This window comes from Pseudoroseomonas ludipueritiae, assembly GCF_014490445.1.
GTDB lineage: Bacteria > Pseudomonadota > Alphaproteobacteria > Acetobacterales > Acetobacteraceae > Pseudoroseomonas > Pseudoroseomonas ludipueritiae.
Genome location: NZ_JACTUZ010000018.1, coordinates 1 through 48,796 on the forward strand (window position 1 = coordinate 1; position 48,796 = coordinate 48,796).

Genomic DNA, 48,796 nt, shown 5'->3' on the forward strand with positions numbered 1-48,796 from the left:
CCCAGGGCGCCCACGCCCGCGCCGGTCGCGGCACCGGCGGCGGCGCCACCCTGCACGCGGTCGCGCTCGTTCGTGCCGCAGGCAGCCAGGGTCAGGGCCAGGGCCGCCGCGCCAATCAGCTGAAGCTTCATCTCGGTTCTCCCTTGATCATCGGCCCGCATAACCGCTTCCATCCGCTGGAAGCTTGGCCAGGGCCGCCTTCATCTGGCTGCGTAACGGTGCTGCCCGGTCGCCGGTTGCCTGTTCTTGTGAGCTTTCCCGCCCTGCCAGGGCTTGGCGGGGGCTGGCCCTCCGCGCCATATGCGGCCCATGAAGCGCTTCTGGGACAATGCCACCGCCGCCCCGCACGAAAAGGGTGGCTTCACCGTCTTGCTCGATGGCCGGCCGATGCGCCTGCCCGGCGGCGGTCCGCTCCATCTGCCCAACCTGCCGCTGGCCCAGGCCCTCGCCCAGGAATGGCAGGAGGCCGGCGGTGCCAAGGAAGGCGAGATGACCATGGACATGGTGCCGCTGACCCGCCTGGCCGCCACCGCCATCGACCGTGTGACGCCGGACCCCGCGCCCAGCATCGAGGCCATCGCCCAGTATGGCGAGACTGACCTGCTCTGCTACCGCGGCGACGACCCGCGCCTGGCCGCCATCCAGGCCGCCGAATGGCAACCGCTGCTGGACTGGGCGGCGCAGAGGCTGGATGCGCCGCTGCTGGTCACCACCGGCATCCTGCATGTGAAGCAGCCGCCTGGGTCGCTGGCGGCGCTGAAGCGCGCCGTGGCCGCCCAGCCGCCGCTGGAGCTGACGGCCCTGGGGCTGGCGGTGCCGCTGCTGGGCAGCCTGGTGCTGGGGCTGGCCCTGGCCCATGGCCGCCTGGATGCGGCGGAGGCCACGCGCCTCGCCCTTGTCGAAGAAAGCTGGCAGCAGGATTTCTGGGGCGAGGATGCCGAGGCGGTGGCGCGCCGCCGGGCCATTGCCAAGGATGTGCTGCTGGCGGAAAGCTTGATGCGGCTGGCGCGCGCCTGAAGGCGCCGGCCCGGACGGGGCCTAAGGAGGAGCCATGGATGCCAAGCTGGTACGCATCCGCGGAAGGGTGCATGGGGTCGGCTACCGCGACTGGATGGTGCGGGAAGCGACGCGGCTGGGCGTGCAGGGCTGGGTGCGCAACCGCAGCGATGGCAGCGTGGAGGCCCTGGTCTCCGGCGACCCCGCCGCCGTCGGCGCGCTGCTGACCGCCTGCCGCGCCGGCCCCGGGCTGGCGCGGGTGGAAGCCATCCTTGAGGATTTCGCCGAGCCGCCGGAAGAACCCGGCTTCCGCCGGATGCCGACGCTTTGAACCCAGCCTACCGGGTGCGCGCACCCATCATCCTGTTTTCCTTCAACCGGCCGCATTACCTGGAGAAGGTCTGCGCCGGGCTGGCGGCGCAGCGTGGCGTGGAGATCGATCCCCGCCGCGTCTGGCTGCTGCAGGATGGTGCCGTCTCCCCCCTCACCGGCCGCCGCTTCGCGCAGGATGCGGATATCGCGGAGAGCATCGCGGTCTTCCGCCGCCACTTCCCGCAGGGGCGGGTGATGGCCAGCCCTGACAACCTGGGCGTGGCCCGCAATATCCTGCGCGGGGAGCGGCTGGTCTTCGAGGGGCTGGAACAGGATCTCGGTTATTTCTTCGAGGACGACCTCGAACCCGGCCCCTGGTATGTCTGGGCGCTGGAGCGGCTGCGGGAACTGACGGAACCCTTCCCCCGCGTGGCCTATTTCGGCGCCTATGGCGACCACCGCCGCAACTATCCCGGCCCCTTGGTGAAATACATCCCGCTGGAGCACCATTGGGGCTTCGCGCTGCGCCGCCACGCCTGGATCCAGATGATGGAGTGGCTGAAGCCCTTCTATGCCCTGCTGGAAGGCCGCGATTACCGGGACCGCGACCATGCCCGCATCTTCCGCCTCTACGAGCCCCTGGTGGTGGGAACCGAGGCTTCCTCCCAGGACGCCGCCAAGAGCCTGGCCTGCATGGAGCTGAACCTGACTCGGGTGATGAGCAATGTCTCCTTCGGCCGCTACATCGGCGAGGAAGGGCATTCCTTCTCCCACGACAGCTTCCGGGCCATGGGCTACGACCGCCACACCATCGCGGCGGGCGAGCATTTCGAATTCGCCCCCATGACGCTCTCCAGCCTGCTCTGGGTGGATGGCTACCACCGCCGGCATTACGAGCGGCTGAAGCGGGAACGCTTCCAGCCCGTGCTGGACGCGCACCCGCTGCGGGACTAGCGCCTCAACGCATCGGCGGCGCGTATTGCAGCCCGCCCTTGGTCCAGAGGTTGTTGATGCCGCGCTGGATGCCCAGCGGCGTGATGTTGCGGTCCCAGACCTCGCCGTAATTGCCGACCTGCTTCACCACCTGCACCGCCCAGTCCGCCTGCAGCCCCATCATCTTGCCCAGGTCGCCGGACTTGCCGACGAAGCGCTGCACATCCGGGTTGTTGCTGTCGGTGAAGCTGTCCACGTTCTTGCTGGCGATGCCCATCTCCTCCGCCGTCAGTTGCGCGAAATGCACCCAGCGGACGATGTCGAAGAACTTGAAGTCGCCCTTGCGCACCACGGCGCCCAGCGGCTCCTTGGAGATGATCTCGGGCAGCAGCAGGTAGTTGCCGGCGTTCGCGCCCTGCGTCGCGCGGAAGGAGGCGAGCGACGAAGCATCGGTCGTATAGGCATCGCAGCGGCCGGCCATGAAGGCCTTCTGCACTTCCTCCACCGTCTCGATCACCACCGGGGTGAACTGGATATTCTGGGTGCGGAAGTAATCCGCCATGTTCAGCTCGGTGGTGGTGCCAGGCTGCACGCAGATGCTGGCACCGCCAAGGTCCTTGGCCGACGTCACGCCGGAGGCCGTCTTCACCAGGAAGCCCTGGCCGTCGTACATATTGATGCTGGCGAATTCGAGGCCCAGCGAAGCCTCGCGCGAGAGCGTCCAGGTGGTGTTGCGCACCAGCATGTCGATCTCGCCGGACTGCAGCGCCGTGAAGCGGTTCTGCGGCGTGGTGGCGACGAAGCGGACCTTCCTGGCATCGCCGAAGACCGCCGCCGCGACGGCGCGGCAGGTATCGGCATCGATGCCGCGCATCTCGCCGCGGCTATCGGGTGCCGCGAAGCCGGGCACCTGCCCCGCCACGCCGCAGACCAGTTCGCCACGGTTGCGGATGGCGCCCACCGTATCGGTGCTGGCCTGGGCCTGTGCCGGGGCGGTGACGCCCAGCGAGGCCGCGAGGGTCATGCCGCCCAGCAGCGCGAGGCCGGAGGCGGAGAGGAGGGGTGCGGACAGGACAGAACGAGTCACTCGGCTCTCCGTTCATTGCATAACAGACCAGAGTTTTTCGCTGGTCTTGGATAGTCTCGATCCCGAGATGTCCACACACAAGCACCCTTCCGACTCCAATTCAGGCAATCGCCGGACGAATGTCTATTTCGTAGGCTTAAACCTCGCTGATCTGCATAAATCGCAGTCTTTCCCGCCGACACGTCTGCAGGCGGCGCTCCACCGCCCCGCGCCAACTGCCCGCAGCGCCGGGCGAAGCTTTGCGTTAGGCTGCCGCCTCCCTCCGCCAGCGCCCTGTCCTGGCTGGCCACGCCCTTCCCTTCCATGCGCTTCCCCCGCTCACGCCGCGCCCCGCCGCCTTCCGGATTCCTGTCATGCCGCCTTCATCCGCCCCGACCACCTCGCCCCTGCCCGGCGGCCTGCCGGGCTGGCTGCCGCTGCTGCTCGGCTTCCTCACCGCCGTCGGGCCGCTCTCCACCGATATGTACCTGCCTTCCTTCACCGCCATCGAGGCGGAGTTCCGGGCGGCACCGGGCTCGGCCGAGATCACCCTGGCCGCTTGGTTCCTCGGGCTGGCGGTGGGGCAGATGGCGCAGGGCACGCTGGCCGATCGCTATGGCCGGCGCCGCCCCCTGCTGGCGGGGCTGGCGGTCTTCACCCTGGGCTCGGTCGGCTGCGCGCTGGCATCGGATATCGGCACGCTGGCGGTCTGCCGCTTCATCGCGGCCTTCGGCGGCTCGGCCAGCACCGTGCTGCCGCGGGCCGTGGTGCGCGATATCGCGGAAGGCTTCACCGCCGCCAAGCTGATGTCGCGCCTGACCCTGGTGATGGGCGCGGCCCCCATCCTGGCACCCAGCCTGGGCGGGTTGCTGCTGCAGGTGGGGAGCTGGCGCGACATCTTCTGGTTCGGCGTCGGCTATGCCCTGCTCTCCGCCGCGCTGGTCTGGCGGCTGCTGCCGGAAACCCTGCCGGAGGAGCGCCGCCTGCGCCTGGGCTTCTCGGCGCAACTGATGCGCTACGCGCAGATCCTGCGCGAAAGCTCCTTCCGGGCTCATGCCGCGCTGGGCTGCGCCACCATGTTCCTGCTCTTCACCTATGTCGGCGGCTCGCCGGCGGTGTTTGTGGGAGTCTTCGGGCTGACGCCGGGGCAGTTCGCCATCCTCTTCGGCGTCGTCGCGGCCGGCTTCATCCTGTCTTCGCAGCTCAACCCGCCCCTGCTGCTGCGCTTCGGCGCCATGAAGGTGGTGCGCGGCGTTTCCCTGGTAATGCTGGCGGCGACAGTGGTGCTGGTGGCGGTGGTGCTGAGCGGCACGCAATCCATGCTGGCGGTGCTGCTGCCGGTGATGGTGGCCAATGCCTGCACGGCCATCATCCTGCCCAATGCCACGGTTGGCGCGCTGGCGCGGCATTCGGCGCATGCGGGATCGGCCTCGGCGCTGCAGGGCACGCTGCAATTCGGCGTCGCCGGAACCAGCGGGCTGCTGCTGGGCTGGTTCTCCAACGGCACTGCCCTGCCCTTCGCCCTTCTCATGCTGGGTGCCGCCCTGGCCACGGTGGCGGCCGAGCGCCTACGGCCCCGAAGCTGACCGTCCGGTCGTTCAAGCGTTGACGGACCGTCCGGTCAGTCCCTAGGATTGGCCGCGCCGGACGCATACGGCTTGAGCCAGGGGAACGAGATCCTGGCAGGGGAGAGAAGAATGCAGGAAAGGCCCTCGCCCGGCATCGCCGGGCCGCGGATGAAGCGTCGCGCGCTGCTGCTGGGCTCGGCCCTCGGACTGGCGGCGCAGCCCAAGGCCTGGGCGCAATCCTATCCTGACCGGCCGATCACCATCGTCGTCGCCTTCTCGGCGGGCGGTGAGCCGGACATCCTGGCCCGGGCCATGGCCCCCACCATGCAGCGCCTGCTGGGCCAGCCCGTGGTGATCGAGAACCGGCCGGGCGCCACCACCATCATCGGCACCGAATACGCCTCCCGCAGCAGGCCGGACGGCTACACGCTGCTGCTGACCTCTTCCACCACCTTCGCTGTGGTGCCGCATCTCTTCAAGAAGCTGCCCTTCACGCCGGAGCAGTTCAAGCCGATCACGCTGCTGATGCGGGGGCAGCTCGCGCTCTACTGCAACCCTAAGCTGCCTTTCCGCTCGGTCGCCGATGTGGTGGAGGAAGCGAAACGGCGGAAGCAGGAGCCGCTGACCTATACCATCACCAACCGCGGCGCCGTGGCCCACCTCTCTGGCGAGCGCATGCAGCAGGCGCTGGGCATCCAGTTGCAGGAGGTGCCCTATCGCGGCAGCACTCAGGCGCAACAGGGGCTGATGCGCGGCGATGTGGATATCGGCTTCGACGGCCTGCCCGCCTATGTGGAACTGGTGAAGACCGGCAGCATCCGCGCCCTGGCCGTGACCGGCCCGAAGCGGATCAGCGCCCTGCCGGATGTGCCGACCTTCGACGAGGCTGGCTTCCCCGGCATCGCCCAGCCTTACTGGCACGGCCTCTTCGCGCCCGCCGGCATTCCGGATGCGGTCACCGCGCGCATTCTGGAAGTCTGCCGCATCGCCCTGGAGGAAGCCTCGCTGGGGGACCAGATGCGCGCTGTCGGCGCACAGCTGGAGACCAATACCCCGGAGGCCTTCGCCGCCCTGATCGAGCAGGAACGCGATAGCTGGGGCCAGTTGATCCGCAGCATCGGCCTGACGTTGGACTGAGCGGGGAAGAACGGAAGATGTCGCGATCCCTGGAAGGCCGCCGCGCCATTGTGACGGGCGCGGGCAATGGCATCGGCCGCGCCTCGGCCCTGCTCTTCGCGCGCGAAGGCGCGCGGGTGCTCTGCACCGACCGCAGCGTGGAGGATGCGGAGGAGGTGGCGCGGCTGATCGCGACCGAGGGCGGCACCGCCCTGGCCATGGGCGCCGATGCGGGGGACGAGGCGGCGGTGCGCGGCTTCACGGAGCGCTGCGTGGCGGAATGGGGCGGCGTCGATATCGTCTTCGCCAATGCCGGCATCTCCGGCGGCCGCCCGCCCATCGTCGAGCAGACCGTGGATTACTGGAACGAGATCCTGCGGGTGAACCTCGTCGGCCCCTTCCTGGCGATCCGGGAAGCGGCGCCGCACATGATCCGCCAGGGCGGCGGCTCCATCGTGCTGACGGCCTCGGTGGCGGGGCTCCGCGCCGGCGCGGGGCACAGCGCCTATGCCGCCTCCAAGGCCGGTGTGATCAGCTTGGCGCAGACGGCGGCCAATGACCTCGCCGGCACCAATGTGCGCGTGAACGCCATCTGCCCCGGCCGCACCCAGACCGCCATGACCAAGTTCATCTTTGACAAGGCGCGGGAGAATGGCACGGAGGACAAGCTCGGCCACCTGACGCCGCTGCGCCGCGTCGGCATGCCGGAGGAGATCGCCGAGATGGCGCTCTTCCTGGCCTCCGACCGCTCTTCCTTCATCAATGGCCAGGCCTATGCGGTGGATGGCGGGCTGACCTCCACCCACCCCTTCGCCATGGGCTGAGAAGGCGCGGCGTCAGGTCTTCTTCAGCTCGCCCGGCTTGTGGGCGGCCCTGGCGCCGGTCTTGTCGCTCTTCACCAGGTATTCCGGGTTCTCCGGAGAGGCCTTGGCGACATGGCCCTTGATGCGGGTAGGGCTGGTCAGCTTCTTCTCGACCTTGCCCCGGGTCTCGCCCTGCGAGGTATTCCAGGCGACATGGTCGCCCGCCTTCAGCTTCGAGGCCATTCCGCCGCTCCTTCGCTTGCCGGCGGATAACGCGGCGGGGCGTGGCATGGTGGCAGCGGCGCGCGGTCACGCCGTCGCGCTGGCTTCCAGTTCCTCGGCCATGGCGCGGATGGCGCGCAGGTCGGCCACGAAATCCTCATAGGCCCGCGCCTTGGCAGCCTCGTCCGGCAGGCGCAGCAGGTAGGAGGGATGCGGCATGATATAGCCCGGCTGCCCACCCTCGAAGCGCGCGCGGCCGCGATGGCGCATCACGGGCACCACCTCGCCCGTCAGGGCCAGGGCCGCGCTGCCGCCCAGCGCGACCACCAGCTTCGGCTTCACGAAATCCAGTTCCTGCTTCAGCCACCAGCGGTAATGCTTCACCTCGCCAGTGGTGGGGGATTGGTGGATACGCCGCTTGCCCTGCTGGACGAATTTGAAGTGCTTCACCGCATTGGTCAGGTAGGACCGCGCGCGGTCGATGCCCGCTTCCTGCATGGCACGGTCCAGCAACTGCCCGGCGGGGCCGACGAAGCAGCGGCCTTGCAGATCCTCCTGATCGCCCGGCTGCTCGCCCACGAAGGCGACCGTGGCGCCCTCCGGCCCCTCCCCCAGCACGGCTCGGGTGGCGCCGGGCACCAGCGGGTCCGCGGCGGTGATCAGCGCATTCAGCGCGGCCAGCGTCGGCGGCGCCTGCCGCGCCATGTTCTCCACCGCGCGCAGCGGGTCCCGCCGCTTCGGCAGGGCGGCCTGCTTGCTGATCATCTCCCGCGTGCGGGCCGGCGCCTCGCGGATCAGCTCCGGGATCAGCGCGGCCTCCGGCATGTTGTGCCAGTATTTCTTCGGCATCTCCGCCCGCATGGCGGTGGGGTTCACGCGGGCGGGGTTGAAGACACTGGCGTAGTAGCCGCGCCAGCCTTCCTCGAAGGCATCGCTTTCCGGCACATCGGCGCGGGTGCCGGGTGGGCCGATCGTCAGCGCCTCCCTGTCCCAGTGCAGGGAACCGACGGGCGTGACGATGCTCCAGCGCAGCGCGCGGAAGCGTTCCACAAAGAAGCCCGCCGTGGCTTCCAGAATGAAGTGCTCGGGCTCGAACCAGGCGGTGAAGCGTTCCTCGGCGGGGTCGCCCACCTGCCGGAAGCGCACAAAGGCGTGCATCTTGTGCAGGTCGCGGCGGATGGCCTTCCGCATCCGCTCCAGCCGGTGCACCAGCGGGTCGCTGGACACCTCGGCCAGGGCGCGTTCTCCGTGCAGGCTGCGCCAGATCAGGCTGTAGAGCAGGCCATAGCGCTCCGGGTCCCGGTGGCAGACCACGGGCTGGATGAACTCGGCCACGGCGCGCGGCAGGGCGAGCGGCGGCGCATCGGCCGGTGCATCGGCGGCGAAGAGGCCTGGCGCAGCCTCGGTGCCCCAGGTCACGGCCTCCGGCGGCACGCCTTCGGCCACCAGCCCGCGCGCGGCCTGGCGGAAGCCGTCGAGATCCGCGCCCTCGCGCAGCGCGATATGCCGCGCCATCAGAAGAGCGAAAGCTGCTTCGCGGGCGCCACCAGCCGGGCGCGCAGGTCGGCGCGGTCGGTCAGCCCATGCGGGCTGTGGTCATCGGCGATGATAAAGGGGCGCGCGCGCTTCAGCGTCGGCGTCAGCCGCGCCAGATCCTCCAGCCCCAGCCGGGTGTGGCGGCGGGCGGCGATCATCTTGTCCACCGCGCGCTTGCCGAAGCCGGGCACGCGCAGCAGCATCTCGCGCTCCGCCGTGTTCACGTCCACGGGGAAGCGGTGGCGGTTCTTCAGCGCCCAGGCCAGCTTGGGGTCGATCTCCAGGTCCAGCATGCCGCCCTCGCCGCCCTCGGCGATCTCGTCCACGCTGAAGCCGTAGTGCCGCAGCAGCCAATCCGCCTGATAAAGCCGGTTCTCCCGCTGCAAGGGCGGCGGCTTCAGCGGCAGGATGACCGAGGGCTCCGGGATGGGGCTGAAGGCGGAGTAATAGACGCGGCTGAGGTCGTAGCGCCGGTACATGGTGTCGCTGGCGCGCAGCACGCCTTCGTCGGTCGTGTCGTCGGCGCCGACGATCACCTGCGTGCTTTGCCCGGCGGGCGAGAAACGGCGGCGCTCGGCCTTGGCCTCGACAATGCGTTCCTTCACCTGGCCCATGGTGGATTGGATACCGTCCACGTCCTTTTCCGGCGCGAGGCGCTGCAGGCTCTGCTGGGACGGCAGTTCCAGGTTCACCGAGAGGCGGTCGGCCCAGAGCCCGGCCTGTTCCACCAGCCAGGGGCTGGCTTCGGGAATGGCCTTGAGGTGGATGTAGCCCGCAAAACCGTGCTTCTGCCGCAGCGTCTTCGCCACCAGCATCATCTGCTCCATCGTGTAGTCGGGAGACTTGATGACGCCGGAGGAGAGGAAGAGCCCCTCGATATAGTTGCGTTTGTAGAAGTTGACCGTCAGCGCGACCACTTCCTCTACCGTGAAGCGCGCGCGCTCCACATTCGAGGAGCGCCGGTTGATGCAATAGGCGCAGTCGAAGAGGCAGTAATTGGTCAGCAGGATCTTCAGCAGGGAGACGCAGCGGCCATCCGGCGTATAGGCATGGCAGATGCCGCTGCCGGTGGTGGAACCCAGGCCATCGAGGCCCGCCGCCCGTTTCGGTGCATTGGAGGAAGAGCAGGAAGCATCATACTTCGCGGCATCCGCCAGGATGCGCAGCTTCTTGACGAGCGTCTGGTCCAAACCGGCACCTCTTCCCTGGGTTCACTATATGTTCACGAACCCAAGAATTTTCAAGCCGCCGCTCAGCCCGTTCCGAGGGAGAGGATCTTGGCGCCGATGCGCGGCTCCACCTCCCGCTCCAGCCGCCGCTCATGGCAGATGATGGTGACTTCCAGCGAGCCGGTGCCGACTTCCAGCCCCAGCAGATGCCCGCCCACCGTGGCGAAGCCCGCATCCCCCGCCACGCCATGCGCATGGACGGAGGGCTTGCCCTCCTTCCAGGCCAGGGTGCCGGTCATGTTCGCCAGCTCCAGTTGCTCGAAGGTCCGCGGCCGGTATTCCCGCCGCTCGAAGTCATAGAAGCCGAAGGTGGCGCGGCGCAGGAAGCCGAAGCCCATGAAGCTGGCGGAGGGCACGGCCTCCCGCACAGCCAGCGCCTCAAGCTGGGCGAAAACGCCGTCGCCTTCCCGCAGCACCATCAGGAAGCCGGTGGGCGTGGAGATCCAGCGGGGTGGCGGCGACGTCGGCATGGGGTGGGGCCTCAGGCGATGGTGGGGGTGATGCCGCCATCCACCCGCAGCGCCGCGCCATTGGTGGCGGCGGAAAGCGGGCTGGCGACATAGGCGACCAGATTGGCCACTTCCTCCGGCTCGATCATCCGTTGGATCAGCGAGGTCGGGCGTTCCCGGGCAAAGAACTCGGTCTCGATATCCTCCATCGGCGCGTCCGCATCGCTGGCCACGCTGCGCAGGAAATCCTCGATGCCGGCGGAGCGCGTGGTGCCGGGCAGCACGGAATTCACCGTCACGCGGGTGCCCCTGGTCAGTCCGGCCAGGCCGCGGGAGATGGCGAGCTGCGCCGTCTTGGTCATGCCGTAATGAATCATGTCCGGCGGGATCACGAGGGCGGAATCGCTGGCGATGAAGATCACCCGCCCCCAGTCCCGTTGCAGCATGCCGGGGAAGTATTGCCGGGCCAGCCGCGCGCCGCTCAGCACATTGGTCTCGAAGAAGCGGCGCCAGTCCTCGTCCGTGATCTCGGCGAAGGGCTTGGATTCATAGATGCCGAGGTTGTTGACCAGGATATCCACCGCCGGCAGCGCCCGCAGCAGCGCCGCCGCTCCTTCGGCCGAGGCCGGGTCCGCCACCACGCCCCGCGCGCCCTGGCCGATCTCCGCCACGGCGGCATCCAGCTTTCCCTGGTCGCGGCCACAGATGACCACCGCCGCGCCTTCCGCCGCCAAGCGCCGCGCGATGGCAAGGCCGATGCCGGCGGTGGCGCCGGTCACCAGCGCCGTCTTGCCGTTCAATTGCAGGTCCATGGCTTGGCTCCCTCCTCAGTCCCAGGCCGGCGCCAGGCCGGCCGGGCTGACCAGCCGGCCATCGGCACGCGACAGGGCGGCGATGGCGGCCATCTCCTCGGCCGAAAGAACGAAGTCGAAGATGGCGGCGTTGCTGGCGGCACGCTCCTCGCTGACAGTCTTGGACAGGGCAATCACCCCCTGCTGCTGCACCAGCCAGCGCAGCACCACCTGCGCCACGCTCCTGCCATGGCGTGCCGCGATCTCCCGCAGCACCGCATCGCCGAAGACCTTGCCATCGGCCATGGCGTAATAGGCGGTGAGGCTGATCCCCGCCTCGCGCGCCGCCGCCAGCACGGCGGACTGGTCGAGGTAGGGGTGATACTCGACCTGGTTGGTGACAATGGGCGCGTCGCTCAGCGCCACCGCCTGCGCCATCAAGGCCGTGGAGAAATTGCTGACGCCGATATGGCGCGCCTTGCCGGTGGCGCGGACCTCGTTCAGCGTGCCGATCTGCTCGGCCAGCGGCACGGCCTCATGCGGCCAGTGAAGCAGCAGCAGGTCCACATAATCGGTACGCAGCTTGCGCAGGCTCTCATCCACCGAGCGCAGGAAGGCCTCGCGCCGGTAGTTCTCCACCCAGACCTTGGTGGTCAGGAAGACCTCGCCCCGCGCGATGCCGGAGGCGGCGATACCCTCCCCCACCTCGGCTTCGTTGCCGTAGATCTGCGCGGTGTCGATATGGCGGTAGCCCTGGCGCAGCACGGCCGGGACCATGCGCAGCACATCCGGCCCAGACATGCGGAAGGTGCCAAAACCCAGGGCGGGAATGGTCGCGCCATGGGCGCTGACGGAATGCATCGGAAAACTCGCTCCCAGTGAACTGCTGGGCCTGGAGATGCGTATGGCAGCCGGCTGGCGGAATGCCGGCCGCAGTCCTATCACCTTGTCATCCAGTGACAGGATAGGGGCCGATGAGCGACGCGCGTGCCTGGGAAATGCGGGTCTTCCTGCAGGTGGCCAAGGATGGCAGCTTCAGCGCCGCCGGCCGCGCCACGGGCATGACGCCCTCCTCCACCGCCAAGCTGATCAGCCGCATCGAGGCCCGCCTCGGCGTGCGGCTGGTGGAGCGCTCCACCCGCCGCCTGCGCCTGACCACCGAGGGCGAGCTGTACCGGGACCGCGCCGAGGCCATCCTGGGTGACCTCGATGCGCTGGAGGCCGAGGTTTCCGGCGGTGCCCGCGCGCCCACCGGCCTGATCCGGGTGAATGCCTCCGTGCCCTTCGCCCGCCACGCCCTGCTGCAACAATTGCCGGAGTTCACGCGCGCCTTCCCCGGCATCCGTCTGGACCTGAGCGTGACGGATGATGTGGTGGACCTCTACGCCAGCCAGGCGGATGTGGCCTTCCGCATCGGAAAGCTGGCGGATTCCAGCCTGCTGGCCGTGGCGCTGGGAGAGACGCGGCGGCGCATCGTCGCCGCCCCAGCCTACCTGGCCGAGCACGGCATGCCACGTTCCGCCGCCGATCTGGAGCAGCACAACTGCCTGGGCTTCACCTTCCGCCGTGCCGCCGCCGTCTGGCCGCTCCAGAGCGGCGGCAAGCTGGTGGACCGGGAGGTGCATGGCACACTCCGCGCCAATAACGGCGAGACGGTGCGGCACATGGCGCTGCTGGGCCTGGGGCTGGCGCGGCTGGGGGAATTCCATGTGCGCGCCGATCTGGAAGCCGGCAGGCTGGTCTCCGTGCTGGACGATGCCATCACGGATACCGAGGCGGTGCATGCCCTCTACCTGGGCCGGGAGCGGATGCCCCGCAGGGTGCGGGCCTTCCTGGACTTCATGACGCCACGCCTGCGCGCGGCGCTGGCCCCGGCCTAAAGCGGCCCGAGGTAATCCCGCTTGCCGATCGGCACGCCCTGCTGGCGCAGCAGGGCATAGGCGGTGGTGACGTGGAAATAGAAATTGGGCAGCACGAAGTTCAGCACATAGTCGCGGCCGGTGAAGGTCAGGCTGGCGCCGCCCGCCTTCAGCACCACCTCGGCCTCTTCCTTGCCCTCCAGCGCGGCGGGGTCCACCGCCTTCAGGAAGGCGACCGTCTTTTCGATGCGCGCCCGCATCTCGGCGAAGGTCTTCTCCGTGTCGGGAAAGCTGGGATTGTCCAGCCCGCCCAGCCGCACCACGGCGCCCTTGGCGGTATCGCTGGCGCGCTGGATCTGCGCGGTCAGCGGCGCCATGTCGGCGATCAGCCGCGCCTCCGTCAGGCTCTCCGGCGCCCGCCCCTCGGCCGCCGCGAAGGCTTCGCCCTTCTCCAGGATGGCCGAGAGATTGGCGAAGGCCCGCAGAAAGGCCGAGACGGTCAGGTCGTAGAGGGAGACGGGCAAGCGCTTATTCCCACTCAATTGTTCAAAACCAAGTTAATGCATTGATCTATATAGGCTTTTCTTTGGGAGGCGAGTGGAAAGCCGACTCGCGGGCCGTCAAAAAGCTACGACGTTGATTTTTCAGGTAAATTTGATCGAAAAATTTTTTGCGTGATTTCGGCATCTATCGAGATCAGCCGCGCGAATTTTCAGTTTCGATCGCCCAAGCACTCAAATCACGCAGCACCGAAAAGTACCGTCGGTAACCTTATCAGACACACGTCACCATTGCCATGTCCACCCAGAGTCTCGACGTCACGTATCGAGAAAATCCCATTCGCTGCCCATCACCCACCGCAAAGCGCTTAGCTTACCGTTCAGCATGCCCCACTCAAAATCGCTCCAGGGTCCAAGGTTTTCCAAGCCGACCTCGTCCTCCGTTCGCTTTGCAGCAGCCAACGCCTTTTCCCAGACGGTATCGACGGTCGTCCGCTGATGGCGTTCGGGGTGCTTTTTCCATTCCGCTTCGCTGACGACCTTGTGCTTACCGCTTTCAATCGCCGATCTAAGATTCCAATGACGATTGTACCACACCTGACGAAACAGCAGGCTTTCGGCTTCCATGATCTCGCTCAGCAGGCGAGGTTCCTCACGGTATTCGAACTCCCATTTCACCTCTTCCATGAAGTCCGGCGCATACGCGTTCAGCACTTCACCGATGGCCAAGGAGTAGCTGGACTGTCCCGTTGTAAACAGGGCGGCAAGATCTGGATGCGGCTCACGCTCGTCGTGCGCCATGTCAGAAAAGTCGTGCTTGTTATGCGTTACGAACGCGTATCTCGAGCTTTTGTCAGCTCCAGACAGAGTTTCGCGATAAACCTCGATAAGAATAGCATCGCCGATGCTATTCTTATCTTTGTGAAAGGGTGCACGTTTTTCAACCGCACGCTCTGCAGCTCGAAGCTTTACCGCGTCACTCGTCTCGATAACTTCTGCCTGGCCAAAGATTTTCTCGATCCTCTGGACGCTCTCGTGAACGGCCTCGCCAAGTATGGTGATGCGGTGGTCGACATCATCCAAGCTGGCCAGGGCCTCCTCGCGGCCTTCTTCTTTGCCGAATTGCCGCACGGCCTCCTTGACCCGTTTGAAGGTGCTACTGAGACTCTTCCCGCTCTCCCGGATGATACGGTCTTTGTTACGAGCAAACTCATCAACTGATTGCTTCGGCAAGATCAGGTCAACCTCGCCGGCTTCGATCATCTGCTCCAAAGCGGCGAGCGTCGGCTGGTGGCGATAATCCTTGGCCATATCGAGCCACACGCAAGTATCAACTAAGAGATGCAGCACGAGTTCGCCTTCTTTGTTTGGTTTGCCTTGCACGTTCACGCGCTCACCAGATGTCTTAGGTTCTGGAGAACCGCGTCTTCCATGGCCTTCGCCGAAACGTTCCGAGCTTCCGCCAGTTCGGCGACCGTGTGGCCGACATCGCGTGGCCTGAGTGGCTGCCCATCCCTCTCCACAAACGGCCCGTCGGTTTCAGTCAGCAAACGGTCGAGCGGAAGACTCCCAACCAGTTGTCGGTGCTTGGGTGAGCGCAGCATCTCTCCGTTGATCGAGAAATAGCAGCCGAGCGCGACCGCCCGACGGGCTTCGGCCGACGTGCCGGTGAACCAATGCATGACAACGCGTCCCCGGTCCTGCGGCAGGGAGCTTTCAATATGATTCAGCACTTTACCGACTGCGCGGACGCTATGGACGGTTAGTATCTTCCCGCCCTGTTCAGCGCAGGCGCGGAGGATGCGCTCGAACACCCGCTCCTGTGCCGGAAAACTCCGATAGAAGCGAGGGCCGGCGTCCAGGCCAATCTCGCCTACATAGCGTGCATCCGAGAGGTAGCGCTCGAAGATCGGCAACTCATTCTCGCGTTCGGCGACGAGCTGCGGATGTAGCCCCAAGGCGATCCGGACATGCGCCGACTTCGCCGCAAGCTCCCGGTTTCGCGGCCAAGCCTTCGGCGTGGTCGTGACCGCAAGCGTCGCCACGCGTTCTCGATCGCATTCGGCAATAAGAGCCGAATGGTCTTTGTAGAGATCGACGTGGCAGTGGAAATCGACCCAGCGCGCGGCCGATTGATTGGATGTCTCTATCATAGCGGACGGGCCTGGACGCCGTGCAATAGTCTGCCGACCTCCTGCAGGCCGGCGACGTAGACGGCCTCATAATCGGAGAGCTTGCCAGGATGATCGATCAATGGCCCCGGTCGATGAATATCGAAACGGGCTCGCCCAGGCTTTCGTGCGAGGCGCGATAGCGCAAGCTGGAAGGAGCGCACATGCTCGCCCTCCGCCTTGTTTGTATCGAGGACCTGCGCTCGAAGATCGGGAATGCGGTACGACGTATCGTCGGTGCCCCAACCCTCGAGGATCGCAGCGCGCCGGATGAGACACGGCACACAACGTCCGCAATGTTTGGGGGTCCTCTCATTCGGGTCCGGATCGTAGCGGCGACTTCCAGGCGACGAGCACGACATCGTGTGCTTCGCTTCTTTCCGGAGGAACGGGATGTCGGCGCATTCTTTCGCCATTTGGCCCTTCGTCATGAAGGCGTAGGGATTTTCCAGTCGGACGCTCAGGCCGAGGCCTTTGAGTAGATCCTCGAAACGCGCCATGTAGAACGGATGTGTGGTGCGAGTGCTAAGTGCTCCGAGGCGGAGCGGATCCAGGGGCACGTTGAGCGAGATCAGGCCATTCTCCGGCACATGCACGACCATGTCGCCGCCGATCGCGTCGGCCGCCATGACCGCCAGCGAGAAGAACAGAAATGAACGCCCCCTCAGCGTGTCCTCGACCGCAGAATGCTCCACCGTGTCGGTCGGAAATCCCACTCTTGCCCGAATGTGATGAAGCGTTGTTCCGCCGAAGCGACGCTTCATCACCTCGGCGCAATAGGCTTGGTGCGTGCTGGTGATGCCGTCCCAATAGTGGCTCACCAACATCGGCGCCTCACCGCGCGCGAGCAGATCGATCGCACCAATGAAACTGTCCAGCCCGCCCGAAAACAGGCAGACCGTTGTCGGGTTAGCTGTGCGCAGCTTCGTCGGTCTGGGCGCCAGATCGCGAGCGCCGGCGGCGCGAGAACGAAAATAGACGCCCCAGCGGTCGCCGGTCAGGAAGTTAAGCGTTGTCGCGATCAATGGCGCCAGCCCTTGCCAGCGAGCGGCATCATATACCGGCAAGTGGAGGTCGATCTCGCGGGTCCAGGCGTCCTGTGCGTCAGCGGCACGCGAGATACGCGTATCGGCGGCAGTGATCGCCGCGGCCAAAAGCGCCAGATCGACCGCTGTTTCGGAGGGGCGAAGGCCAAGCTCACAGAGTTGATCCAACGCCTGGCCCAGCCCATAGCCCAAACGGAACTCGCCATCGACGAAGTTGATCTCCGTCTCTTGTGTATCCACACGGCTCGGAGAAATGCTTGTGCCGTCTCCCGGACCAAGCCGCGCAATGATCGTATGATGCCTCATGCTGCGGCCTCCCCGGCGACGGCAACCAGCTCGAAAGCCGTCTCGTAAATCTGGTTGACGACATTCTCGATATCGCGGTCAGACAGACGCTCCAGGCTTTCGAGCCTTCCGGCGAGCTGACCGCGCGTTGCGCCCTCGACAAAATCATGAAGCTGCGCCTGGGCGCTTTCCACGGCAGCGATGTCATCAGGGAAGGTAATGCCCCGCCCGCCGAGGTCTGCCATCACCCGCCCTTCGATCGAACGCGAGATAAAGTCCAGGAAGACGTCCTGGAGCTGCTCCGGCGTAAGTGTATCGAAGCTGCCCAGCCCCGCTTCGGCAAGATCGCCGATCGTCTCCAGCATCGCCTGCCGCGCGATCGCGTCGTCGACCGCGCCGCCTGGTGGACAGATAAATTCCAGAATCGCTACGAAGACATCTGCCGCCGGCTGCGTTGCCAATCCGGCCAAGTTGAGTTGACGAAGCGTTTCGGTTGGTCCGAGACGTTGGAAGTCACGAACAACGCCCAACAATCCGCTGGCTGTGGCGCGGGATGAGCCCATGCGTCGCGCGGCCCGTCGGGCGCCGCCGGTGCTGCCGCGTACATAGCCCGACAGCGCACTTCCGAGCGCACTACGGCTGCCGGTCCTTGCGAAACGCGTGAAATTACCGCGAGCGCCACCAAGGCTACCGGTGCCCTTCGTATCCGGACGCGACGGCGTGCTCGGAACGCCCGGAATAGCAGGCGCTGCCGGCTGTCCCGGTTGCGGGAATGACGGTCCGCCGGGCGCGCCCGGTGCATTCGGACTCACCGGCGCTGTTGCCGGAGGTCGAGGCTGGGTCGGCGGCGTCGGGTCGTCCACGAAGGATGGAACGAGGCCGATTGAGGGTCCGCCGTAGCTTTTTGACGTGCCCATCCGATCAACCCCGCTGCAGTTTGCTGATGCCCTGCGCGGCCTTTTGCAGAATCGAGTTTTCCGTCTGCTCGGCCCATGATCGCAGCGTCGTCTGGTATTCCGCCGCGATGCCCGTGTCCGTGAAGCACGCCCCCCAGCTCGACGCCGCCCAGCTCCCGACCTTGGCCACCGGCAACTCACGGATGAACTCCAAAAGCCGGCGTTGCAGCGCCGGATGCGCCTCGACCAGACGGACGAGGCCGTCCGCCCCCTTCGGCTTGGCCGCGAAGTTGTCGTCCTGAAGAATCCGGCCACGGATTGCCTCGAAAACCTCCTCGGGCTCTGGCCCTGTGAGTTTCGCGATCTCGCCGACGGCGCCCCGGACCATCATCGTCGGCCCCATCAGCTTCTCGACGAGGCCCTCAAGATGGCTTGCGGCGGCCAGCCCGCCCAACGAGCTACGCTTGTCACGCGTTACGAACACATAAGGACGCAGGTCTACGCCCGTTAGCGGTGGGTCGATTGCCGCCCAGCCCTTCGCCCACTCGTTCTTTTCCCATTCCATGGCTTCGGCCGGGAGAGGTGCAGGTGCCGAGCGCGCAGCCTTACGCCCGCCCTTCGCGGCAGGCTTCTCGTCGTCGTCCTCCTCCGGCGCGGGCGCCCGGACGTGCTCCTCGAAACGCCGCAGCGCCTCGGGTTGGCCATCAGGGTGATTAGCCGCGAGGCGTGCAATCTGTTCGTAGAAATCCGGATAGAACCGCTCGGCGAGCATGATCTTGGCCAACACCGGGCGCTGAATGTCGGCACCGAAACCGCGCTCCTCGGCAATGGCGTGTCGCAACATCATGGAATTGAGGAAGCGTTTTATCTGGCGTGGATTGCCGCGCGTGCCCTCGCTTAGGATCTTCGTCACGTGGGCGCTGATCACGAGTGCCTGATCTACGTCGGGCGGCATCTTGCCTGCCATGGCCTGTTCCACGGTCCTTCGATCGAGGCCACGGCTCTTCCACGGCCGTCGCATATCTTCCCGCGCCGATGCGAGCAGATTGAGGAACCGCGGGTCCTTCGAGCCGAGCGCGTTCTCCGCCAGCAGAAGGGTCACGTACACGCGCGTCTCGGCGACACCCAGCGCGGGAATTCGGAATGGAACCTGGATCAACTTTTCTAGGTAATTGCGCGCGTAGCTTACCGGGCCGGAGCTGGGCGGCAGGTCGGGGAAGTGCTCGCGCACTGCATACTCGATCATCAGTTCATCAGCGCCGATGACAAAGGCGGTGCGTTCGACAAACAGGAAAAGGCGGATCGCTTCGAGCGTCGCGATCGCCGTCTTCGGCAAGCACCGGTCGAGATCGTCGATGATGACGACGAGCTGGTCGATGTCGGCGGCGTCGAGAAGCTCCTTGAACTCCTCGCGGAAGGCATGAATGTGCTCGGGAAGATTATCGCTCTCGTCCGGCGCTTCCTTGAGGAACTCGCCCGCCTTTTCGGCGACCCCCTTCAGATCTTCGATCGAGACATGGTCCTGGGGTTTGGCCAGGAACGAGGTGGCAACATCATAGAGGCCCTTGACCTGATCGAAGGTCGGGATGCCGGTCGTCGCCGTAAACGCAAAGCCGCCAGCCTTGCGAGCAAGCTTCAGCCAGTCCACCCGCTTCAGGACCTTCTTCGCGGCGTCGGCCACCTTCGTCGACGTCGGACGGGCGCGACGAAGCTCGTCGACAATGGTCTCGATGACGACCGTTTTTGCGTCCTCGAAGCCCTCGAACGTCCAACCGTTGAACCAGAGGCAGAGGACACGATCGTCCTCCGCGAAGGCGCCCTCCAGCATTTTGAGAACGCTTGACTTGCCTGCGCCCCAATCACCGTGGACGCCGATCGTCACCGGCGCGTCGGGCGTCTTGCGGATCAGAGTGACGACCGTCTTTGCGATGGCCTCATAGTAGAGGAGATCGGTCGCCGTCTCCTGATCGTTCAAGAACATAGTTCCCCCCTTCGCCTACATTACGCGGGCCACAGCCTCAGCCGTTTTTTCTTTTAATATACTTGATTAAGCCAACCAAATTCACCGACGCCTCCAATCCGCTGGTCTACACTGGCCCGCTCATTGCCCAAGCTCCGCGGCCTGCGCGACCAAATCGACGAGTTTCCATCCCTGGTCTGTGGCGGGCCCGATCAAGGCCATTGCTTCGGATTTGCGCAGCGCAAGCCCGAGCAGCTCGCGGGGCCTGGTGACGCCAACGAAGACGTTTGTCGCGGCGGTGAGCCCCACCCCGGTGAATGGCGCATTGGTAACGCCGAACGCACGCGGAAGCACCGTGGTCAGGTCGATGCACTGCTCGTCCGCGCTATTGCCTTTCCAAATCTCGCTCTCAAGGACGAGAATGCCATCGACGCTCTTACCCTTAACCGAGTGGATCGACCCCAGCCGCAACGTGAGATCGTCGAATTGAACCTGTTTCGTGGAGCGGCGCTCGGGGTCGGCAAGATCGGCCTTCTGTTCGACGACAAAGGTGCAAAAGTCCGCGATCTCGCCCTCGGAGCCCTGGGGAGCCGGACTGAACAGTGGTAGCAACGCTTCCATAAATGCCAGCCATGCTGCCTCTTCCCACACCGCAGCGCCGGTAAGCACATGGTCCCGCAACAATCGACGCACAGTGCGGGGCAACCCGAGGTCGCGATGCGCCATCGCCGCCCAGACATTGTGCGCGGTGATCGGACGATCATTCGCCGCTTTCCAACCATGAGCCCGCGCCAGCCCCGACACCCCCGCGGCGAGCATCTCACTGACCTCTGCGGGCGGTCGCGCCGCGGCGTAGTGCACGGCAGCCTTCTGAAGCTGCCGGCAAAAGAGATTCGCTTTTGATCGAGACCCGCCCTCACTGCGATATGCGGGATGATAGTCGACGAGACTTTTAGGCCGCCATGCCCCTTTCTTGCCGGCCAGATTGTGGCGCGACGCGACCGCCCAAACGTCGCGCGTGCTGCAATCGCCACCCCACAGCGCGCGTGCTTCTTCGGCGAAGGCTCCAAGAACCCTACCGATCGAAGCTTCATCGAACAGGAACATCACCCGCGACGCCGGCCGTGGGCCCAGCCCGACAATGGTCTGAGCCTGGCGCGCGGTCAGCCGGCTTGCAAAACTGGCGATCTCCCCGCCGAACCGGCGGCTCGTATCGAGAGGGATGCAGTCGGCGCCCGGCGTCCAATATGCCGGTGCAGCTCCATCGTCCTCGTATAGCGTCTGATTGCTGTCCCCGAGACGCTGGAACGCCGCCCCGCCTTGCTTGAACACGTGCTCCAGCAGCCGGAGCTGGTCGCCATGCGTGTCCTGCGCCTCATCAAGAATGACGAGCGGAAACCGATCGCGAAGCCGCTCGGCCAGACCCGGGTTTTCACGGAGCGCACGCCACGCGAGCGCAGTCATGTCGGCATAGCGATAGATCCCACTCTTGACCATCGCGGCCTTGAGCTTTGATAGCGCCTTGCCGCAATCTGTATCAGCACCATGCTGACCCTTTTGCCGCTGCACTATCAGGCTTTCGGGTTCGTGCCTTACGTCATCGAAGGCTGGATCGAGCGTGAGATTACCAACCCATTTGGCGACAGTTGCGCTGGCCCTCTCGGCTTGCTTTTTCAGTGCCCAGAACGACGGATAGCGCCGCAACGCCTCGGCCGCGAAAGCATCGTCGTCAATCTGGCGCACGTGCCAGCCCAGGCCTCGAAGATAGGGCAAGGCGAGATACTGGTTGATGAATGCCGTGACCGTGCCGGTGAAATGAGGATAGGCCATCAGCCGCGCCGCAGTCGGATGGCTGGCGATCAAATCTTCGACCTCGGTCCGCGCCGCGTTGGTGTGCGAGATGACGCATACGCCGCGCCTGCGGGTCGTCCAATTGCGCGACAGCAGCGCGAGCTTCGCCGCCAACAGTGTCGTCTTGCCGTTGCCCGGTGCCGCCTGCACGTCACAGGGAGCGGCCTTGGCCAAGAAGTCGATCTGGCTAGGATCGGTGAAATCGCAGCCGCCCAACTCGTCACCAAGTTCAGCAAGCAGTTCAGGCGTGAGCGGCAGGATCTCGAACATTGCGCTATGCCCCCGGCGCGGCGGCGCCGTCCATACCAGCGACGCCAACCTCTTCGTCTTCCGGATCGGCAGCGATCGCCGGTGCCCCGGGGACATAGCCACCGGTCACGTAGTCGATCGCGCGCACCAGATAGGGCGGGAGTCGATCGCGCATCTGCTCCGGCGTATCGCTACGTTTGCGCAGTATTGCGGCGAGTTGCTCGGCGACTTCGGCCTTGGAGGCCTCCTTGTCATGGACGGGCTGGTAGATCTTGACGGCAATCTCGGTCGCAGAGAGGCTCGCCTCTTTCCAACCCGCGTAGGTCTCGCTGGCCTTCTCCACAATCTTCGCAAGCCGCTCGGGCTTGCGACTGCTGGTCTTTGCGAGTTGGACTGCCTGGTGAACGCTCTCGGCAAGCTCGGGCCGGAGCGCGAGATCGAACTCAAGAGTCCAGCTATCAGCGATGAAAGCGTCGACAGGGTCTCCGACGTCGCGCCGCAGCGTCTTCAGCCGCGCTGCGATGCCGTCCTGGGTCAACTCGTTCTCGGTCTTGCGGTCGCCGACAAGGTCTTTCGCTTCGGGCGGCGGGATGTCCCTGTCGGGGATCAGCGCCACGGGCACCGGGATAGCGTTCTCGGCCTTACGCTGCAGAATCCGGCTGTAGCGAAACAGACCACGGTGGCCGACATTGACGATCGACACGCCGTGACGGCTGAGCGGACGGTCGAGCTTCTCAGCGATTGCCGGCAGCAACAGGTGCTCACCGTCGCCCTCGACGACAATCAGCGCGCGGGCGAAGAACAGGTTGGCCTTCGTCGCGTCGAGGAACCGACGAAGGAACTCATAATCGTCCACTTCGAGCCGGGTATGGGTCGCGCCCAGCGGAAAGGCGCGGTGGCCGACGATCATCGTCATGGTCTCAAGCTCGGCGCCGGCCGCGAGCTGAGGACTATGGGTGGTGAGTAGCACCTGGACCTGCTGATGGGTCTCGCCCTTGTCGGGGTCCGGCTTGGCAGCACGGGCCGCGAGCACTTCCATGAAGAGCGTCTGGTGTTGCGGATGTAGATGCGCCTCGGGCTCCTCGATCAGCAGAAATGGCACCTGATCGGGATGGGACTGGAGCAACAACAGCTCGGCCGCCATGAATAGCAGGTTGTTGTAGCCCAGGCCGCGCTGGATGCGCTCGGTGCCCGCCTTGGCATTCAGGTAGAGTTCGAACCGCTCAAGAATTTGATCGAACGAACCGCCAGCGCCGAGGTCCAGCGTCGCGACGAGGCGATCGTCCACGAATGAAAGCTTGTCGAGGAAATCCGTGTTGACGCTGCTGGCGACGCCGCCAACCGCGGCGTTGTTTCGGACAGCCACATCAGCCGCCGTGAGCGTGTCATGGAGCGTTGCATCGCCGCCCTGCGCGGCGGGTTTGCTTTGCGGCCCCATCGTGGGCATCGCGCCGAGGATTCGCGACAGGCGCGACCGGCGCCCTGCTCGCATCTCGCGCTCGGCGTCTCGCAGAGGTTTGAGATAGGTGGCCTTCAGATACTCGCGCAGTTCCCCGTCGAGCGGCAGGCCATCGCCCTCGGCGCCAGCGCGGTGCTGGCTAGAGATGATGCTGCCACCGCCAGGAGAAACGCGCCGAGCGCCCCGCATACAGACGTGGAGACGGAGCTTCCCCTTTTCGTTGGTGCACCATTCGAGGAACCGAGCCTCTTCATCAGCGCTGAGATCGTCGAAGGTGCAGCGAACGACGAAGTCGCAACCCCGTGCGCCATCGGCGTCGACATGGAAATCGTGCTCGTCCGGGCGGATATAGTCGTCGCCACGCGTCCACAATACGTAGCGAGCAGCGTCGATAATGGCACTCTTTCCGGCGTCATTCGGTCCCACGAGAATGTTGAGACTAGGCGAGAGCTTAAGCTGCAACGGAGCGGTCGGATTGAAGCACCGGAAGCCGCTCGCATAGATTTCGGAAATGTACACCGCCGCCTCCCAGCCCCGTTTTTCTTATGCTGCCGCGCTGTTCGCTCGCGCGGTGATGTCTGCGCAGCGCTCCATGAGCGTCTCAAAAGGCTCGGCTTCCTCAAGGAGGAGCCCATCGTCGACCATCTGCGCGTAATCTTCTGCGAGAGCATAGGCGCCGTCGCCGGTTGGGACGAGCCGCAAGCCGCCGTTCACGGCTGCGGCGTAGTCAATCTGAGAGCGGTCTGCGGCTTTCTCGGCAAAGAACATCGTCTTATGACGGGCTACGGCGTTGGCCAGGTCACGATCTGCGAAGGCAGCGGCCGCGAAGCCGGCTTCATCGAGACGCACAACGTCATGCCAGTGCCGCGCGAAACGATCACCACGGAGTCGTTCCTGCAGGCAGAAGACGTGGATCGCGGTCGCCTTCTCCCAGAAGGTCCGTTCGGCATGCATGACCTTTGGCCGAGCGGTTGGAAAGACCACGCCATCCACCAGCCCGGCAGCATCGCAGACGACATCGCGCAGGCTCGCTGGCTCGCCCGTCGAGCGCGCGCCGAATTCGAGCATGACGCTCGGCGACACATAGCCCGAACCCGCCGTTGTCGCCTCGTAGTCGATGAAGAGCTTCTCGCCATCGACTCGGATTGCCGCTGACAGTGGGCCGCCCGCCAGCGCTTCGGCGATGACCGACTTAACCGTCCCCGCCACCCAATCCGGCAGGCGCTCCCGCACGGCGCTCGTCCAGCGCTTTTCCTCGCTTCGGGTTTTCGGCAGCGCTTCACCATTGTCGCCGACAAGGTCGGGGGCGAGCGCGCGAATGTCGTAGGTCAAATCGACATCCTCGGAGAACCGCCGGATGACGCCATAGGCCTTCGACAGCGAAGTGCCGCCCTTGAAGACTAGATGTTCGCCGAGCGGCGAACCGTAGAGCGTCGCCAACGCCCACACCACCCACGCATCCTTCTCAAGCAGGTGCGCGGGTCGGCCCGAGCGGTCGGCGGCAACGCTCAATGCTTCAAGGCGATCCTCGGCCGGAAGGAGGAGGAAGGGGTCAGCCATGCGCGACCTTACCCACGCTGCGCGCGAGCCAGGTCGGAAGCTGAGGCGCCGCCGCCACCAGCTCGCTGAAAGCGGCAGGCGGAAGCTTGCGCTTCAGGGTCTGGAGCGCCGACTCAGCCCTCTCCGGTCCGAGCCAAGCAAGCGCCCGCACCGCCTGTCCCGCCGGCCGATGCGCCATGGCAAGTTGCCAGCGCGGAGCGTGGCGAAGCTCGACGGTCTGCCTGCCTAGGCTCATCTTCCGGGTGCGTCCCGAGGTCAGATAGACCGACCGGACCGGCACCTGCGTCGTAAGGCCGAGGCTGTTGGCGGCCGCCGCACCGCTTGAGACGATGACCTCGCCGCGCTGGGCTGCAAGCGCCTCAACCGCCTGCTCCACCGATGGCGCCCGGGTGCCGAACCGGCTCGTGACCGGCAGCAGATAAACACCTCGCCCGGCCCGAAGCAGTTGGCCCCGCTCGGCCAGACGCGACAAGGCCTGGTCCACCGCGGCGCGATTGCCAAGGTGGAGCAAGCTCTTAGCCGCGACCGGCGTACCTTCCGGCAGCCGCCTCGCGTGCTCAAGAATCTGTTCGGTCAGACGCTGCATGACGGTTCTCCTGTCAGAAATATACGCAGTTTTCTGACAGTTTTCAACCTTGGCATAGCTTGTCGGCTAGAGGAGCGGCGCGCCCTTATCGAGAAGGCCGTCGAGAAAGTCTTCGCGCGAAGAGATAGGGCCGGCCTGGGTGGCGAGGATCAGCGCTTCCACCACCTCTCGAGCCAGCGATCGAGCCATCACCCGTTCCTTGGTCGAAATGGCTGCCATCGCGCGGCCGTGCAGGAAGGCGCTGCGCAGGTCGAAGAGCTGCTCATACTGATCGGCGTAGCGACGGCCGCCCAGCAGTCCGGCGACACGGCCTCGCATCTTTTTCGTAGGACTCATTCCCTTGTGGCGATCGGGTGCCACCCGGAAGTGCTTCTGATAGTCGGCGCGTAGGCCCAGCGCCGCTTCGATCGTCGTGACATGCGCCAGAAACTCGTCAACGCCCTCCGCCAGGAACGCGCGGACCAGGAAGTGAACGATTGGCGTTTCGAACAGAACCGATTGCTTCGCCTGTTCGACAATCGCCCAGCGGCGCTGGTCCCAGACCGGCAACTCAGTTGCGGCGGCGTCTTCGAGGCGTAGCTCGACCGGCCGCTCCTCCTCATATGTCCCACCATAGCCGTCGTCGTAGATACGATCCTCCCAGCTCAGCGTGTCGGGGGATGGCGGCGTGTTGAGGCGGGCGAAGATGTCGCCATCGACAGTATAGACCCAAGGGACGCGGAAGCCGCGCCAATCGACCTCCGCCATCGTCGACCAGCTTTCCCACGGCGCCAGCAGCAAGAAGAAAAGCGCCTCCTCGACCGCGCCGGGAAACCGCCCTTTATGCGGTTCGATCTGCCCCAGGTCCTGACTCAGGTCCATGAACAGCACCGGGACGGCACGCGCCTCGGGCTCCTGGTCGAGCGCCACCGCTTCCTCGACAACCAGCCAGTGGAATTCGGAAAAGCGCTCGGCGTCGAAATCCTGGCGCGGATAAAGCCGCTTCAGCCTCGTCCCATCGACAAGGATCCGCAACTCGTCTGCGGTCAGCCGGCCTAGCTTCGCCGGGCCGAATGCGATCGATGGCAGATCGGCGGCCAGATCGAGCGGTACGAGATGGATGCGTTTGGCGCGTGTCGCACGCAGTGCCGCATCAAGGCCCTTTGCCGCCTCTTCTATCGACAAGGCCAGATGGCCAGTCTCCTTTTGCAAGCAACAGGGAAGGCCGAGAGCCCGCAAAGCGGTTGAAAGCGCGAAGGCCGGCCCCTTCTTGCCGGCGTTCGAATAACCGTCACGACACGCTTCGCGCAGCCGTTCGAAGGCCGGATGAGCTAGGATGTTGTCGGGCCCCGGTGGGCGCAGCCGCCACAGGTCCGATATCGCGGAGATCATCGCACTGCTGGGACCGGTCGCCGCCTCGTTCATCAGGCGATCCTTTCGGCCGCCAGTTCGACCCTCGCCGCCGGCTTCACGTCCATGACCTCGCCGCGGCCGCCAACAAGGGCGATCTCGATGCCGGCCAATGCGCAGCGGGGCGCGAGCCGCTCGGCCAAGCGCAAGGTGCTATCGGTCAGCGGCACCACGGCGATCTGACGGCCCTGCGACGGCGTCGCCATCAGCAGCCCAACCGTCTCGCACAGACCACGATAAAGCCGCGAGACCTGGCCGGGATGTCGCGTGTTGATGATGCCGCCCTTGCACTCGGCCGAAATGACATGATCGCCGACATGGGCGACGACGTCGCCGAGCCCCGACTTGGGATGGACGGTGATCGTCTGACCAGCGGGGTTTCGATAAACCCCGCCATAGGCGGTGCTGCCGAGGCTGGAGGTCTTCGCGAACCCACGCCGCCCGAGCCAGGCTGCGAAGTCGAACTGCTTTCCGTGTTCGCCATCGGGATGGATGCGGACGTCCCGCGCGCCTTGCGTGCGGAGCAAATGCACCGCGTAGGCGAGCATGACCGCACCTTCGTAGAGATGATGTTCGTCGGGACCGTCCGATTTTCCGACCCGGTTCGGCGGTGGCGCCAGGGCCGTCACGAGATCTTCGAAGTCCAACCCAGCCTCCCCGGAGGAATCAGCGGACGCTCGTCGCCCGCCATTGACATGAGCTTATAACCGGCCATATTTGCCCGGTAAAGGAGGGACGCTCATGTTGACCTACCGCCCCGAAAAATTTGCCTCGCTCTACGACTCCGAATTGGGCCAGCGCATCTGGACGTTCCTCACGCGCGACGACAACATCGCCCGCCTCGAAACCGCGTCGGAGCTGGGCAAGCCCGCCGTCGAAGGCATCGAAGAGCAGCTCCTCGCCGAATTCCGCGAGGACGTCCTTGCCGACCGCGTCAAGCAGATGGTCGGCCATATGGTGCGGCAGATCCTGGAACAGCGCGACTGGATGCTCGACCAGACCGACGTGAAGGTCCAGTCCGTGCCCTTCAGCAAGGCGGCGCGCTATCGCCGGCCCGACTGGTTCACCTTCCACGCCTTCCGCAACAGCAGCGATCCGCGCGACGTCGTCATTACCGACCGGCGGCAAAACCCAACGCTTCCCGCCGGCTCGCGCTGGACCTTCTATGCGACCTTCGCCAGCCCGCTGAAGGCAGCCGTCGCTTTCGGCGTCAACGACATCAAGCAGCTCCGCCAGCAGGTCCACTCCCACGGCTATCACCGGGTGAAGGTCCAGCGGATGCTACGGCGGACGTGAGGTGAGCCGACGATGAGCGACCTTTTCGACGTCGATGGCGCCAATCTCGATCGCGGGTTCGAAAACCTGAAAGCCGCCGAGCTTCCAATCGAGCAGCAGCTCCATGCCATGCTGCAAGAGATGTGGGAGCGTTACGAGCCCTATGCCGACCCAGACTTCCGGCAAGGCTTCGCTCGCGATGTCGATGGCCGCTTCTGGGAGATGTATCTGGGGTGCACGTTGCTTGAGGAGGGCCGCACTCTGCTTCCCGTGGTCGAGCGCCAGCGCGAAGGCGGCCAGCCGGATCTGTGCGTGCTCGACGATGGGCGTCGCATTTGGATCGAAGCCATTACCCCGAACGAGGGCGACGCCGGCCCCGATCAGATCGTTCGGCCCGTGCCGATCAACGAGGGCGGTGGCCTCTTCGCCGTGCCCATGCGGCAGGCGCAGCTTCGCACCTCCAGCGCGTTCTGGACGAAGGCGCAGAAGATCGGCCGCTACATCGAACAGGGTGTCATCGCGCCAGAGGACACCCGCATCATCGCGATCAGCGCCAGCCGCTTCGGCGTCTACGTCGCAGAGCAGCCCTTGCCGCTCATCATGACGACGCTGTTTCCGATCGGCGACGCCTTCATCACCATCGACCGGGAAACCGGCAATGTCCTTGAAGAAGGGTTCCACCCAGCGCCCTTCATCGAGCGTGAACGCAATCCGATCCCGCGCACCGCCTTCCTCGACGAACGCTTCGCCGACATCTCGGGCGTGATCTGGTCGCGGATATCTCTTGGCAATCTCTCGCGCCGACTGCGGCCGATCACCTATGTTCACAATCCGCTGGCCCAGACTCCGCTGCCCTCGAACTGGGGCATTTGGGATCGTGAGTTCGTGACGACTCCGCAAGGCGACCAATGGGAAGCCAACGACATCCTGGCCCAGGCACCCGCGGCGGAGGCGTCATGACGATCCAGCCACGTGCGTATAAGGGCGGCCATGGTCGACGACGATAAGCAGCGGCTGATCAAGCCGATCAGCCAGCGGCAGTTCGAGCTCTACGCACTGTCACTCGACCGCGGTCCTAACTTCGAGCCCGCACACATCTTCAGCGCCTATCAGGCCGGACGACGCAGCGTGAGCGGCTGCATTCTGTTTGATCCAGACCGAGGGACCTTCTCCAGCCTCGCCTTGCGCCGGCGCATCGATCATCGCTGGATCAAGGTCGATGAAAGCGGCCCCTATTCCACCCCCGAGGCCGCGTTCGACCGTCTCAGCATCGCGATGCGCGCCGGCGATCCGCCGGAACCCTTGCCGCCGGGCGCCAGGCGCCGCCCGCTCTTGCTGAAAACCGGGCCACGCGGGACATCCCCCGAATTCGATCTCCTGACAAAGACGATCAGCCATTGGCCGGCGCTCATGGCGATCGGCGAAAGTTATCTCGCCCTTCCCAATCCGGACGCCAATTTCGTCCCCGACTTTCAGACCAGCAACTTCGCCTCCCGGCTGTTCGAACTCTACCTGCTTGCCTGCTTTCGCGAGCAGGGCCTGAGCGTTCGGCAAGATCATGTCTCGCCCGACTTCCTGATCGAGAAGGAGGGCGATACGTGCTGGATCGAGGCGGTGACTGCGAACTCGGAGACGCCACGCTCCGGCGGGATCGGTGACTGGGTGCTTGCGCCGGAGGACCGCAACGAACGCCTGACGGGAGGTCCGGCCGAGCGCTTCGCCAAGACGCTGCGGGGCAAGCTCCAGCGAAACTACCATGAGCTGGACCATGTGAAGGGTCAGTCCTTCGCCCTCGCGCTGGCAGATTTCCACGAGTCCGGTTCAATGGTCTGGAGCCGCGAGGCGCTGCCCACCTACCTCTACGGGCTGCGCGCCGATATCGAAGGAGAAGGCGCGGGGCGCCGCGCGGTCGGGACGCCGATTAGCAACCTGACCGGCAAGCACGGCATCCCGGCGGGGCTCTTCCGCGATCCGGACTTCGCCCATCTGTCGGCCGTCATCTTCAGCAATGCGGCGACCCTCGCCAAGTTCAATCGGATGGGTTTCCTGGCCGGCTGGCGCCCGCCCGGTCTGACGATGATCCGGCGCGGCATCCTTTTCGACCGAACCCCGGGAGCACTGGAGCCGATCGACTTCGAGCTGTCCGTCGCCAGCGACGAATACGAAGCGCTCTGGCCCTGGGGCGAAGCGTGGTGTCAGGAGCTAGAGGTGTTCCACAATCCGCTGGCCGCCCACCCCATCCCGTTCGATCTCATCCCGGGCGCGACCCATTGGTTCGAGCGCGACGGCGACATCGAGTGCAGCACCATCTGGGCGAACTCGGTGCTGTCGTCGGTCACCCGTTTGCACATGGATGGTGAAGCCGGGACGACCAGCGATACGCCTAGCGAAAGCACGCCGTCATGATCGCGCCGCCTACTCTATTCCTCGACACAGAGAACCCACGCGCATGACCACCGAGCCGTCCGACCGGACGATTATTCTCCATCTCCTGCGCGGTGCGGTGCCCGAGCGCGCCGACGAAATCAGTGGCCTCTGGAGCCAGTACGGCCATGCTGTCGACGTCGCGCCGAGCGCCAAGGGCGTGACGATGAACGCCGATGCAAAGCGCATCCAGTTCGACACCAAGACAATCGACTTCTTCTGGTTGCTCGGCTTCAGCGCCTGGCGCGCAATGGAGGTGTATATGCCGGCGTTGCTCCTAGCGACTTCACGCGGGATCCCGCTCGACCAGGCGCTCAATGTCGACGCAGAACGGGGACAGTATGAGTTCGACTACAAGCAACGCATCGCCAGCGCCCAATCCCTCATCGCCGCCGAGCAGACCGCCGACATCACCTGGCCGGCGGACGTCCCGGAACCGACTTCTGATCGTGAAAGCCTGGGCGACGTCCAGCATATGGCGGCGTTCGATCTCGTTGCTTTCGCTCTGGCCTTCGCACTGCTGCATGAGTTCCAGCACGTGATGTTCTGCGCCGACAAGAGCGCGCCCTCGACGCTGCCTGAAGAAGAAATCGCCTGCGATACCTATGCCCGCGACTTCATGACAAGCGGTCTGGCCGCTTACGCCAAGGCGCACGGGCATGACTTCGCCGAAGTCCAGCAGAAGCGCGCCACGGGGATAGCGCTCGCGTCCGTGATCATCCATGCGATGACGCCGACCCACGCCCATTGGGGCAATCGGCAATATCCGCCGATCGCCGAGCGGCTGACCGCGATGATCGCCGGCTACAGCCTGCCCGCCGACTCGCGCTTCTGGCTGTTCACGGCCTGTCTCCTGATCGCACTCATGCGACAGGAAAATCGGCCGCTCGACATCGTCGCGAACTCAAACAAGGAGATGGTCGAGATCCTACTCGATCGTCTCCGGTAACGCCGCAAGGAGCGCGACGTGCCGGTCTATTTCATTGGCGAAGATGAAAATGGATGCTCCCCGATCAAGATCGGCGTGGCGAAGAACATCGATGCGCGCAAGCGCAACCTCCAGACCGGCAATCCTCTGGAACTGCGCCTGCTCGGGTGGATCGATACGACCGATCCGTTCCAGCTCGAGCGACACCTGCACCAGCGCTTCGGAGCGTCTCAGGTCCGCGGTGAGTGGTTCGCCATCGAACCGGCTGACATTCTACCCATTCTCCAGCGCGCGGGCCGTGACGGGTTCGTCGCCAAGAACGCCGACGCCTTCCAGATCGTCGGATATGACCGCGACGCCATCCCCGAATATCTCGGCGTATGGGAATGGGCCGATCTGGAAATCGACGAGTGCTGCCCCTTTTGCGGATGCCTGTGCGGCATGCACTTCCAGGAAGCTTCGCAGATGTACCATTGCATCCGATGCGACACGCTGACCGACTTTTCTGAACTCGATCCGCATGACGAGCCTCCGGAAGATTGGGCCTGAAAGCCGGAACGTCGCCGATCCTGACATCCTGATTTCCGGCTTCACGCTTTTGGGGAAGGCCTTCTCCTGCGGTCGAGCCTTGCGTCTCGGCCGACCCCTTCTGCGGGGAGACCCCCAGGCTGTGCAGAAACTCGCAGACGATTCAGTGCGGGCGCGATGAGGCGAACTGAATCGAGCGGGGCTCTCAGCCTCGCGACATCAGCGCTCCGGTCCCGAAGGCGTTCGAAGCGCGGATGATGTTGAATGCCAGGACCGAGAGGGCAGCTTCGGCTTTCACCCGCCGCAAACCGCGGGTCAGGAAGCGGCCTCCGCCAGACATTCGCTTGATGGTGCCGAAGGGATGCTCGACCGTGCAGCGACGGATCACCATGAGATCGGGATTCTCGTGGACCCGACGCTCCATCCGATCGAGCGCACCCTGATCCACGAGCCTGTGGATCGTGCGTTGATATCCCGGCGTACACTGCGGTTTGATCTGGCAGGTCTGGCACGCGGGCGTTCTGTATCGGATCGCCCGATTTCGGGTATGTTTGCCCTTGGGATGCATGGTTTCACCAGCCGGGCAGCGGATCGTGTCGGTTTGTTCGTCATGGATGAACTGCACAGGGCGGAAGAATTCTGCGCTCATGGCGCCACGCTTGATCGGTGCCGCCACGCGAACACCATCTTGCTCGCAGCGCGCGACCTCCTGCGCATTCGAATAGCCTCCGTCCGCCAGCACTTCGAGCTGGTCGACGTCGAGCACTTGCTTTGCCGCAATCGCCATTGGATGCAGCAACTGGCTGTCGTTGGCTTCGTTGGCGACATCGTTGTGAATGATCAGGCCACTTTCGATATCGACGACACTCTGGAGATTATAGGCTGGAAACTTCGGCGCCCGGCCATATCCCATTGGTCGTGAATCCGGTTCCCCGAAGACCACGACGTTTGTATCGTGCTCTGCAAGTTCGGCCTGCCGTTTCTCCAACCTCCGCTTTCGGCGCTCCAGCGATGCGATGGCGCCGGCAAAAGCCGCGCGATTGACTGTCTGATCGCGCACGTCCGCCGGGTGTTGATCCGCTATGTTGAGACGGTCGAGATAGTAGGCGATTTCCGTTTCAGTATGAGCGATGTCGCGCGCCAGGCGATCTGCTCCAGCGATGTTCTTCGCGCTGGCAACCGCCCGCATCTTGGTCCCGTCCAGTGCCACCTTGCCGGGAGTAACAAGGCCGTTCTCGCGACAGAAGCTGATGAACGCGGCGCCTGTGCGAATGATCGCTTCGGGATTATCGTGCCGGAACGCTGCGATGGTCCGATAGTCCGGGGTCATGCGCCGCATCAGCCAGATGGCCTCCAGGTCGCGCTGGCAGGCTCGCTCCAACTGGCGCGAGGAGCGCAACTGGTTCAGGTAACCCCAGATATACAGTCGCAGCATATCGCCGGGGTGATAACCGGGTCGCCCTGTTGCGGCCGAGACAGTGCGCTCGAAGCCGAGCGCCGTGAGATCGAGGGTTTCGACGAAGCCATCAACGACGCGGACCAGAGATTCCTGCGGAACGTAGTCATCGACGCAGGCAGGTAAAAGAAGCGGCTGGCTTCGATCATTTCCCTCAATAAAGCGTCCCATTTTGCCCCCGCGTCGCAAGTAATCAAGTGTAGCATCGGCAGCCGAATAATCCCAGTAAATGCTTGGCAATACGAACAATATCTACTGTGGCGCCATCAGAACATGTTGCTCGCACCAGACTGGTGATAGACAATGAAGCTTCGGGGAACGCGCGCGCTGCCGCACGCTCGGGATGCCGACCATGATGAGGTTCTGGCAAGGTGGAATTGGATGGACTCTGGCTCGCGGTGGCCTTCTTCCTCATCGCACTAATCTATGCGTCGGTCGGCCAGGCTGGGGCATCTGGCTACATCGCGATCATGGCGCTGGTCGGCTTTGCGCCGTTGGCCATGAAGACGACCGCGCTCGCCCTCAATCTGCTGGTCGCAGCAATCGGGACAGCCATGTTCCTGAAGGCGGGAAGGTTGTCGTGGCGAAGTGTCTGGCCTTTTGCGATCCTGGGCTTCCCGTTCTCTCTGCTCGGAGGATCTGTTCAGCTACCGGCGGATATCTATTATCCGGTCGTCGGGGCGGTCCTCGTCCTGTCGGCCGTCCAGATGGCGCGGACGGCCCTTCGTAGATCTGGATCATCTGCGGACCTGCCGACCGATCCGCCCTTCATCCCGGCGCTGGCCACGGGTGCGATCATCGGCTTCATATCCGGCACGACCGGGACCGGAGGCGGAGTATTCCTCGCACCGGTGATCCTCGCGATGAACTGGGGGACAGCGCGCCAGACTGCCGCGACAACCGCCGTCTACAATCTGATGAATTCGGCTGCTGCACTGCTTGGAGCCTATGCCTGGTGGGATCAGATCCCTAGTGCGCTACCCGGGTGGCTGATCGCCGTCGCTGTTGGCGGCTCGCTCGGGGCCTTCATCGGCAGCCGTTACCTCCCCGAACTATGGCTGCGCATCATTCTGGCGGCAATCCTTCTCGCCTCGGGTCTGAGGCTGCTGTTTGGGTGACGGCCAGCTTTCCTATCACAAGCGAGTTTCAGCGGTCTCCCGACGAGGCGGAAACTATGTGCCGTCCCGGTCTAGACTCCAGTCCATATGTCGATTAGTCTCGACATATGGAATCAGAAAACGCCATCCTCGCTTTCGCCGCGCTCGCGCAACCGACCCGCCTCGACGTGTTCCGCCTGCTGATGGAGCACGAGCCGGACGGATTGCCCGCGGGCGAAGTCGCCCGCCGGTTGGATGTCCCGCACAACACCATGTCCACGCATCTGGCGACGCTGACGCGCGCCGGTCTGATTGATGCTGAGCGGCATAGCCGCTCGATCATCTATCGGGCGCGGCTCGACGCTGTGCGGGAGCTCGCGGGCTTTCTCGTCAAGGATTGCTGCGGTGGCCACCCGGAAATCTGCGCGCCCCTGATCGCCGATTTTTCCCCTTGCTGCTCACCGCAAACCCTCGCCGCCAAGGAGGCCACCCATGACTGACCGCATCTACAATGTTCTGTTCCTTTGCACCGGCAATGCCGCGCGCTCGATCCTCGCCGAGAGCATTCTGAAGAAGGACGGCGATGGTCGCTTTCGCTCCTTCTCTGCCGGGTCGCAGCCGAAGGGAGCGGTCAATCCCTTTGCGCTGAAGGTGTTGCGGAGCTTCGACTACCCCGCCGAGGGCTTCCGCTCGAAAGGTTGGGAGGAGTTTGCCGGAGCCGACGCGCCTGTCATGGATTTCGTCTTTACCGTCTGCGACAGTGCCGCCGGTGAAGCCTGCCCGGTCTGGCCCGGCCAGCCCATGACCGCCCATTGGGGGATCGAAGACCCTGCCGCCGTCGATGGGCCGGACATCCAGAAGGAAGCCGCCTTCGTCGCCGCTTTCCGCTATATGAAGAACCGCATCTCGGCCTTTACGTCCCTACCAGTCGCCAGTCTCGACAAGGCGTCGCTCCGCACGAAGCTGACTGAGATCGGCCAGTCCGAAGGTGCGTCGTCTCCACGCAACAGCGCGGCGTGAGGCAGGCTATGGACGTCATCATCTACCACAACCCGGATTGCGGAACCTCGCGCAACACCCTGGCGATGATCCGCAATGCAGGCGTCGAGCCACATGTCATCGAATATCTCAAGACACCGCCGTCTCGGGACATGCTCACCCAGCTCATCGCGCGCATGGGTATCCCCGTCCGCGCCCTGCTGCGCGAGAAGGGCATGCCCTATGCAGAGCTTGGCCTGGGCAACCCGGCACTGAGCGACGAGGAGTTGCTTGATGCGATGATGGCGCATCCCATCCTGATCAACCGGCCCATCGTCGTCAGCCCGAAGGGCGTTCGGCTTTGCCGACCGTCCGAGGACGTCCTCGACCTGCTGCCGCCGCAGCACGGCGCGTTCGTCAAGGAAGACGGCGAGCGGGTGATCGACGAACACGGCCGGCGCGTGCCCACGGCCTGAAGGAATTCCATGTCTACTTTTGAACGCTACCTCACCCTCTGGGTCGCATTGTGCATTGTCGTCGGCATCGCGCTCGGCCATTTTCTGCCGGGCGAATTTCATGCCATCGGCGCGATGGAAATTGCCAAGGTCAACCTGCCGGTAGCCGTGCTGATCTGGCTGATGGTCATCCCCATGCTGCTCAAGATCGACTTCGCCGCATTGGGCGAGGTCGGCCGCCACTGGCGCGGCATCGGCGTGACGCTGTTCATCAACTGGGCGGTAAAGCCGTTCTCGATGGCTCTATTGGGCTGGCTGTTCATCGGCTGGCTGTTCCGGCCCTATCTGCCGGCAGATCAGATCGACAGCTATATTGCCGGTCTCATCATCCTCGCGGCCGCGCCTTGCACGGCCATGGTGTTCGTCTGGTCGAACCTGACCAAGGGCGAGCCACATTTTACGTTGAGCCAGGTCGCGCTCAATGACGCCATCATGGTCGTTGCCTTTGCGCCCATCGTTGGCCTGTTGCTGGGCCTGTCGGCCATCACCGTGCCATGGGGCACGCTGGTCCTGTCCGTGGTACTCTACATCGTCATTCCCGTCATCATCGCGCAGATCGTCCGTCGTCGACTTCTGGCGAGCGGCGGGCAGGTCGCACTCGATCGGCTGCTTTCAAAGCTTGGACCGGCATCACTTGTGGCGCTGCTCGCGACGCTGGTGCTGTTGTTCGGCTTTCAGGGCGAGCAGATCATCGCGCAGCCGGCAATCATCGGCCTGCTTGCTGTGCCTATCCTGATTCAGGTCTATTTCAACTCTGGCCTTGCCTATCTGCTCAACCGGATGGCCGGCGAACAGCATTGCGTGGCGGGTCCCTCGGCGCTGATCGGCGCGTCGAATTTCTTCGAACTGGCGGTCGCCGCCGCCATCAGCCTGTTCGGCTTTCACTCGGGCGCGGCGCTCGCCACGGTGGTCGGCGTGCTGATCGAGGTCCCGGTTATGCTCTCGGTCGTCTGGATCGTGAACCGCTCCAAAGGCTGGTATGAACGCGGCGGCAAAGTCTCCAGACTGGCGGAGGCGCAGCGCTGATGCCGGACGAGCTTCCCAACCTTGATGCCGGTTGCGCTGATGTTCCCAGTTTGGACCGTCTGCGCGCAGCGACGCCGTCTACCCATCCGCCGCGTATCCTGCTGCTTTACGGCTCGCTCCGCGAGCGATCCTACAGTCGCTTCCTGACATTCGAAGCCGAGCGTCTGCTCAAGCATTTCGGCGCGGAAACTCGTATCTTCGATCCGTCCGGCCTGCCGCTGCCGGACGGGGCTGAGGTCAATCATCCCAAGGTGCAGGAATTACGTGAACTTTCGCGCTGGTCGGAAGGTCAGGTCTGGACCAGCCCGGAGCGTCACGGTGCGATGAGCGCGGTGATGAAGGCGCAGATCGACTGGATTCCCCTTTCGGACGGCGCGGTAAGGCCAACGCAGGGTCGGACACTCGCCGTCATGCAGGTCTCCGGCGGCTCGCAGAGCTTCAACGCCGTCAACCAGATGCGTGTGCTCGGCCGCTGGATGCGGATGGTGACGATCCCCAACCAGTCCTCCGTCGCCAAAGCCTTTCAGGAGTTCGACGAGGCGGGCCGGATGAAACCGTCTTCCTATTATGATCGAGTGGTCGACGTGATGGAGGAACTGATGAAGTTCACACTGCTGACGCGCGACGTCTCTACCTACCTCACCCACCGCTATTCCGAACGCAAGGAGAGCGGCGAGGCTCTGATGCGGCGGGTCAACCTGACGACTGCAACCTGAGAATCTATCTCGCGCCGATCGCACGTCATCGTTTGCAAGAATGCCCCAACCAACGAGGTCTCCTGAATGGATCATAGCCCGCAACAGTCGCAAGGAAGCGTCTCCGAGGTATTCCGCGCATTCCTGAAGCTGGGGCTCACCTCCTTCGGCGGACCGATCGCGCATCTGGGCTATTTCCGGGACGAACTGGTGACGCGGCGAAAATGGCTGAGCGAAAGCGCATATGCCGATCTGGTGGCGCTATGCCAGTTCCTGCCCGGTCCGGCCTCCAGCCAGGTCGGCTTTGCTCTTGGTCTGACGCGGGCGGGATGGCTCGGCGCGTTTGCAGCTTTCCTCGCCTTCACCCTGCCATCGGCCATGATCCTTCTCGCGCTTGCCATGACGGCTACGCGGCTGGAAGGTCCACTTGCGCTTGGCGTCCTGCATGGTCTCAAGATCGTCGCCGTCGCCATCGTGGCGCAAGCCGTGTGGGGCATGGCAAAAAACCTCTGCCCCGATAAGGAGCGCGCCACGATCGCGGTCGTGGCCGTGCTTCTGCTTGCCTGGGCGCCGGGAGTGATCGGGATGATGGCGGCCATACTGCTGGGCGCACTCGCCGGGCTGGCTCTTGGCAAAGGACAGGTCACGATTGGCGAGCATCTGCCTGTGCCGGTTTCACGCAAAGCCGGGCTGACGGCCTTTGCGCTGTTCGCCGTCTTGCTGATTGGTCTCCCGATCCTTGCGGGGCAGGCTCAGGGGTGGGCGCTTGCGGACAGCTTCTATCGTGCTGGCTCGCTGGTCTTTGGTGGCGGACATGTCGTGTTGCCACTGTTACAGGCCGAAACGGTCGCGCCGGGATGGGTGTCCGATGATGCCTTCCTCGCGGGCTATGGCGTAGCACAGGCGGTCCCCGGACCGCTCTTCACCTTTGCCGCCTGGCTCGGAGCGGTCATGGGACCGGCGCCGAACGGCGTGGCCGGCGCGATGATCGCTCTTGTCGCAGTTTTCCTGCCGGGCTTCCTGATCCTGATCGGGGCGCTGCCCTTCTGGGATCAGTTGCGCCGCACGACATGGGCGCAGTCGGCCATGCAGGGCGCCAATGCCGCCGTCGTCGGCATTCTCGGCGCTGCGCTTTATTCGCCTGTCTTCACCAGCGCGATCGGCGGCATGCCGGATTTCGCACTGGCCTTGATTTGTTTCGTGGCGCTGATGGCCTGGAAAGCTCCGCCATGGGTCGTCGTGTTGCTGGCGGCCGTGGGCGGAGCTGCGCTTAGCCTGATGATGTAAAACGTTTCGACAACCTTCGGGCGTTCACTCTGTCAGACCGAGCACATTGATCGAAGCAAGCTGATGCACGGCTTGCAGGATATATCCAAGCCCATTGAAGTCCGGATGAGTTTCTGCACAGCCTGCCCCGCAACGCCCCCGAGAGTGAGAGTGCGGACGGGTTTTCCGTGACGGGTTCAGGGTTGGAGGAGAGGCCTCCGGCGCCCGTCGTGGAGAATAGCCATGACGCATGTGGAGATTCTGGACGCCGCTCGCGACCGCGCTGGCGGATACAAGGTCGATGTGAGCCGCGGCGAGCGGATCGGCCGCGTATCGTCGGAATGGTTCTCGCGGCCGGCCGACGAGCGCTACCTATCCCTGTCGGACCTCTATGCCGCTGTCCGTAGCCGGACTGAGCGGAGCCGTACCCAAACCGTCGCGAGCGCAGCGATCCGGGTCGCGGCGAGCCACGATAATGCCGAACGCCTAGCACTGATGCTGCCCGGCTCCGACACGCCGATCGCGCCCACGCATTGGAGCTTCGGCCAACTCGCAAGTCTGGTCGGCGCGCCGGCGGCCTATCTGCGCCAGCTTCCCGGGCCGCTGGCCGGCATCAACCTGCAATACGGGCTGACCTCCCATCGCGCCGAGCAGGTAAAGACGCTCGAGATCGAAAACGGACGCGTCGAGCTGCGCGCCGTTACCGGGCCCGACTATGGCCGCATTTTCGACCACGAGCTGGTCGCGGCCGTGCAGCGCATCGCCGGCAACGGCACGGGCGACACCCGCTGGAAGGTGCCGGGCGTGCTAGACTGGTCGACGGGGGTCTACAATCCGCGCGTCGACATCACCCAGGACACCACCACCCTTTATGCCTCGGACCGGGATGTCTTCCTCTTCCTGGTCGACGATCTGAATCCGATCGAGGCCGGCCGGCTGCCCGATGGCTCGCCAGACCTCTATTTCCGCGGCTTCTACTGCTGGAATTCCGAGGTGGGCGCGAAGACGCTTGGCATGGCGAGCTTCTATCTCCGTGCCGTTTGCCAGAACCGGAATTTGTGGGGGGTCGAGGATTTCGAGGAGATCACCATCCGCCACTCGAAATATGCCGCCTCGCGCTTCGCGCATGAGGCGGCGCCAGCGCTGACCCGCTTTGCCAACTCCTCGCCACTCCCCTTCGTCAACGGCATCAAGGCGGCGCGCGAGAAGATCGTGGCGCGTAGCGACGAGGATCGTAGCGACTTCCTGCGCAAGCGCGGGTTCTCGAAGACCGAGACGGCAAAGATCATTGAGACAGTGCTGGCCGAAGAAGGCCGTAAGCCCCAAAGCGTGTTCGATTTCGTGCAGGGCATCACTGCGGTCGCCCGCGGCAAGACCCAGCAGGACGCGCGGCTCGATCTCGAGGCGCGCGCGAAGAAGCTTCTCGATCGGGCGGCCTGACCCCCAGAAAGCCGGAGACACGGCTTTACGAGTCTCCGGCTCCGTGCCGTTCCCTCTTTCCTGATCGTCGGTCCCGCGGCGCTGCCCTCCAGAGTGAGAGGGCGGCGCTGCGCTTCGTGACGAGTTGATGCCGAGAGAGAGGCTTTCGGCTCTCGTCGCGGAGTACATCCCGATGGCTACCACTGTTCAGAAGATCACCCTCTCGCCCTCGCGCGACATTCCCTTCAACAAGCTCTTGCTCTCCCAGTCGAACGTCCGGCGGGTGAAGGCCGGCGTCTCGATCGAGGAGCTGGCCGACGACATCGCCCGCCGCGGCCTGTTGCAGGGCCTCAGCGTGCGCGCGGTCGTCGATCAGGCCGGCGTCGAGACCGGCATGTTCGAGATTCCGGCTGGTGGCCGGCGCTACCGGGCGCTGGAGCTACTCGTGAAGCAGAAGCGTCTCGCCAAGACCGCGCCGGTGCCGTGCATCGTCCGCGACAGCGGCATCGCCGAGGAGGACTCGCTCGCCGAGAATGTCCAGCGCGCGCCGTTGCACCCTCTCGACCAGTTCCGGGCCTTCCTCGCGCTACGCGAGAAGGGGCAGTCCGAAGAAGAGATCGCTGCCGCGTTCTTCGTCTCAGTCAACGTGGTGAAGCAGCGCCTGAAGCTGGCGTCGGTCTCGCCGGCGCTGCTCGACGTCTATGCCGAGGACGGCATGACGCTCGACCAGCTCATGGCCTTCACCGTCTCCGGCGACCACGAGCGCCAAGAGCAGGTCTTCGAGCGCCTGAAGGCTTCCTACGACAAGCAGCCCTACGTCATCCGCCGGATGCTGACTGAGGGCGCGGTCCGCGCCTCCGACAAGCGGGCGCAGTTCATCGGCGTGGATGCCTACGTCGCGGCCGGTGGCACGGTCCTGCGCGACCTGTTCCAAGGCGACGATGGCGGCTGGCTGCAGGATGTTCCGCTCGTGGACCAGATGACCGCCGACAAGCTGAAGGCGGACGCCGAGGTGGTCGCCGCCGAAGGCTGGAAGTGGATCGAAGTCGCGCCGGACTTCGCCTACGGCCATGCCTTCGGTATGCGCCAGCTTCGTGGCGAGACCGTCGCGCTGACCACCGAGGAGGAAGCAAGCCGCAACGCGCTTCAGTCCGAGTTGGACCGCCTGTCGGACGAATATCAGGACGCCGACGAACTGCCCGACGAGGTCGACGAGCGCCTGTCGGAGCTAGAGACGCTGATCGAGGGCTTCGGCGACCGGCCCGTCGTGTTCGACGCCACCGAGATCGCGCGTGCCGGCGCCTTCATCAGCATCGGCGCTGATGGCCAGCTTCGCATCGAGCGGGGCTATGTCCGACCGGAAGACGAATTGGCGGCCCAGCCTACGTCCGAGCCGGACGCGGACGGCGACGATGAACGCGCGATGGCCGCCGGCTATGAGGGCGACGAGGCCGTCATGACGGCGGAGCCAGACGCCGAGCCGGAGGAGGACGAGGGTCTCTCCCCCATGTCCGACCGCCTGATGACCGAGCTGACCTCGCATCGGACGCTTGGCCTCCGCAACGCGCTCGGCGAGCGACCGGACGTCGCCTTCGTCGCGGCCCTGCACGTTCTGACGCTGAAGACCTTCTACCACTACGGCTCGGATAGCTGCCTCGAGCTGGACCTGAAGAGCGTCAGCTTCGGGACGCAGGCGCCGGGGCTCAACGACAGCGTGTCGGCCGAGGCGATCCGCGTGCGGCACGAAAGCTGGTCGAAGGCGCTTCCCAAGGAATCGGCCGATCTCTGGGATGCGCTGCAGGAATGGGACGGCGACAGTCAAGCGGGCCTATTCGCCCACATCGTCAGCCTTTCGGTCAACGCGGTGTACGAGCCCTGGAACCGGCGACCCCGTGCGGCCGCCCATGCCGACCGGCTGGCGCAGGCGGTCGACCTCGACATGGCGGCAGCGGGGTGGAAGCCGACCGTGGACAACTTCCTCAGCCGGGTGACGAAGGCCCGCATCCTTCAGGCGGTTTCCCAGGCGAAGGGCCAACGCGCCGCCGATCGGATCGAGCATCTGAAGAAGGGCGACATGGCAGCGGAAGCACAGACGCTGCTCGACGATACCGGCTGGTTGCCTGAACCGCTTCGCACCGTCGATCGGAGCGCGTCGAATGTCGAACCCACCGTGATCGGCGAATCTATTGAGGCGGTCGCACAATCGACGGCAATCGAGGGCGAAACGGCCATGGCCGAAGACGAGCCCTTCGCGGAAGATGAGATGGCCGACGACGCTCCCCACGCGGTCGCGGCCGAATAACCGTCAACGACTTGCGAGACTGGTCCGCCGGCGACGGCGGGCCTTTTCGCATGGGAAACGACCATGGCGCAAAATCCGCATGATCTTGCACGCCGTCTCGCCGATCGTGCCGAGGCGGTGTGCCGGCACTATCTCTCCAGCGGTCGCCGCGAAGGCGGCTACTGGCTGGTGGGCGACGTCCGCAACACTCCGGGCCGCTCGATGTACATCCGGCTGAAGGACTCGCCGAAGGGTCCAGCCGGCAAATGGGCCGACGCGGCGACCGGCGAGCACGGCGATCTCCTCGACGTCATCCGCGAAAGCTGCGGCCTTATTGACTTCAAGGACGTCGCCGACGAGGCGCGGACGTTCCTCAGCATGCCGCCACCGGAGCCAGAACCTCGTCAGCACCAGCGGCAGAGCCCGTCGCCGCATGGCTCGCCCGAAGCGGCGCGCCGATTGGTTCGCATGTCGCAGCCGATCTGTGGCACGCTCGTACAGGCGTATTTACGGGAACGCGGCATTACGGATTTACGCGGAACCGGAAGCCTGCATTTCCACCCGCGCTGCTATTATCGGCCCGACGAGCATTCGCCGACCGAGGCCTGGCCGGCAATGATCGCTGAAGTCACCGACCTCGACGGCAAGATCACCGGGGCGCATCGCACCTGGCTCGATCCTCGCCGCCGCGACAAGGCGTCGATAGACACGCCGAGGCGGGCGATGGGCAATCTCCTCGGCAACGCTGTGCGCTTCGGCATGGGTGGCGAGGTGATGGCGGCCGGCGAAGGCATCGAGACCGTCCTGTCGCTCCGGCAGGTTCTTCCCGGCATGCTGATGCTGGCGGCGCTCTCCGCTGCGCATCTCGCTGCCATCCTGTTCCCCGACACGCTGCGGCGTCTCTACATCGTCCGCGACAACGATCCGGCCGGTGACGGGGCGCGCGATACCCTGATCGAACGGGCGAACGTGGCCGGAATCGAGGCGATCGTCATCTCGCCTGAGCTGGGCGACTTCAACGAAGATCTGCTCACCCTCGGCTTGGACGCACTGCGCATGGAAGCCCGGTTGCAGGTCGCACCGCAGGACGTCGCCCGCTTCATGGCGTTGGCGGCATAGCCGGCAGGAGAACAGGCCTGCGGTTCGCTCCGTGCTCGGCGGATGCGTCAATCCGTCGGAGGGGCACCGCGCCTCGGCCTTCGAGACGGCGATCGGCCCACAAGCCGGCCAGCCGGGCAATGGCGGCGGCCGACTATTTTCCGGCGCGGCCAGAAGGCCGCTTTCCATCGCGAGACAAAATAGCCGGCCTTAGCCATCAAGCCCTCCGCTCGCGCTCCGGATGCCCAGCCGTCCGGCCCGTGGGCTTCGTCGCCATGAAGGCCGCGACGGTCGCGGTCCAACCGACGGAGCATCCCATGCGCGATCACGACGACTACGAACCGCACCACGAATCCTCACCCACCGACCATGTCCTGAACGAACTCCAGCTCCACGGCTACCGACCCTTCGCCGACGAGCCCGACCAGCGGCTTCTGCCAGACGGCAACCAGGTCGCGGGCGCCGTCGCCGACATCTTCGACGCGCTGATCGGCACTCTGGAGGACACACGCCTCGAACCCGACCTCGACGATCTCCTATGGTCGACCACCAACGTCTTCCACCGCGCCACCGACCGGATCGGCCGGGACCTGGACGACAACGAGCAGGCACAGAAGCGGGCGCAGCGGGAACAGGACGGCAGCGAGGTGAAATCCGTCGAACTGGAGCGCCTGATCGCCGAGGGCATCACGCTGATCGAGCGACAGAACGCCTTCGAGCTGATGCGCGACCAGGCCGCCGAACACTACGAGCGCCATGTCGGCAAGCCTTGGCTCCCGCGCAGCGGATCGAAGGTCAACCATCGCAATCTGACCTCGGCGATGATCGACAGCCGCGATTTCTTGATGGCGAAGAAGCGCGCCGACCAGGAGGTGCTCCTGCCGCCGGGCCCGAAGATCGTCGTCACCGGCGGACTCGACTATGACGACCATCGGCTGATCTGGGCCAAGCTCGACCAGGTCCACGAGAAGCATCCCGACATGGTGCTGATCCACGGCAAGTCGCCGAAGGGCGCCGAGAAGATCGCCTCGCTCTGGGCGAAGAATCGCAATGTCCCGCAGATCGGCTTCGCGCCCGACTGGACGAAGCACGGCCGGGCAGCGCCGTTCAAGCGCAACGACGAGATCCTGCAGATCGTGCCCAAGGGCGTGATGCACTTCCCGGGCACCGGCATCCACGACAACCTTGCCGACAAGGCCAAGAAGCTCGGCATCCCGGTCTGGAAGTTTGGCGGCGCGTGAGCGCCGCCCACCCACGTTGCGTTATCGCTCTCCCACTCGCAGGGACGTCGATATAAAACCGTACACTAAGTCTGAACGGTAAACGGGGAGCCCGATAGCAGTGGCTTCCAGACAAAGAAGGTGTGAATAGAGGCATGGGCACCTCAATCGAACTAAAAGTAAGCGGCGTATCTTTAGATTACGCAAAAAATAACAGCGGCAATGATTACGGCCATCTCTTCCAAGAGTCCGATCTCGCCCGCCGACCGAGCGATGGCATCGACTACGACTATTACCGCGACCATCCGGAGCAGATAGACGATCTCGCTGAAAGTGAGCTTGCCTTCGTTCGCCCATTGGCTCGCGTCATCCCGAGACTTCGCGTTCTCGGTGACACGCTGGATGGCGCCCGGGCGGAGTACGAGGCCGTTGTCGCCGACGCGCTCTCGTCGCTCTCCACGGACGAGGAACCGGCACAGTTCCTCGATTTCGACGAGTTTTGCGCGCTCGCGAGCCTGTTCCCACTGGCCAGCCTCGCCGACGAATATATCGACTACGACACCGAGGAGCGGGCCAGTGTCGCCCAAGGCCGCTTCGCGCCGCATGCCGCGCTGTTTGCCCGTATTCCTTGGACCGAAAACTCCGATTCCTACTGGTCCGAAGCCAGCTTTCTCTCAGCCAAGCTTTGCATCCTAAGCCCATCCTCGATGCTGCAGATCTTTTTTCTCAATCCCGACAATGCGGACGCCGAAGTGATCTGGCAGTTCGGCAATATCGTCCATGCGGGTTGGGTTGATCGTAGCTTCTTTGCCGCCGGAGTACAGCGAAACCAATCGATTCTGGTCGCGACCGAAGGAGCGTCGGACGCCCGCATTCTGCGCCGCGCGCTCGATCTCCTGCGCCCCGACGTTGCCGACTTCTTCCGGTTTATCAACGGCGAAGAACGGCATCATTTCTGGGGCACCGGGAACCTTGTTCGATTTGCTGAAGGTCTCGTGCGGATCGACATTCAGAACCAGGTACTGTTCCTGCTCGACAATGATGCAGAGGGAATAGAAGCATACGGCAAGCTTCAGGAATTGAAGATGCCCGGCAATCTGCGCTCGATGGTCTTGCCGGACAGCGAGGACCTACGCCGCTTCCCGGCGCTCGGCCCCGAGGGTCTCAATGAATGCGACATCAACGGGCGAGCTGCCGCCATCGAATGTTACCTCGATCTCAATCTGCCCAGTTACCCGCCGGCACGCGTAATTTGGAGCAATTACAAGCGCGACATCGACGCCTGGCACGGCGCGCTCGAGCACAAGGAATCCTACGACCGGCACTTCATGAAGCAGGACGCTGACTCGTTGACGTCGGGATCATACGACACATCCAAGCTGACCCAAGTGCTCGACGCCTTGATCGCCGAGGTTTCGCACTTTGGCGGACGCGCTGACTGACAACTCGCCACACCGGAGGCGAAACGCCAACTCACGGTGGTGATCGTGCCCAAGGGCGTGATGCACTTCCCGGGCACAGGCATCCATGACTATCTCGCCGACAAGGCCAAGAAGCTCGGCATCCCGGTCTGGAATTTCGGCGGCGCGTGAGCGCCGCACGACTTCAAACGACTGACCGCGATCTGGTATTGTCGGAAGAAACACTAAGTTCTCGCCGACAGGAGGCGCATCTGGACCTTGATCACATTCAACTCGCCGCGCGTGACGCGCCGCTGATCATCGCATGGCCATCGCCCGGGCTCCCCGGCGGAATGATCCAGTTCAACGAGCCCGCCGAATGGCGACGGTTCATCGTCGGCCTCGGCATCGACGCGCGCATACCCGACATCGTCCAGCTCAAATTTCGGCGCGCGCAGGCGCTCTATCTTCTCGGCTGGATCGATCTCGACGTGCTGAAGGCCGGCGAGCTCGCCGCGCTCATCGCCCTGGAGCTGACGGTGATGGACCGGTATGGCGACCGGATTCCGAAGAAGAACCGCTCCTTCGCCGCGCTGCTGAAGCATATGGTCGATGTCGACGGCCTCGACGACGCGCACATCCCGATGATCGTCCGCACCGGCGGCACCGCCATCGGCTTCGTCACCGGCGCGTCGGGGCCGAGCCTGAGCCAGCGGCGCAACGGCATGGCCCATGGCGATCCGTTCGACGGCTTGCCTGTCAGCGGTCTGCTCGAACTGGTCCGCGACCTCATCAACTACGCCTACAGGGATTTCATCGCCAACACTCCGGTTGGGCACCGTTCGGCTTTCCTTGGCTGATCGGGAACGCGAACGGCTCTCGTCGCCGAGCACCACCCCCGCTTTTCTGCGCTGATCCTTGGTCAGACTGATCGCTTGACGCCATCAACCCGTAAAGGGTCGGCTATGCGAGCATGCCGCCGCTGCGGCTTCGCCTGCGCGGTGATTGCAGCGCTCAGCCCGACACATCGGGCGCCTGTAAGCGGGGGGATGGCCCTCCGCTCGAACAGGAGCCGGATCGATGTCCCTCAACGACGCCCACGCCTTCGCCTCCAGCCTCGCCACCACGCTGATGGCCGCCATCATCATCTTCCAGGCCGGCGACGGCACGCTGTCGGTCACGCCCACCAGCGAATATGACGGCGACACTGCCGCCATCGTCCATGAGATCGACCCCTTCGCTCCCTAACCGGGGCGACCCGGTCGCAGGTGCGGAAATCGCCGCCGATTTCCGCTGCCGGCATGCGCGCTCTTGCGCTATACTTCAGCCGCGCCGTGGTGGTGGTGGAAGGCGTGACCCTCGGACCTTGTCCATACGGAGGCCACCACCATGATCATCCTCGCAATACTTGCATCCCTCGCAGCGATCGGCCTGCTTTGCTGGTTGCTGTTCACGCTGGCCGTCTTCGCGCTGCCGGCGTTTGTCGGCGTGACCGCTGGCGCCTGGGCGTATAGCACGGGCGCCGGCATTCCGGGCGCCATTCTGGCCGGCGCCGTCGCGGCGGCGATCACGCTTGCCGCCGGCCATCTGCTCATCACCTTCGTCCGGCCCATGTGGCTGAAGCTGATCGTGGCGGCTGCCTTCGTCGCGCCGGCGGCGATCGCCGGCTTCCATGCCACCCATGGCATCGTGAAGCACCTCATGCCGTCCGACGCGTGGCAGATCACGTTCTCCGTCATCGGTGCGGTCGCGGTCGGCATCACCGCCTTTGTGCGGGTCGCTGGAATGGGGGCGGCTCCGGTCCCGTCCGGCCGGGACCTTGCACGGGCCTGATCTTAGTCATCGCCGTCAGGAGGATCAGGGCAGCCGTGGCCTTGGCCGCTCCGTCGTCTGATGTCGGAACGATGGGCGTGTGCGACGCGGACCGACGCTGGTCCGGAAAGGCGGGTCCTCGTTGGAGCGCTGCGGGAGCAGAGCCGTGTATTGGCGGGCACCGGACATCGGGCGCGGCGATCTCCGGGGTGGCGGTGGGAAGCCCGGATGCAGCAGCGTCAGCCTGGCCGGAGGAAACTAAGCCGGTGAGCATGCCGTGGCGCCGGTTTGCCGTTGCGGGAGGGCCGCCATCTTTTCCGTTATCTGACCGTGCCTCGACCGCTCCAAACGGCCTCTTCAATGGCCTGATCTGGCCGAAGGCCGGCTGCGCCTCGATCGCCTATGACGCAACAGCTGCGTCAGACTTTCTTCCCCTGCCGGCTGCGCCGCCATTCCTCGCGAGACAAGAAAGTCCTCCTTAGCTGTCAGGCCCCTTCGGGGTGCGCCGTCGATCGCCTCCGGCCTGCCGATCGCCATCGAGACCGC

The 48,796-nt window shown here is 64.8% G+C and carries 47 protein-coding genes; 27 read left to right on the forward strand and 20 right to left on the reverse strand.

The genetic code is table 11. The features are described 5' to 3' along the window. Positions 1 to 309: 309 nt before the first annotated feature. From IBL25_RS07035 to IBL25_RS07045, 3 genes are read left to right on the forward strand one after another with little or no spacing between them, the layout of a single operon-like run. Complete coding sequence (locus IBL25_RS07035) at positions 310 to 1,017, forward strand: ATP12 family chaperone protein (protein WP_187777851.1); 708 nt, start codon at positions 310 to 312, stop codon at positions 1,015 to 1,017. Between the two features lie 34 nt (positions 1,018 to 1,051). Continuing rightward, on the forward strand, positions 1,052 to 1,327 hold the full coding sequence (locus IBL25_RS07040; RefSeq protein WP_187777852.1) for an acylphosphatase: 276 nt from the start codon (positions 1,052 to 1,054) through the stop codon (positions 1,325 to 1,327). Continuing rightward, positions 1,324 to 2,262 carry a hypothetical protein gene (locus tag IBL25_RS07045; protein WP_187777853.1) on the forward strand — a complete coding sequence of 313 codons (939 nt, stop codon included), beginning with the start codon at positions 1,324 to 1,326 and terminating at the stop codon, positions 2,260 to 2,262. Before IBL25_RS07040 ends, IBL25_RS07045 begins: the two co-directional genes overlap by 4 nt. Positions 2,263 to 2,266: 4 nt before the next feature. On the opposite strand, the gene IBL25_RS07050 is transcribed toward IBL25_RS07045, so the two are convergent. Then, entirely contained in the window at positions 2,267 to 3,265 is a 999-nt protein-coding gene (locus tag IBL25_RS07050) for an amino acid ABC transporter substrate-binding protein (protein WP_187777885.1), read from the reverse strand. A 416-nt stretch (positions 3,266 to 3,681) separates the two neighbouring features. Between IBL25_RS07050 and IBL25_RS07055 the strand changes: the two genes are divergently transcribed. The 3 genes from IBL25_RS07055 to IBL25_RS07065 all read left to right on the forward strand — a co-directional run bounded on the left by IBL25_RS07055 (position 3,682) and on the right by IBL25_RS07065 (position 6,815). Beyond that, positions 3,682 to 4,893, forward strand: a complete 1,212-nt coding sequence (locus tag IBL25_RS07055) for a multidrug effflux MFS transporter (RefSeq protein ID WP_187777854.1) — start codon at positions 3,682 to 3,684, stop codon at positions 4,891 to 4,893. A gap of 111 nt (positions 4,894 to 5,004) precedes the next feature. Beyond that, the gene (locus IBL25_RS07060) at positions 5,005 to 6,012 is read left to right on the forward strand and encodes a Bug family tripartite tricarboxylate transporter substrate binding protein (RefSeq protein WP_187777855.1); all 1,008 of its coding nucleotides are present in this window, start codon (positions 5,005 to 5,007) and stop codon (positions 6,010 to 6,012) included. Positions 6,013 to 6,029: 17 nt separating this feature from the next. Continuing rightward, positions 6,030 to 6,815 (forward strand): SDR family NAD(P)-dependent oxidoreductase, encoded by a 786-nt coding sequence (locus IBL25_RS07065; RefSeq protein ID WP_187777856.1) that lies wholly within the window; start codon positions 6,030 to 6,032, stop codon positions 6,813 to 6,815. Between the two features lie 12 nt (positions 6,816 to 6,827). Here IBL25_RS07065 and IBL25_RS07070 read toward each other — a convergent pair whose 3' ends face one another. The 6 genes from IBL25_RS07070 to IBL25_RS07095 all read right to left on the reverse strand — a co-directional run bounded on the left by IBL25_RS07070 (position 6,828) and on the right by IBL25_RS07095 (position 11,882). Continuing rightward, on the reverse strand, positions 6,828 to 7,037 hold the full coding sequence (locus IBL25_RS07070) for a hypervirulence associated TUDOR domain-containing protein (RefSeq protein ID WP_187777857.1): 210 nt from the start codon (positions 7,035 to 7,037) through the stop codon (positions 6,828 to 6,830). Positions 7,038 to 7,103: 66 nt separating this feature from the next. Beyond that, positions 7,104 to 8,531, reverse strand: a complete 1,428-nt coding sequence (locus IBL25_RS07075; RefSeq protein ID WP_187777858.1) for a UdgX family uracil-DNA binding protein — start codon at positions 8,529 to 8,531, stop codon at positions 7,104 to 7,106. Beyond that, positions 8,531 to 9,742, reverse strand: coding sequence for a putative DNA modification/repair radical SAM protein (locus tag IBL25_RS07080; protein WP_187777859.1), 1,212 nt, complete (start codon positions 9,740 to 9,742; stop codon positions 8,531 to 8,533). Before IBL25_RS07080 ends, IBL25_RS07075 begins: the two co-directional genes overlap by 1 nt. A 62-nt stretch (positions 9,743 to 9,804) precedes the next feature. Then, positions 9,805 to 10,251, reverse strand: a complete 447-nt coding sequence (locus tag IBL25_RS07085; protein WP_187777860.1) for a PPC domain-containing DNA-binding protein — start codon at positions 10,249 to 10,251, stop codon at positions 9,805 to 9,807. Between the two features lie 11 nt (positions 10,252 to 10,262). Continuing rightward, on the reverse strand, positions 10,263 to 11,042 hold the full coding sequence (locus IBL25_RS07090) for an SDR family NAD(P)-dependent oxidoreductase (protein WP_187777861.1): 780 nt from the start codon (positions 11,040 to 11,042) through the stop codon (positions 10,263 to 10,265). A 15-nt stretch (positions 11,043 to 11,057) separates the two neighbouring features. Next, positions 11,058 to 11,882: an aldo/keto reductase gene (locus tag IBL25_RS07095; RefSeq protein WP_187777862.1), complete on the reverse strand. Its 825-nt coding sequence runs from the start codon at positions 11,880 to 11,882 to the stop codon at positions 11,058 to 11,060. A 113-nt stretch (positions 11,883 to 11,995) separates the two neighbouring features. Between IBL25_RS07095 and IBL25_RS07100 the strand changes: the two genes are divergently transcribed. Beyond that, the gene (locus tag IBL25_RS07100; RefSeq protein ID WP_187777863.1) at positions 11,996 to 12,901 is read left to right on the forward strand and encodes a LysR family transcriptional regulator; all 906 of its coding nucleotides are present in this window, start codon (positions 11,996 to 11,998) and stop codon (positions 12,899 to 12,901) included. On the opposite strand, the gene IBL25_RS07105 is transcribed toward IBL25_RS07100, so the two are convergent. From IBL25_RS07105 to IBL25_RS07160, 12 genes are all read right to left on the reverse strand, one after another. Then, a complete protein-coding gene (locus IBL25_RS07105; protein ID WP_187777864.1) occupies positions 12,898 to 13,404 on the reverse strand; it encodes a DUF1993 domain-containing protein in 507 nt (168 codons plus the stop codon). The two genes, IBL25_RS07100 and IBL25_RS07105, sit on opposite strands and share 4 nt — an antisense overlap. A 294-nt stretch (positions 13,405 to 13,698) precedes the next feature. Next, positions 13,699 to 14,769, reverse strand: a complete 1,071-nt coding sequence (locus tag IBL25_RS07110) for a PIN domain-containing protein (RefSeq protein ID WP_312406116.1) — start codon at positions 14,767 to 14,769, stop codon at positions 13,699 to 13,701. After that, positions 14,766 to 15,533 carry a Qat anti-phage system TatD family nuclease QatD gene (qatD, locus tag IBL25_RS07115; RefSeq protein WP_104679217.1) on the reverse strand — a complete coding sequence of 256 codons (768 nt, stop codon included), beginning with the start codon at positions 15,531 to 15,533 and terminating at the stop codon, positions 14,766 to 14,768. Before qatD ends, IBL25_RS07110 begins: the two co-directional genes overlap by 4 nt. Further along, positions 15,530 to 16,903: a Qat anti-phage system QueC-like protein QatC gene (gene qatC / locus IBL25_RS07120; RefSeq protein ID WP_187777865.1), complete on the reverse strand. Its 1,374-nt coding sequence runs from the start codon at positions 16,901 to 16,903 to the stop codon at positions 15,530 to 15,532. Before qatC ends, qatD begins: the two co-directional genes overlap by 4 nt. Then, positions 16,900 to 17,799, reverse strand: coding sequence for a Qat anti-phage system associated protein QatB (gene qatB / locus IBL25_RS27510; protein ID WP_312406107.1), 900 nt, complete (start codon positions 17,797 to 17,799; stop codon positions 16,900 to 16,902). The genes qatC and qatB overlap by 4 nt, the downstream gene beginning before the upstream one ends. Before the next feature lie 4 nt (positions 17,800 to 17,803). Then, positions 17,804 to 19,753, reverse strand: a complete 1,950-nt coding sequence (qatA, locus tag IBL25_RS07130; RefSeq protein WP_456315860.1) for a Qat anti-phage system ATPase QatA — start codon at positions 19,751 to 19,753, stop codon at positions 17,804 to 17,806. Between the two features lie 126 nt (positions 19,754 to 19,879). Beyond that, entirely contained in the window at positions 19,880 to 21,859 is a 1,980-nt protein-coding gene (locus IBL25_RS07135; protein WP_187777866.1) for a UvrD-helicase domain-containing protein, read from the reverse strand. A gap of 4 nt (positions 21,860 to 21,863) precedes the next feature. Continuing rightward, positions 21,864 to 23,816: an ATP-dependent nuclease gene (locus IBL25_RS07140; RefSeq protein WP_187777867.1), complete on the reverse strand. Its 1,953-nt coding sequence runs from the start codon at positions 23,814 to 23,816 to the stop codon at positions 21,864 to 21,866. A gap of 24 nt (positions 23,817 to 23,840) precedes the next feature. Further along, positions 23,841 to 24,857, reverse strand: a complete 1,017-nt coding sequence (locus IBL25_RS07145) for a nucleotidyl transferase AbiEii/AbiGii toxin family protein (protein WP_187777868.1) — start codon at positions 24,855 to 24,857, stop codon at positions 23,841 to 23,843. Further along, positions 24,850 to 25,443, reverse strand: coding sequence for a DUF6088 family protein (locus tag IBL25_RS07150; protein WP_187777869.1), 594 nt, complete (start codon positions 25,441 to 25,443; stop codon positions 24,850 to 24,852). Before IBL25_RS07150 ends, IBL25_RS07145 begins: the two co-directional genes overlap by 8 nt. Positions 25,444 to 25,509: 66 nt before the next feature. Next, the gene (locus IBL25_RS07155; protein ID WP_187777870.1) at positions 25,510 to 26,847 is read right to left on the reverse strand and encodes a hypothetical protein; all 1,338 of its coding nucleotides are present in this window, start codon (positions 26,845 to 26,847) and stop codon (positions 25,510 to 25,512) included. Further along, positions 26,847 to 27,479 (reverse strand): hypothetical protein, encoded by a 633-nt coding sequence (locus IBL25_RS07160; RefSeq protein ID WP_187777871.1) that lies wholly within the window; start codon positions 27,477 to 27,479, stop codon positions 26,847 to 26,849. The genes IBL25_RS07155 and IBL25_RS07160 overlap by 1 nt, the downstream gene beginning before the upstream one ends. A gap of 94 nt (positions 27,480 to 27,573) precedes the next feature. Between IBL25_RS07160 and IBL25_RS07165 the strand changes: the two genes are divergently transcribed. From IBL25_RS07165 to IBL25_RS07185, 5 genes are read left to right on the forward strand one after another with little or no spacing between them, the layout of a single operon-like run. Further along, positions 27,574 to 28,128: a hypothetical protein gene (locus tag IBL25_RS07165; protein WP_187777872.1), complete on the forward strand. Its 555-nt coding sequence runs from the start codon at positions 27,574 to 27,576 to the stop codon at positions 28,126 to 28,128. 12 nt (positions 28,129 to 28,140) lie between these two features. Next, positions 28,141 to 29,067 (forward strand): hypothetical protein, encoded by a 927-nt coding sequence (locus tag IBL25_RS07170; RefSeq protein WP_187777873.1) that lies wholly within the window; start codon positions 28,141 to 28,143, stop codon positions 29,065 to 29,067. 30 nt (positions 29,068 to 29,097) lie between these two features. Next, on the forward strand, positions 29,098 to 30,513 hold the full coding sequence (locus tag IBL25_RS07175; protein ID WP_187777874.1) for a hypothetical protein: 1,416 nt from the start codon (positions 29,098 to 29,100) through the stop codon (positions 30,511 to 30,513). 43 nt (positions 30,514 to 30,556) lie between these two features. Continuing rightward, positions 30,557 to 31,480, forward strand: coding sequence for a phage exclusion protein Lit family protein (locus IBL25_RS07180; RefSeq protein WP_187777875.1), 924 nt, complete (start codon positions 30,557 to 30,559; stop codon positions 31,478 to 31,480). Between the two features lie 18 nt (positions 31,481 to 31,498). Next, positions 31,499 to 32,008, forward strand: coding sequence for a GIY-YIG nuclease family protein (locus IBL25_RS07185; RefSeq protein WP_187777876.1), 510 nt, complete (start codon positions 31,499 to 31,501; stop codon positions 32,006 to 32,008). 184 nt (positions 32,009 to 32,192) lie between these two features. On the opposite strand, the gene IBL25_RS07190 is transcribed toward IBL25_RS07185, so the two are convergent. After that, the gene (locus IBL25_RS07190; protein ID WP_187777877.1) at positions 32,193 to 33,614 is read right to left on the reverse strand and encodes an IS1182 family transposase; all 1,422 of its coding nucleotides are present in this window, start codon (positions 33,612 to 33,614) and stop codon (positions 32,193 to 32,195) included. Between the two features lie 200 nt (positions 33,615 to 33,814). On the opposite strand from IBL25_RS07190, the gene IBL25_RS07195 reads away from it, so the two are divergent. From IBL25_RS07195 to IBL25_RS07265, 15 genes are all read left to right on the forward strand, one after another. After that, on the forward strand, positions 33,815 to 34,561 hold the full coding sequence (locus IBL25_RS07195; protein WP_058389677.1) for a sulfite exporter TauE/SafE family protein: 747 nt from the start codon (positions 33,815 to 33,817) through the stop codon (positions 34,559 to 34,561). A gap of 107 nt (positions 34,562 to 34,668) precedes the next feature. Beyond that, the gene (locus IBL25_RS07200; RefSeq protein WP_058389676.1) at positions 34,669 to 35,040 is read left to right on the forward strand and encodes an ArsR/SmtB family transcription factor; all 372 of its coding nucleotides are present in this window, start codon (positions 34,669 to 34,671) and stop codon (positions 35,038 to 35,040) included. Further along, positions 35,033 to 35,560: an arsenate reductase ArsC gene (locus tag IBL25_RS07205; RefSeq protein WP_058389675.1), complete on the forward strand. Its 528-nt coding sequence runs from the start codon at positions 35,033 to 35,035 to the stop codon at positions 35,558 to 35,560. Before IBL25_RS07200 ends, IBL25_RS07205 begins: the two co-directional genes overlap by 8 nt. A gap of 8 nt (positions 35,561 to 35,568) precedes the next feature. Then, on the forward strand, positions 35,569 to 35,994 hold the full coding sequence (gene arsC, locus IBL25_RS07210; protein WP_058389674.1) for an arsenate reductase (glutaredoxin): 426 nt from the start codon (positions 35,569 to 35,571) through the stop codon (positions 35,992 to 35,994). Between the two features lie 9 nt (positions 35,995 to 36,003). Next, entirely contained in the window at positions 36,004 to 37,059 is a 1,056-nt protein-coding gene (gene arsB / locus IBL25_RS07215; protein ID WP_058389673.1) for an ACR3 family arsenite efflux transporter, read from the forward strand. Then, positions 37,059 to 37,775, forward strand: a complete 717-nt coding sequence (gene arsH, locus IBL25_RS07220) for an arsenical resistance protein ArsH (RefSeq protein WP_058389672.1) — start codon at positions 37,059 to 37,061, stop codon at positions 37,773 to 37,775. Before arsB ends, arsH begins: the two co-directional genes overlap by 1 nt. 66 nt (positions 37,776 to 37,841) lie before the next feature. Continuing rightward, positions 37,842 to 39,041, forward strand: a complete 1,200-nt coding sequence (chrA, locus tag IBL25_RS07225; protein ID WP_058389671.1) for a chromate efflux transporter — start codon at positions 37,842 to 37,844, stop codon at positions 39,039 to 39,041. A 222-nt stretch (positions 39,042 to 39,263) separates the two neighbouring features. Further along, on the forward strand, positions 39,264 to 40,460 hold the full coding sequence (locus tag IBL25_RS07230) for a DUF932 domain-containing protein (protein WP_187777878.1): 1,197 nt from the start codon (positions 39,264 to 39,266) through the stop codon (positions 40,458 to 40,460). Positions 40,461 to 40,632: 172 nt separating this feature from the next. Beyond that, positions 40,633 to 42,741 carry a ParB/RepB/Spo0J family partition protein gene (locus IBL25_RS07235; protein ID WP_187777879.1) on the forward strand — a complete coding sequence of 703 codons (2,109 nt, stop codon included), beginning with the start codon at positions 40,633 to 40,635 and terminating at the stop codon, positions 42,739 to 42,741. A 63-nt stretch (positions 42,742 to 42,804) separates the two neighbouring features. Beyond that, positions 42,805 to 43,839, forward strand: coding sequence for a DUF7146 domain-containing protein (locus IBL25_RS07240; protein WP_187777880.1), 1,035 nt, complete (start codon positions 42,805 to 42,807; stop codon positions 43,837 to 43,839). Between the two features lie 296 nt (positions 43,840 to 44,135). Further along, a complete protein-coding gene (locus tag IBL25_RS07245; RefSeq protein ID WP_187777881.1) occupies positions 44,136 to 45,059 on the forward strand; it encodes a DUF2493 domain-containing protein in 924 nt (307 codons plus the stop codon). Between the two features lie 134 nt (positions 45,060 to 45,193). Then, positions 45,194 to 46,480, forward strand: coding sequence for a HEPN/Toprim-associated domain-containing protein (locus IBL25_RS07250; protein ID WP_187777882.1), 1,287 nt, complete (start codon positions 45,194 to 45,196; stop codon positions 46,478 to 46,480). A gap of 146 nt (positions 46,481 to 46,626) precedes the next feature. Beyond that, entirely contained in the window at positions 46,627 to 47,298 is a 672-nt protein-coding gene (locus tag IBL25_RS07255) for a hypothetical protein (RefSeq protein WP_292051407.1), read from the forward strand. A 220-nt stretch (positions 47,299 to 47,518) separates the two neighbouring features. Then, a complete protein-coding gene (locus tag IBL25_RS07260) occupies positions 47,519 to 47,686 on the forward strand; it encodes a hypothetical protein (RefSeq protein ID WP_187777883.1) in 168 nt (55 codons plus the stop codon). Between the two features lie 141 nt (positions 47,687 to 47,827). Continuing rightward, complete coding sequence (locus tag IBL25_RS07265) at positions 47,828 to 48,271, forward strand: hypothetical protein (RefSeq protein WP_187777884.1); 444 nt, start codon at positions 47,828 to 47,830, stop codon at positions 48,269 to 48,271. The last annotated feature ends 525 nt before the right edge of the window (positions 48,272 to 48,796 follow it).

Coding starts and splice junctions, on each gene's coding strand:
- IBL25_RS07035 (WP_187777851.1), top strand. CDS start 310: ATGAAGCGCTTCTGGGACAATGCCACCGCCGCCCCGCACGAAAAGGGT.
- IBL25_RS07040 (WP_187777852.1), top strand. CDS start 1,052: ATGGATGCCAAGCTGGTACGCATCCGCGGAAGGGTGCATGGGGTCGGC.
- IBL25_RS07050 (WP_187777885.1), bottom strand. CDS start 3,265: ATGACCCTCGCGGCCTCGCTGGGCGTCACCGCCCCGGCACAGGCCCAG.
- IBL25_RS07055 (WP_187777854.1), top strand. CDS start 3,682: ATGCCGCCTTCATCCGCCCCGACCACCTCGCCCCTGCCCGGCGGCCTG.
- IBL25_RS07060 (WP_187777855.1), top strand. CDS start 5,005: ATGCAGGAAAGGCCCTCGCCCGGCATCGCCGGGCCGCGGATGAAGCGT.
- IBL25_RS07065 (WP_187777856.1), top strand. CDS start 6,030: ATGTCGCGATCCCTGGAAGGCCGCCGCGCCATTGTGACGGGCGCGGGC.
- IBL25_RS07070 (WP_187777857.1), bottom strand. CDS start 7,037: ATGGCCTCGAAGCTGAAGGCGGGCGACCATGTCGCCTGGAATACCTCG.
- IBL25_RS07075 (WP_187777858.1), bottom strand. CDS start 8,531: ATGGCGCGGCATATCGCGCTGCGCGAGGGCGCGGATCTCGACGGCTTC.
- IBL25_RS07085 (WP_187777860.1), bottom strand. CDS start 10,251: ATGCCGACGTCGCCGCCACCCCGCTGGATCTCCACGCCCACCGGCTTC.
- IBL25_RS07090 (WP_187777861.1), bottom strand. CDS start 11,042: ATGGACCTGCAATTGAACGGCAAGACGGCGCTGGTGACCGGCGCCACC.
- IBL25_RS07095 (WP_187777862.1), bottom strand. CDS start 11,882: ATGCATTCCGTCAGCGCCCATGGCGCGACCATTCCCGCCCTGGGTTTT.
- IBL25_RS07100 (WP_187777863.1), top strand. CDS start 11,996: ATGAGCGACGCGCGTGCCTGGGAAATGCGGGTCTTCCTGCAGGTGGCC.
- qatD (WP_104679217.1), bottom strand. CDS start 15,533: ATGATAGAGACATCCAATCAATCGGCCGCGCGCTGGGTCGATTTCCAC.
- qatC (WP_187777865.1), bottom strand. CDS start 16,903: ATGAGGCATCATACGATCATTGCGCGGCTTGGTCCGGGAGACGGCACA.
- qatB (WP_312406107.1), bottom strand. CDS start 17,799: ATGGGCACGTCAAAAAGCTACGGCGGACCCTCAATCGGCCTCGTTCCA.
- IBL25_RS07135 (WP_187777866.1), bottom strand. CDS start 21,859: ATGTTCGAGATCCTGCCGCTCACGCCTGAACTGCTTGCTGAACTTGGT.
- IBL25_RS07145 (WP_187777868.1), bottom strand. CDS start 24,857: ATGGCTGACCCCTTCCTCCTCCTTCCGGCCGAGGATCGCCTTGAAGCA.
- IBL25_RS07150 (WP_187777869.1), bottom strand. CDS start 25,443: ATGCAGCGTCTGACCGAACAGATTCTTGAGCACGCGAGGCGGCTGCCG.
- IBL25_RS07155 (WP_187777870.1), bottom strand. CDS start 26,847: ATGAACGAGGCGGCGACCGGTCCCAGCAGTGCGATGATCTCCGCGATA.
- IBL25_RS07165 (WP_187777872.1), top strand. CDS start 27,574: ATGTTGACCTACCGCCCCGAAAAATTTGCCTCGCTCTACGACTCCGAA.
- IBL25_RS07170 (WP_187777873.1), top strand. CDS start 28,141: ATGAGCGACCTTTTCGACGTCGATGGCGCCAATCTCGATCGCGGGTTC.
- IBL25_RS07175 (WP_187777874.1), top strand. CDS start 29,098: ATGGTCGACGACGATAAGCAGCGGCTGATCAAGCCGATCAGCCAGCGG.
- IBL25_RS07180 (WP_187777875.1), top strand. CDS start 30,557: ATGACCACCGAGCCGTCCGACCGGACGATTATTCTCCATCTCCTGCGC.
- IBL25_RS07190 (WP_187777877.1), bottom strand. CDS start 33,614: ATGGGACGCTTTATTGAGGGAAATGATCGAAGCCAGCCGCTTCTTTTA.
- IBL25_RS07200 (WP_058389676.1), top strand. CDS start 34,669: ATGGAATCAGAAAACGCCATCCTCGCTTTCGCCGCGCTCGCGCAACCG.
- IBL25_RS07205 (WP_058389675.1), top strand. CDS start 35,033: ATGACTGACCGCATCTACAATGTTCTGTTCCTTTGCACCGGCAATGCC.
- arsC (WP_058389674.1), top strand. CDS start 35,569: ATGGACGTCATCATCTACCACAACCCGGATTGCGGAACCTCGCGCAAC.
- arsB (WP_058389673.1), top strand. CDS start 36,004: ATGTCTACTTTTGAACGCTACCTCACCCTCTGGGTCGCATTGTGCATT.
- arsH (WP_058389672.1), top strand. CDS start 37,059: ATGCCGGACGAGCTTCCCAACCTTGATGCCGGTTGCGCTGATGTTCCC.
- chrA (WP_058389671.1), top strand. CDS start 37,842: ATGGATCATAGCCCGCAACAGTCGCAAGGAAGCGTCTCCGAGGTATTC.
- IBL25_RS07230 (WP_187777878.1), top strand. CDS start 39,264: ATGACGCATGTGGAGATTCTGGACGCCGCTCGCGACCGCGCTGGCGGA.
- IBL25_RS07235 (WP_187777879.1), top strand. CDS start 40,633: ATGGCTACCACTGTTCAGAAGATCACCCTCTCGCCCTCGCGCGACATT.
- IBL25_RS07240 (WP_187777880.1), top strand. CDS start 42,805: ATGGCGCAAAATCCGCATGATCTTGCACGCCGTCTCGCCGATCGTGCC.
- IBL25_RS07245 (WP_187777881.1), top strand. CDS start 44,136: ATGCGCGATCACGACGACTACGAACCGCACCACGAATCCTCACCCACC.
- IBL25_RS07250 (WP_187777882.1), top strand. CDS start 45,194: ATGGGCACCTCAATCGAACTAAAAGTAAGCGGCGTATCTTTAGATTAC.
- IBL25_RS07260 (WP_187777883.1), top strand. CDS start 47,519: ATGTCCCTCAACGACGCCCACGCCTTCGCCTCCAGCCTCGCCACCACG.
- IBL25_RS07265 (WP_187777884.1), top strand. CDS start 47,828: ATGATCATCCTCGCAATACTTGCATCCCTCGCAGCGATCGGCCTGCTT.